Origin of the sequence: Sphaerisporangium sp. NPDC051011, from assembly GCF_040653595.1 — a bacterium.
GTDB lineage: Bacteria > Actinomycetota > Actinomycetes > Streptosporangiales > Streptosporangiaceae > Sphaerisporangium.
In genome coordinates, this window is record NZ_JBFAGG010000010.1 from 283,192 (window position 1) to 337,130 (window position 53,939).

The following is a 53,939-nucleotide window of genomic DNA, read 5'->3' on the forward strand; positions in this document are numbered from 1 at the left end:
GCTGCGCGCAGGTCCTGGCCTGGGCCCACAAGGTGCACGGCGTGCCGCTGCAGGTGGCCACCAGTCCGACCGGCCGGGGCCTGGGGCATCACGCCATGGGCGGAGCCGCGTGGGGCGGGCACAGTGCCTGCCCGGGCCCGCGGATCATCGCGCAGAAGCCCGAGATCGTGCGCCGCGTGAAGCTCATCGTGGCCGGGACGGCCGACCCGGGCATCACGCCGGCACCTACCTGGACGGAGGCACTCGTGAACCAGCTCCCGCTCGTCAAGCCCGGCGCCAAGGGGCCGTTCTCCAAGCGCGTGTTCTTCCTGATCATCGCGTGCGGCTACGGGGACGGCCTGGACCCCGAGGTGATGGACCCGACCGTGTACGCGCCGCGCGTCGTCGACGCGGTCAAGCGCCTCCAGGCCGACCGGAAGCTCGACCAGGACGGCATCGTCGGCCCGAAGACCTGGCCCGAACTACTGGGCCTGTAAGCCATCGTCACCCCCCGGAGCTAACCCCGCTCACGCTCAGGGAGTCTCATGCACCACCAGATCGTCCAGGGCGACGCCCTGGCCGTCCTGCCCACCATCCCGTCCGAGTCCGTCGATCTCGTCCTGGCCGACCCGCCCTACAACTCCGGCGGCCGCACAAGCAGCGAACGGCGTAACCCGTCGACGCGGGGCAAGTACGTGAGCACCGACGCCGGCCACCAGCTCGCCGGCTTCGCTGGCGACAACCGCGACCAGCGCAGCTTCACCACCTGGCTCACGCTGATCCTGATCGAGTGCCTGCGCGTCAGCAGGCCCGGCGCGTCCGCGCTGGTGTTCACCGACTGGCGCCAGCTCCCGGCCACCTCCGACGCCCTGCAGGCGGCCGGGTGGACCTGGCGCGGCGTCATCCCGTGGCGCAAGCCCATCGCCCGCCCCCAGCGGGATGGCTTCAAACGCGAATGCGAATACGTCCTGTGGGGCAGCAACGGCCAGCCGTTCCGCCACGCCGAGCCGGTCTACCTGCCCGGCCTGGTCGAAGGGTCACAGCCGCGCGGCGCCGAGCGCCACCACATCACTCAGAAGCCCGTCGACGTCCTTCGCCAGCTCATCCGCGTGTGCCCGCCCGAGGGCACCGTGCTGGACCCCTTCGCCGGCGCCGGATCCGCCGGCGTCGCCGCGCGCCTGGAGGCCCGGCGCTACATCGGCATCGAGATCACCGCGCACTACGCCGAAGTGGCCCGCGGCCGACTGGCCGACACCTGCCCATAGATCGTCCCGCCGTCGGCGGGCCTGTCCCCTTGAGGAGGGGCACATGAAGAAGTGGATCTCCATCCCGTTCTGGAGCGACACCCTCGAGCGGGCCGTGCGCACCGCGGCTCAGGCCGCGCTCGGCGTGGTCGGTGCCGGCGCCATCGGCGTGCTCGACGTGGCGTGGCCGCTCGTCGGTTCAGTGGCCGGTCTCGCGGCCGTCGTGTCGCTGCTGACCTCGTTCGCGGGCGGTGCCGTGGGCGACCCGGGCACGGCTGGGTTCGTCACGACCCGCACCCCGGTACGCCGATAAGCACACCGATCGAGAAACGCCCCTCGCTCGCCTCTTCGGAGGCGGGCGAGGGGCGTTCTTCGCGTTGTGCGGCCGGGGAACACGGAGTATGTCACCCACCAGGAGCGTGCGCGTCGCCCCGCGATGACGCGCCCGCCCCCGAGATCACTCGCACCGACGTCGAGACACGCACCCGCGCGCCGTCCCGCACGACCTCGACACTCAGCCCACCCGCACGGGCCTCCACGGGCAGGCCGAGCGCCTCGGCCCATTGCCGGACGGCGGCTGCCTGCCGGGCAGGGTCCTTGCTGACCGGGACCGCCAGCACGCTGCCGCTGCGCTCCAGGTACCACGTCAACCGCGGTATCCCGGGGTGGGTGGCCTCCAGTCTGGCCATGTCGACGGCCGCGCGCAGATGCGGATACTTGCGTACGTGTTTCCATATGGTGGCCGTGCTCACGTGCAGACGCAGAGCAGCCTGAGGGATCGTCAGCCCGGAGGCAACCAGCGGCGGTAGCTGGGGGTGCCAGCTGGTGTCGGGGTAGGGCGCCATCACCGGGCCTGCCCGAGCAAGATCCGTTCCCACAGGTCGGCGACCTCCGCGTGTCGCATCCGCGCGGTCTGCACGTTCGCCTCGCCGACACGCCTGCGCTCGATGTAGCCACGGCCGCCGGCCGACACGAGGTAGTACACCTCGCTTCGGCACCGGCAGGTCCAGCGCAGCACGCGCCGCCGGTCCTCCGCCGCCGTGGCCGGCTCCCACCGGACGAGCTCGGCGTCGCGGTTCGGGCGCGGGACGTGGTAGCCGTGGTCGGCGTGGCCCTCGGTCGCGGTGAGCGTCACGGCTGTTCCTCCCGGCTCGCCAGGTCGGCGACGGCGATGGCGCAGTCCTCGCACGCCATGTGGTCGGTCGGCGTCCAAATGATGGGCACGCCGCGGATCGCCGCGACGGTGGCCTGAGCGGCGCACGCGGCGGCGGCCGGCACGTGCGGGACGGCGGTCTTCCAGGGCACGGCGTGCTGGATCCCGGACGCGCCGACGAATGCGACGGCGTAGATCGGGCCGCGGGCGATCGGCTCGATCGGGCCCCGCGGCTCGGACCACAGGTCATCGACCAGGGACAGCTTGGGGAAGTATCCGCCCACCGAGATGCTCGCGTTGGGCCCGAGGCCGTACGGGTCGGTGGGCTTGCGCGGGTCGGTCATGCCGCCCTCACCGAGGGCCGAAACCAGCGCGTCATCGCCTCCGCCTCGACGTCGCGCATCACCTCGTGCAACTCGCCGACGCTGTGGGCATACACCATGACCGGCTCCTCCGACCACAGCGCGATGGCGTAGAAGCGGCGGCTCCACGGGCCGTACATCACATGCCACCCAGACTCGACGTGGTCGAGCTCGGCGGCCGCGGCTCGCTGCCCGAGGTCCCACCGGCGCGGCGTGGCCGGCTTGCTGTCGGGCGTGGCGTCGGGCACCGTGCCGTCGCGGTGCCGCCCCAGGGCCCGGCTCACGCGGCCGCTCCTCGCCGGTACGGGGTGCGCCGGTCGCTCCAGGGTGGCGTGTCCGGTGCGCGGCCCCGGCCCGACGCCGCGGCGGCCGCGACGGGCCGCTCGTGCAGAGCCGCGATGCGCTGCGCGGCGACGGCCGGGTGAACGCGCGCCGGGCGGGACGGCCACACCGGGAACGACCCGCCCAGGCCGAGTCGACGGCGCGCGTCCAGGCGGGCGCGCATCTGCGCGGTGGTGGGGTGTTCCCACTGGTGGTGCCGCCGGTGGGGCAGCGTGCTCGCGTCGTGGTCGTACGGCGGGTGACCGCACCACCGGCACCCGAGGGGCCGGGGCGGTGCGTCGGCGCGGTGACGTACGCGGATTAACCGGGGCATTGGCCGGTTGGGGACAGCCCTAGGATTGGGCATCAGGATTGCACCTCCGATGTGCGGTCTAGGGTCCGTCCGTGCGTCGCTAGCGCCGGGCGGGCCCGTTTCTTGTTGTGGTGGAAGGTGGCGACGGCGCGGGAGGTCTGGTTTCACCGCGCCGCCGCCACCGGCTCAGGGGCCCGGGTCCTGAGTGGACCGCCCGGGCGGAGTGATAGGACACGACGAGTGTGCACACCTGCTAGTTGTCGACAGCAGGCAAGTACGGACACGAGTAGGTATCTCTATGGAATAGCTGGCCCCTACGGTGATCTTGTGATCATAGAATGGCCCGCCAACCAGCCGAAATCGGATCGGATCGCAGAAGTGATCAAGGATCGGATCCGTAACGGCACGTACGGGGTGGACGAGCCGGTCGCGAGCGAGCATCAGATCGTCGCGGAGTTCGGAGTCTCGCGGCCGACAGCCGCCAAAGCGCTCCGCAAGCTGCGACAGCAGGGTGCCGTCTACTCGGTCCGAGGGCTGGGGACCTTTGCCCGGGACCCAAAGGAGTGGATCCAGCAGGGCGAACCAGACGAGGGGTAAGTGTGACACGCTGTCGATTCCGCCGTCACCGGCCGCGATTCGAGCTGGACGTGTCATCATGGCCTCACTCTTGGTGGCAGCGTGGTGCGACCATAATGACCGTGTACCGTACACGTCGGCAAGTACCGTACACGTAGAAGTTTGGCGGCCGTGCCGTCACACTAGGCGCCATGGCTACGAAGTCCCCCACGGTTCGGCAACGCCGTCTGGGCCGTGAGCTGCGCCAACTCCGCGAAGCGGCTGGCCTCAGCTCGGATGCGGCCGCTACTCAACTTGGCTGGTCCAGACCGAAGGTCAGCCGGATCGAGAACGCCAGGACGATGCCGAGCACGGTCGACGTCGCCGATGCCTGCGATCTGTACGGCGCGGACTCTGCGATCAAGGCAGGCCTGATTCAGCTCTGCCGAGATGCCAGCCGTCGCGGCTGGTGGACCGCGTACAGTGACGTGTTCACTGGCTCCTATGTAGCGCTCGAGGCGGAGGCCACATCCATCCGCACATGGCAGCCACTCCTGATTCCGGGGCTGCTTCAGAGCGAGGACTACGCCCGCGCGATCATTCAGGCCGCCCGCCCCGGCCTCGCAGAGGTCGAGCTGGAAAGACGTACGGACGCCCGCATGGCACGCAAGATCAACCTCCTGGGGTCGACACCGACCCTGCATGCGCTCATCGACGAGTCCGTCCTGTGCCGCTCAGTCGGACCACCCGAAATCATGCGCCGCCAACTGGATGACATGCTCCAGGTGGCTGCGTGGCCCAACATCACGATCCAGGTCATACCGTCGGCGGTCGGACCACATGCAGGATTGGAGGGCCCCTTCACCATCCTGGAGTTCAACGAACCTGACCCAGCGGTCGGTTACGTGGAGAGCCAGGCCGGTGACGTGTACGTCGAGGCCGCCGACCAAGTGCGTTCCCTTACTCTGACCATTGAGCGCCTAATTCAGGTGGCGCTGTCCCCTGAGGAATCCGTGGCGTTCATCACCACGTTCAAGGAGAGATCATGACCGACTTCCCCAACGGTCCGAAGTGGCGCAAGAGCAGCTATAGCGGCGGCGGGAACGACTGCGTCGAGGTGGCCTCGAACCTGCCCGGCCTGTTCGCCGTCCGCGACAGCAAGAACCCCTCCGGCCCGGTGCTCACCTTCTCGCCGGCCGCCTGGCAGGAGTTCCTGACCACCCTCCGCTAGCCGGGTGCGGCCCCCGTCACACGCCTATTGCGACGGGGGCCGCCCCCCGCCGGCTGGCAACCAGCCACCCGAGGTGTGACGACGCCAGGGTCTGGATTTCTCGCGCCGCCACACCAGCCCAAAAGCATTAATTCAGTCCTAACAGAATCGGCTTTCGGATAGCCAGATATTCGGAATGGCCGGAATACGACTTCGTTAAGTGCCGCTGACGATCTCCCGTGCGGCCGTCCGCGCGAGCCGTTCACCGCGGCGCACCCGGCGCCCCGGCCGATGCCGCGCCGACTCGCGCGCGAGCGCCAGGCGCTGTCGCTCGGCGCGTTCCTCCTCCGCCCGCGCCTCAGCGCGCTCCGCCCGCGCCCGCTGCTCGCCGGCGGCCTTGCGCTCGGCCTTCAGCTGCGCACGGGCCTCAGCCTCGGCCCTGGCGGCGGCCGCCGCCCGCTCGCGCAGCTGCTCGACCTCCTCGGCCGCCTCCCGGACCTGACGGCCCGCGTCCGCCAGCCCCCGCGCCAGCTGCTCGCGCGCCTCCCGCGTGTCCTCCTGGGCCGCGCACATCGCCTCCTCGGCCTCGCTCACCCGCTCGACGGCCTCGCGGGCGGCGGCGCGCGCTTCCGCGGCTTCGGCCTCGGCCGCCTGGCGGCGCTCGACCTCCCGCGCGAGCTCGGCGCGGGCCTCGGCTACCTGCCGCGCCGCCTCGGCCTGGGCCGCCTCGATCTGGGCCTCCATGGCCTCGATGTCGGCGGCGCGGTCGAGCTCGGCGAGGAACCCGGCGAGGCGCTCGGCTAGTTGCTCGACGTCGGCGCGGATCTCGGCCTGCAGCCTGCCCGCGCGGCCGATCGAGGACTCGACGGGCCGGGCGTCGTCGACGGGGCGGCCGCGGCCGCCGCCGGCCGCGCGGGCGAGGCGCTCGCGCTCGCGGAACGCCGACAAGGCGGTGTGCTGGCGCCGGTCGTGCTCGTCGACCAGGTCGCAATACTTTCGTGGGGCGCCGCGGCGGGCGCCGGTCGAGGGCATGGCCGCGAGCCGGGTGCAGCCGGGGTACGCACAGGTGGGAGCGGCGACGGACAGGCTGACGAGTTCCATATCTGTTCATTTCCTTTCGTTCACGCGAAACGAAATGGGGATGCAATGCAATGCGATGGAATGGAAATCGAATGAAACGGAATGATGAGCCGCGGTGCGGGCACGGGCGGGCGCCCGGGCCGCCCGCCGCTCAGATCCGGTCGCCAGGCGAAAGCCGGGCATGAACCTTGCGGGCCCGATCGCCGGCCTTCTCGGCGGCGTAGTGCTGCACCATCGACAGTGACCTCCATCCCGCGACCTGCATCAGGTCGAGTGGGTCACCGCCCTCCTCCAGCCACATGTGCGCCGTCGTCCGCCGGAACCGGTGAGGGTGAACCTGACCTTCGATGCCCGCCTGCTCCCCGCGCCGATCCAGCATTTGCTGGATCCCGCGGACCGTCAGACGGCCCTTCGGGCTCAGCCACAGCCAGTCCAGCTCGACCGCGCACCGGTGGCCGGCCCGCACGCGCAGATACCGGTCCAGAGCCGCGGCCGCACGCTTGCCGATCGGCGCGATGTGCTCGTCGCCTCCCTTCAGCCGGATCCGGAGCTGGTGGCGGCTGGGCCACACGTCGTTGCGCTCGGGATTGTCCGGGACGTAGCGCAGCCCGGCCAGGCCGCTGACGCGCATGCCGTTGTCGACCAGGATGCGGATGATCGCGGTGTCGCGCCGGTCGGCGAAGGCAGCGCCCGAGCAGACCTTCAGCAGCGCGGCGATCTCCTCCTCCGACAGGGGCGGCTTGACCTTCGTGGCCACCTGGGGCGCCTTGACGTTGATCATCGGTGACTCGCCGTGCCGCTCCCTTTCGTCCGCGATCCACTTCCAGAACACGTTGAGGGCCCGGTACACCTTGTGCGCGCTCACCGGGCTGGTGCGGTCGAGCTCGGCCTTGAGGCATGCGCGGACGTGCGCGGCCTCCACGCCTTCGGCGTGGACGGGCAGATCATGGTCGCGCAGGTAGCCCAGCAGCGCGTGCGCCGAGCCGACGTAGGCCTCGATGGTGCGCGGCGACTTGTTGGCCTCCTCCAGGGCGAGCCGCCAGGACTCGATCAGCGTCGCCAGGGGCGCACCGCCGGGGGTGACGGGCTTGGGGCGCGCCCGCGGCCGCTGCGCGGCGGGGGGCGATGCGGATCTGCGGGCACGGTCGAACGCGATGACGTTGGTGGCGGGGTCCGCTGGCACGGGATCCTCCGGGTGGAAAAGCCGGGCGTGGCCCGGGTGGTGGTGGGTAGACCGAGTGGCGCGAAAGCCTACGCTGTTGCTACGGTGTACTGGCCGATCAGCTTGGCGATCTATCGCGTTCGCGCAGGTCACATGCTGTTTTCGAGGGGCCTTAGCTCAGCTGGCAGAGCGCCTGCTTTGCAAGCAGGAAGTCAGGGGTTCGACTCCCCTAGGCTCCACCACAAGAAAACCCAGGTCAGGGCACATTTCCCGACCTGGGTTTCTCATTTCAACCGACCTGTTTCGACTTCCGTGCCCGTTGCGTGCCCGATGCTCGCGTGAGCTGGTCTTTGGCGAGGTCCAAGCCCGAGGTCCAGGGGTGGCTGAGGTGGAAGCCTGATCACCCCGGGGCGCTCCGCCTTGACCCCCTGGCCCTGGCCCGCTCCCCTGACGGGTGGGACGACGGCGACGGGATGATCAGGCAGGTGGACCCATGCGCGTCGATTCGCATGCCTACGATCTGACACATGACCTCCCGCCAGGAAGACCGAGATCATGCTGCGCTATGGCGTGAATGCAATGAGTGCGGCGAGCGGTACCGCGTTGGATCTCGTGGAGAAGGCGGGCCGTTCCACTTCCGGGCAATCCGGATGTATGCAGAGCCAGGAGGGAACGCCAGGGTCATCGGTCACTGGCGTTCGGGAGACTGGCGTCCAGGCGAGACGCTTGAACTACGGCGACGGGACGGCCATAGAGTCGTGATCATTGGGGCTCAGATGGAGCCGGCTACTAACGAAATGACTGAGCTCAGAGGACAACGGATGCTGTTGGTGCCGGAGGATCGGTCGCTCCAACCTGGCTGCATCTGGGCAAGCTCTTCGAGTGAACGGCCCGAATAGATAGATCGAGGCCTGTCACGTGGCCCGTCAGCAGGCCAGCCGAGGAGTGTTAGGCCTCGCCTGGGGATCGGCAGCTACGAGGAGGACGGAGGAGGACCAGAGGCCGGGCGGTACTGCAACGCGTACTGCAACAGCCCCACACAACCGCTTACGATCACGGCCGTCGGCAACCATCGCGAGCCAGGCCGCAGCCCCAGGATCACGGGGCGGACGGTCCTGATAAGGAAGCAATCAGTGGCAGCACCGGCCGTGAGTTGGGTGTGTCAGAGGGCAGACGAGACGGCACCGCCGGCGAAGTCTCGGAACGCGCCCAACATCTCGCCGAGGTTGAGGGGACCGCATGCTCCTTCGAAACGGGCGCCATTGCTCCAGACATGGAGCCAGTCATCGTCGGTCCGCTCGACTGCCAGGCGATCTAGTGAGGTGCCTGCGAGGGGCGTATCCACAAGGTCGATCTTCAGGTACCACCCTGGGTTGTCCAGGGTGTCGATCACCACGCCGTAGCTGTGTTCCCAGTCGTCGTTGCAGCATGAGGCGTACCAAGTCTGAAGGAAGGCGAACGGATCTGCGACCATGTGGCGAGTCTTCCAGTCGTGCCCGTTGCGTGCCCGATGCCTTCTTGAGCTGGCCTTCGGCGAGGCTGTCATGGCGACGATGCTCCACGCCGCCGCCCGCTCCGCACGCCGGGCGTTCAGCGTGGGTGCCGGTCTTGGCCGTCGGCGGGAACGCGGGCCGCCCGCCGCACTAACCCACACTCGCTGCGCGCCGTCGCCCGGCCAGGCAACCTCACTGCAGGCCGAAGCGGGTGCGCCGGCTCACCAGGACGATCAGTCCTATCTGAATGGCGAGGATCACCAGTGCGATCAGCCCCGATACGCCGGACATCTCTTCCTCCGAAATCCCGCCACCGCAGCCCGTTATGTTGCCTCCCTCATATATGACGCAGTCGCGTCCGAGGATCATCACCACGATGTACCAGTTGATGAGCAAAAGCGGGACCGCGCCCAGGAGTACGGCCAGCGTGATGTATCTCCCCCTGCCGCCTGCCGGGTTCGTCTTCGCCGAAACAAGTTCGAGAGGTCTGCGCATATCCAAATCATGACTCACTCAAACACATAAGCACAGGCAAGCGATCAAGGCGTGACTGTTCAGAGGGCGTTACGCAAGTTGATGTCCCTTCCGTCGCTGGCGCTCGGGATGGCGTGCTGGTCAAGGGCTCTGCGGGGCTACGGTCGAGGCTGAGCGAACAATCTGGGCTCGTCCTCGACGAGGAGGTCGCGGCCAGCACGTCCTCGTCGCCGCGGGCACCAACCTTCTCCGGCTTGCCGATCACGACATTCCGGGCGTCTACCCCCGACGGCCGACTTCGCTCTCTTCGGCCGTTCGAACGCCTCATCCACGACCTGCCACCATCGTGAAGATCACCAACAGCATCCAGGGAAAGCGTCAGAGCCAGAATCGCGTAGCCCCATCACGTGGCCGGGGGCCGCAGGCCGAGCCACTGCTCGGCGTCCCAGGCCTGGAACCGCTCGACCTCGGTGAACCCCAGCTTTGCCGCGAGGCGCATCGAGCCGACGTTGGCGCTCTGGGTGGTGAGCACCACCGGCTCGCCGGGAAGGGCGCCGTCAAACCAGTCGAGTGCCGCCGCGCACGCCTCGGCGGCGTACCCTTGCCCCCAGGCCTTCGGCAGGAACAGGTAACCGAGATCGGCCTTCCCCACGGCAGCCGGGCGACGGTGCCCGGCCGCTCTCCTGAGCAGGATCTGGCCGATCATCGCCCCGTCGAGCTCGACGACGAAACTCCCGGGCCATCGCTCGGGCACCTCGGGCATCTCACGCTCAAGCTCGTCACGCGGGCGGGGACCGCCGAGGTAGGTGTGCACCTCTGGCGAGGCGAGCAACTCGATGAACGTTGTACGGTCCCGCGCCTCGGGCTCACGGAGCACGAGCCGCTCGGTCCGGATCAGCTCAGGCGGCCAAGTCACATGTCCTAGATCTGCCATGCGCGCAAGCTAACAACCCTGTAGGACGACGCTCAACTTGGGCATTAACGCGTGGCTCACCGGCCGAGCTATGAGCGCGGCTGGGTGAACAATCCCGGCTCGGTCTCGACGAGGATGCCGCGGTTGGCCAGGTGTTTGAGTTTGGCGCGAAGGTTCTGGATGTCGTTGCGTGTCAGGGGCAGGTCCATGGCCAGGGTCGGCTCACGGGCGCGCAGGGAGCCGCCGGCCTCGCCGAAGACGGTGAGAATCTGCTGGTAGGCGGGGTGATCGGGGACAGTCGGCGGCGCGGCCGGTTCGGCCGGGGTGAGGTCCTCCTCGGCGAGGGAGATGAGGGTCTTGTGGCTGATCCGCAGGTGCTCGATCGCCTCGCTGAGTTTGCCCAGGCGCGCGGTGAGAGCGTCGATCTCCGCCTGGGTCTGCTCGATCTGGCAGTGCTCGCGGGCGTCGATCCGGTCCAGGAGCCAGCGTGGAGGTCAGGCACGTTTTCCCAGGTGATTAAGCCGATTTGCATGCAGGAAGTCAGGGGTTCGACTCCCCTAGGCTTCAGCCCAGGTAAAAGGCCGCCTCCCGCGATCGGGAGGTGGCCTTTCGATGTGCGCCCGGCATGGGTGATCGCTTGGGGGTGGAAGTGCCCTGGAGGAAGAGGTGATGCTGACTCCGAGCCGGAGGCAAGGGCGTTGTCGTGAGGTGGGGTCTGGAGGAAGCCCGAGGCGAGACCCTGCACCGAGGGACACGAACGGCGTACGAGGCCGGATGGGTCTGGGTGAGCCTGCAACGGAAGGTGAAGCCCGTCATCGCCGACAGGACCGTCAGGTGGACGCGGCGGGCGTAGGGGAAAGTGATCGTTCTTACCTGGGGAGATCTGTCTGGGGTCGGTTGTGCTGTGGTTGTCGCCGCGCCGACGGTCTTGGCCGTGAGGCTGGGGCTGACCAGGCAGAAGTCAGCAGAGATGCGACCGTCTGCGCAAGTGACGTCCCAACTGCGTCAGCCATGGCGGCTGCTTCTACCCACTGCACGCGAGCACCATGGCGGTAGGCACCTACAGGAACCGTCCCTGCTGCCGGCTCCAGGTGTGTCAGGTCGCGGTGGGGGTGTCGGGGGCTGCGACTGGCTGGCCGGCGGTGGTCATGAGCGCAAGGGCGGTGCTGCGGGTGTCGACTCGCGTGTATTGGAGGGAGACGGCTGCCGAGGCCCTGACGACGATCCCGTAGTCGGTGCCGACAGGGATCTCAAGACCTCCCATGTCCAACGGGTCGTCGAGCCGGAAGTGCCTGACGCGACCGGCGCCACATACAAGGCCCTCAACGGTGACGGGTGGCCGATCGGTGAAGAACACGTCGACGGCGAGCTGGGTGTCTTCGTCGGTCCGATTGAGCACGCACAATGCCTCGTGCCCGGGGGTATCCGGATCACCGATTGGTGGCCGCCAGCAGTCCGGGAACACCCAGGTGTGAGTTAGCTCGGTCATCAGACACGCGCCGTGCTGGGCCAGGTCGCGCGGGCGGAGTTCCAAGTGTCGATCATGTTTGTTCCTAGATGGTCTCGACGGTCAGAAGAGGGCGAGGGGGTTGATCAGGCAGCCAGTGGCCCCTGTGAGCCTGATCGGGGCCGCGGTGAACAGGAACTCGTACCGTCGACGCGTCGCACACGCTGCGGCCAGGTCGTCCAGACCGAGGGCGTCGAAGAAGTGCAGGCCCATCGCTGTGATGCCGAGGACGTGCACCGGAGCTTCGACGCTGGGGACTCGGGACGGCTCGACATCACCGTCGCCGTCAAACCCGAGGGCTGAGACTTCACGCTCCGCGAACCAGGGCATGGCGGCGACGTCGAGCCCTGCCTTTGCCTGTGTCGAGTCCCACGGTCCATCTTGCTCGCGGCGGGTGAACTGGCCGGTGCGGATCAGCACGATGTCGCCGGTCCGCACATTGACGCCGCTGCTGCGTTGGGCGGCCTCGAGCTCGTCCCGGCCGATCGCATGACCTGGGTCCAGCCACTGTCGGCCGTGCAGGGCGGCGATGTCGAGCAAGACGCCTCGACCGGTGATGCCGGCCTCAGCTACCTCCAGGCCGCCGGCGTCCTGGAACCGACTGGCCGGTACGCCGTTGTAGAGGTAGCCCTCATAGGCGACATGGCAGAGCGCATCGAGATGTGAGTGCACCTCGCCGTGGCATTCGACGCCGATGTGATCGGCGGCGAATCCGGTGGACGACTCTGCGGGAACCGAGGTCATCCGGTGCGCGGGCGGATTCGGGTTGTCCACGGTCGTGCGGAGTTCGAGCGGGCGCGCGCAGGAGACGGCGATCCCGTCACGCACCAGCCTGGTCGCCTCCGCGACCCGCTGCGGCGTCAGGTGATTGAGCGCCCCGCGGCGATCTTGCTCCCCCCACTTGCCCCAGGTGGAGCAACGCTCGAAGAGTCGTGCGAACTCTTCGGGGTCCATCGGCGAATGTGCGGATGTCATTGGTTTGCGGGCCAGGTCAGTTCGGGTTGATCAGGACGCCGCCGTCCACGAGGATCTCGGCGCCGTTGATGTACGAGGCTTCGACGGATGCAAGGTAGGCGACCGCGGAGGCGATCTCTTCCGGCCGTCCGAGTCGTCCGACCGGGATGCGCTCGACGTAGTGCGCCTCGTCTGCGCCCGAGCTCATGTGCTTGGCGACCATGTCCGTGGCCACGGTTCCCGGTGAGACGGAGTTGCAGGTGATTCCGTCGGGGCCGAGCACGATGGCGAGGCTCTGCATCAGGGACCGCACCCCGGACTTGGTCGGGCAGTAGGCGATCTCCAGCTCGCCGCCGACGTGGGCGCTGATCGAGCTGAGCGAGACGATCCTTCCGCCGTTGCCCGCGTCGAGCATGATGCGGGCCGCTGCCTGCGAGGCGAAGAAGGCACCCTTGAGGTTGAGGTCGTGAATGTTGTCCCAGACCTCCTCGGTGATGTCGAAGAGGGTCTCGTACGTGGACACGCCGGCGTTGTTGACGAGGACGTCGAGTCGCCCGTGTCGCTCGCGTACGTCGGCGAACATCGCGCGGATCTGGCTGACGTCACGCAGGTCAGCACGGATCGCCTCGGCGCTTCCGTTCCCGTCGGCGATGAGCCGCAGCGTCTCGTCGGCCGGGTCTCCGTCGTACGGGTAGTTGACGACGACGTGGAATCCGTCGGCGGCCAGTCGTACGGCGATGGCGCGGCCGATGCCTCGGGAGGCTCCGGTCACGAGTGCTACGCGCTGCTGCATCGGGGTTCTTCCTCTTCGTTGTTCGCCGACGGTGCGACGAGGTGTGCGTGTTGATCAGGCTCGCAGTCGAAGCTCGACAGGTCGGCTCACGAGACAGGATGACGTGACCGACCGAGGTCGAGGTGACGTCGTATCCGACGACACCCTGCCCCCGGTTCTCGGGGGAGGGCTTCGTCGACGATGCGGCGCTCGGGTCGACCGCTGCACTTACCGCCAGGTCAGCCCGCGAAGGTTACGCCGGACTCGCGAAGCACGTCGGCGAGCTTGTCGTAGAACTCCTTCGGCGCACGGTTGATGGGCAGGCGCGGGTCGCCCACGGGGACGCCGACCAGCTCGCAGCCGGCCTTGACGGCGGCCTGGTAGGAGGTCTCGCCGATCACAGTCATGATCGGCCAAATGCGACGCCACACGTCGTTGGCCAGATCCAGTGACTGCTTGGTGACCACGGCGTCCCAGAGCTCGACCGCGAGGCCGGGGAAGAAAGTGGCCGAACCCCACACGGACGCGCGGCCACCCTGGGCGAGGGCGTGCAGCGTCAACTTGTCCTCACCGTTGACTGGGATCACCTTGTCCGAGGAGTACTGGACGAGCTCGTCGAACAGCAGGACGTCACCGCTGCTGTCCTTGATGAAGCGGACGTTCTCGATCTCGGCGAGCTGCTCGAACTGCTCACGGGTCAGATGCTGACCGCTCGCGTGCGGCATGTGGTAGTACATGATCGGGATCTCGATCGCGTCCGAGACGGCCTGGTAGTGGCCCAGCAGGTCCGGCCAGATGTTCGGCTCATAGAACGGCGGGATCAGCATGACCGCCGACGCCCCGGCATCCTGGGCGTGCTTGCTGAGCTCGATGGCCTCCTTGGTGGTGAGGGCGGCGGTGTGCGGGATGACCGGGACCCGGCCGGCGGTCTCGTCGATGACGACCTCGACGACGTGCTTGCGCTCCTCGTGGGTCATGTGCATGAACTCGCCGGTGCTGCCGCACGGGATCATGCCGCCGACCTTGGACTCGATCTCGAACTGGACGAGTCGGCGCAGAGCATCGTCGTCGACCGCGGCACCGCCCTCGGTGAAGGGCGTGGCGATCGCGGGGATGATCCCCTCGAGGGTGAGGACGTCGGGCATTTCTCTTCTCCTGGCGTTGGGCAGGGTTCGGGGTGGGTGGTGTCGGCCGGTTTTGGCTGGAGTGGTCAGTCGAGGCCGGCGTGAGTCGCGATCCAGCGACCATCGACCCGACGGGCGATCCCGAGCGGGTTGCCGTCCCTGAGCTCGGCGGGCAGGAGTGCGGTCGGGAAGTCCTGGTAGGCGACCGGGCGGAGGAATCGGCGGATTGCCAGCGTGCCCACCGACGAGTGCATCGGCGAGGTGGCCGCCGGCCAGGCGCCCCCGTGCATCTGCGCCTCGGTGACACTCACGCCGGTCGGGACGCCCGCCCCGAGCAGCCGCCCGGCCTTCAGGCGGGCGGTGGCCACGATCGAGGGCGTCAGCTCCGGGTCGCCGGCGACTCCACGCAGTGTGAACGTGAGCGAGCCGGGCAGGACGGCGAGGATCGCGTCGAGCTCCTCGGCGTTTTGATAGCGGACCGCGAGCGCAAAGGGGCCGAAGAGCTCTTCGAGGTAAGGCTTCGGGTCGGCGAGCAGGTCGGCTCCCGAAACCGTGCAGAGCGCCGGTAGGGGACCGCCGTTCTCCTGCTGTCCGAGCGCGCTCCGGACCTCGGCCCGGGTCGACAGCGTCGCGACGGAGGTTTCGTAGCGCTTGGCGATGTCGTCGCTGAGCATCTGCCCCGGGCTCGTCGCCGTGAGGGCCTCGGCGAGCAGCGTGGCGAACCGGTCGCCGTCGGAGTCGGCGGGCACCAGCAGGAGGCTTGGGCGGGTGCAGAGTTGGCCGCTGCTGCCGGCGATCGAGCCGGCCAGCTCGGAGGCGAGCCCTTCGGCGTCTGTGGCCGCGGCGGCGCGGGTCACGAGCACCGGATTGACGCTGCCCAGCTCGCCATAAAAAGGAACAGGGTCCGGGCGCGCGGAGGCGAGGTCGAAGAGAGCCCGACCGCCGGCGGTCGAGCCGGTGAAGGCCCCGGCGCGGATGTGCGGGTCCTGGATGAGCGCGAGCCCGGCCCCGAATCCGTGGACCACCTGGACGACGTCGGCAGGCAGGCCGTGGGCATCGGCGATGCGACGGAGCAACGTGACGCTCAGGTTCGCAGTGCGCCGTTGCAGTGGGTGCGCCTTGACCACGACCACGCACCCGGCCGCGAGGGCAGAGGAGGTGTCGGTCCCGGCAGCGCCGAAGGCGAAGGGGAAGTTGGATGCGGCATAGACCGCAACCGGCCCGACTGCGACGTTCACCCGACGGAGGTCGGGACGTGGCGGTACGAGTGCCGGGTTCGGGGAATCGATGGTCGCCTCGAGCGGGGCGCCGTCGGCGAGGACCTCAGCCATCTGACGGAACTGGCTCGCGGTGCGCGCCACCTCGCCCTCCAGCCGCGGACGCGGCAAGTGGGACTCGTCGGCGGCGACATCGACCAGCTCGGGTTGTGCCTGCTCCACGGCGTGCGCCCATGCCCGCAGGAGCTCGATGCGTGCTGGGAGCGACAGTTCGGCGTACGCCGCCTGGGCGTTGTGAGCACGCCGTCCGACATCTGCGACGTCGGTCGTGGCGTAGATGGGCTCGGTGTGAACGGTCATGCGCGCACCGGGACGCCGGCACGCTCGCCATCGACGGGCGAGGCGACCGCTTCGGGGTACGAGCGCTTCAGGTGCTCCATGCCGGCGACGGCGCGCTGGACTCGCGCAGACGCCGAGGACACCACCAGGTCGGCGATGTGGCCGCCGGCCGGGTAGATGTTCGGAGCGTTCTTGAGCCCGAACTTGAGGAACACCGGGGAGCCGATGCGCACGATATCGCCGATGTCGTGGTAGCGCATGAACCCGCCGAGGTTGTCCATGCCCTCGATGTAGATGTCGAGAGCGGCGTCGGTGGCGGCGCGGAAGGCGCTGAGGTCGGCGATGGTCGTGTCGGTGGCGATGTTGAGAGACGTCGCTCCGGCCTGCGCGAGTTCGCGCGCTCCGACCGCGTTGGCGATGCCCATGAGGGCAGATGCCTTGACGACCAGGTCGGCGGGTAGATCGCCGGACTGCTTGGCGTCGCCGATCAGTCGGATGAGTCCCTCGTCGGAGACGAGCAGGCTGCGCAGGCCCGCGTCGACGGCACGCTGGACGTCTTCCCAGGCGGCTCGCAGGCTGCCCAGGCCGACGTGCCGAGCACCGAAGATGTTGCCGTCCGGCACGAGCGCCGAGGCGGCGGCGCCGTCCCACCGGGCCCGGGGGCCGACGAAGAGGCAGACCTCGACGTTGGCGTCGGCGCCGATGGCGACGTACTCGCGCAGGACGGCGTCGGTCAGCACGGTGATGCCGCTTCCCTGCGACACGCGGTGGAGCGGTACACCGTACTTTGCGCACTCCTCGACGATGAGCCGCATCGCATCGGGGCTTTCGACGCTCGGGATCTCGACGCGGTACTCACCGCCGTCGGTGAAGCGCTGCTGCGAGGGGCCCGGATTGCTCCACGAGTCCAGCAGTCGGTTCAGGTCACTTGAGGTAGACATCAGGTTCTTTCGGTCGTGTGGGAGTGGCGCTCGCGGGACGAACGGGTCGATCAGGGCGCGCGGGAACATCAGGCGAGGACGTGTCCGAGGAAGTCCCTGATCCGGGGGTTCGAGGAGTTGTTGAAGACCTGGTCGACGGACCCGTCCTCGACGATCCGGCCTTGCTCCATGAAGACCGCTCGGGCAGCCGCTTCGCGGGCGAACGCGATCTCGTGGGTGACCACGATCATCGTCATCCCGGACTCGGCGAGCTTCCGCATCGTGTCGAGGACCTCCTTGACCAGTTCCGGGTCGAGCGCGGAGGTCGGCTCGTCGTAGAGCATCACCTTCGGCCGCATCGCGAGGGCGCGAGCGATCGCGACGCGCTGCTGCTGGCCGCCGGAGAGCTGGTGCGGCATGGCGTCGGCCTTGTGAGCCAGGCCGACAGTTGCCAGGAGTTCCTCGGCGCGCTCGCGCGCCTCCCTCTTGTCGAGCTTGAGGACGCCGACCGGCGCCTCCATGACGTTCTGGATGACCGTCATGTGCTGGAACAGGTTGAAGGACTGGAACACCATGCCGACCTGTCGCCGCTGATAGGCGATCTTGCGCTTCGGCAGCTCCAGCAGGTGGTCGCCCTTGTGCTCGTAGCCCAGCATCTCTCCGTCGATGAAGACCGAGCCTGCGCTCGGCTTCTCGAGGTGGTTCAGGCAACGAAGCAGGCTCGTCTTGCCGGCACCGGAGGGACCCATGATGCAAACCGTCTGGCCCTGCTCGACCTCGAGCGTGACGTTGTCGATGACCAGGTCGTCACCGAACTTCTTGGACAGGTTGACGGCACGAATGACGTGGTCAGCCATTGGTGGCTTCTCTCTTCGCCCGGCGCCAGGCCATGCCGACCGAACGGCGCGAGCCGCGCAGGCGGCGTTCCACGGCGGCCTGGATCAAGGACAGGATCGAGACCAGGACGATGTACCAGATGGTCGCCACCATCAGCAGCGGGAAGATCTTGTAGTTGACCTGGTAGATGGACTGCACCGTGTACATCAGGTCGAAGACCGAGATGAAGGCGACGAGTGAGGTTTCCTTCAGCATCTTGATGGTCTCGTTGCCCAGCGGCGGGACAGCGATCCTGATGGCCTGGGGCAGGATGATGCGGGCGTAGATCCGGCGCGAGTTCATGGCCAGCGCCATGCCGGCCTCGGTCTGCCCCTTCGCCACCGCGAGGATCGAGGTGCGGAGGATCTCCGACGCGTAGCTCGACTCGTTGATCGAGAAGGCCATCACGGCGGCCCAGTAGGGCGTGATCAGGTCGTTGGTGGACGCCGAGAACAGCGTCGGGCCACCGGGGATGCCGATCGTGACCTCCGGGTAGATCAGCGCGAGGTTGAAGGTCACGATCAGCAGTACCAGGATCGGCATGGACCGGAAGAACCACACGTATCCGGAGGCGATCCGCCGCAGCGCGGCATTCTCCGACAGCCGCATGATCGCGATGATCACTGCGATGACGAGAGCGAGTGCCATGGATACGAAGGTGAGGCCGATGGTCCGGCCGACGCCCTCCAGGATGCGGTGGTCGAAGAGGTAGTCGCCGACGACGCTCCAGCCCACGACCTTGTTGCGGGCGAAGCTCTGGACGAAGTCGATGATCACGAGCGAGGCGAGTACGGCGGCGGCGATGCCGCCGTACCCACGCCGCGACCGGGTCGGAAGCTGCAGGTCCTCGGTGCGTTCCGCGGTGTGTGCCCGGCCATTGCCGGGGTCATGGAGCGCTACGCGTCCGCTCGGACCGGCCGCCCCTTCATTGGGTCGATCCACGTCAGTCTCCGTCTCGTGCATCCTGATGAACGGTTCGCGGCGTCGGTTAGGACAGCGGTGCCGGGTTGAGGTGGGCCTCGGTGGCGATGTTGGCTTCGAGGCCATGCTTCTTCATGATCTCGGCGTAGGTGCCGTCGTCGATGAGCGCCTGCACGCCCTTTTGGATCAGCTCCGGAAGCGGCGAGTCCTTCAGGAAGGAGTACCCGACCAGGACGGGGAGAACGGTCGGGCCGGTCTTCTTCCAGGACTTGCCGAGCTGCTGGTCCTTCTGGCTGAGGAAGTAGGCCATGACCGAGAGCGGCTCGATGGCGGCCTCGGCGCGACCGCTGGCGACGGTGACGTACTCGTCGGAGAGGGAGGGAAGCTGAACGAGCTTGATCTCCTTCTTGCCGGCGCTCGCGCACTTCTTGGACAGGTCCTGCAGGAACACGCTCGACTGGTCGCCCGACTGGGTGGCGAGGGTGTGACCGCACAGGTCCATCTCGTCGGTGCCTAGATCGGCGCTGTCGTCCAGGGCGACGAAGCTGTAGCCGTCGACGAAGTTGGAGACCTGGTTGTACTTCTGCTCGCGCTCGGCGGTGATGGCCGTCTGGCCGACGAAGTCGAACTTTTTACCGTCGAGTCCGAGCAGTTCGTTCTCGAAAGAGGTCGGGGTGATCTTGATCGGGACGCCGAGCTGCTTCGAGAGCGCCTTGAGCAGCTCTGGCTCCTGGCCCTGAGTCGAGCCGTCCTCGGCCTTGAACGACAGCGGCGGGGCGTTCTGCTGGATGGCGATGGTGATGCCATCGCGGAACTTCTCGGGCACGTCCTTGTACAGCGGGGCGGACGTGTCGGTGGTGCCCTTGTCGGACGCGCTCGCGTCACTGGAGCCGCCGGTTCCGCAGGCGGTCAGGGCGAAGAGTGCGACGGCGGTGGTGGCCGCCAGGGGCACGAGCTTATGGGACATCTTTCTCCTTGGGTGGATGGAACTGCTGGTAGATGCATGCACCCGCGTGCGTAGTCATCCGAGAAATCTGTGGGGGCGTCGAGCGGTTGCCTTATCCAGCCGACAGCGTGGTGAGGCCGCGGACTGCCTGCTCCGCGGCGCGGACGGCGGCGCGTGCCGCCGGCTCCATGCCGCTGATCGGCTCGAAGTACTCGCCGGCGAGAACGATTCGGTCATGTCCAAAGCCGTGCTCGAAGACGGCCTGCGCGTCCTTACGCGCCTGACCTGGAGCGCCGTAGACGTTGCCGAGCGGCCACCGCTGCACGACGGTCTTGACCACGTGGCCGCGCAGCTCCGGAATGAGCTCGTAGACCGACCGGAGGAACGTGTCGCGGATGACCTCGTCACTCTCCTCGCCGAGCTCGACCGCACGAGGGCCACCGCGGTAGCACATCAGGCTTCCGCCGGACTTCCGGCGCTCGCCGTCGCGCAGGATCTGCGCGTGGTTGAACAGGAAGTCGATCTCGTGTCCAGGCGTCGTGATCGCGTAGACGTCGTCGATCGAGAGCGGCGTGTGCTCGTCGGTGAAGATGCCCATGCTCAGGTACATCCCGTACGTGATCGAGCCGAGCGCCGCATCGAGGTCGGCTGGAATCGCCTCCACGACCTGGCGGGTGATGTGAGCCGGCGTCGCCACGACGACCGTGCGCGCGGTGACCTGCCGGGTCGCGCCCTCCGATTCGTAGGTGACGACGACATGGTCGCCTCGGTCGGTCACCCGGGTCACCGGGGCACTGGTGACGATCTGGTCGCTGAGCCGCTCGCGCAGCCCGTGCACCACCTGCTCGGTGCCGCCCATCACGACGCCGGCCGTCGCCGCGGCGGCGTCCTTGGGGCCCATCACGTGTGCGCAGACCAGTAGCGCCGCGCCGGCAGAGACCTCATCGAGGTCTGCTGCGGTTCGCCGGGAGATGCACTCGAACAGCGCGCGCACCGATCCGGTCGCGCCGCGAACGTAGTCGGCGAAGGTGCGATTCCACTCGAAGCCGGTGAGCGCGATGCGCTGCTCCTGCTCCTCCTGCTCGCTGGTCGGGACCCGGTGCTCGATCCGGTTGATGTCCCGGATGCCTTTCATGACCTTCAGTCCCGCGCGGATCATGGCGACCCGCTCGCGCAGGGTCAGCTTGAGGACGAACGGAAGGAGCTCGGGCCTGGCGACGTTCGTGATGCGGTCGCGCAGTCCGATGGCGGTGAGTGAGCCCTTGATCTCACGCACGTTCAGGCCGAGCTCGGCTCCGATCTTGCCCATGTGGGAGTCGGCGTGCGGGTAGACCTGAGCACCGAGGTTCGCCCAATACTCACCGTGCTGCACGGACTTGATGCGGCCGCCGACGCGCTCGTCGGCTTCCAGGAGGAGAGCCTGTCGGTCGCGCAGGGTCCACAGCGCGACGAGCCCGGCGATACCGCCGCCGACCACGACGACCTCGTAGTCGATCTGGCTGCCTTCGAGAGAGTTCACTTCGTGCCTAACTGGGTATTTCGTGTTCGGGGTTGGGCGCCTCAGCGCAGGCGGGCGACCACATCGATCTCGACGAGCAGGTTGCGGAGGTCGCTGCCGACCGTGGTGCGCACGGGATAGGGCGCCTCGAACATCGACTCGTAGACGCGGTTGAAGGCGTCGAAGTCGCCGTTCACGTCCTGCAGGTGGACAGTGGCCTTGACGACGTCTGCCAGTGACAACCCGCGCGCCGCGAGCACCGCCTCGATGTTCAGCAGTGTCTGGCGCGTCTGATCCTCGACCGACTCGGGGAGCCGGCCCGTCTCCGGGTCGAGCCCGAAGATACCCGAGGTGAAGAGAAAGTCGCCGACGACGATGCCTTGTGAGTAGGCACCGGCCGGTTCGGGAGCGGCGGCGGTGGAGACAACGTCCACGCGGCTTGCCGAGCTGTTCATCCGGGCTCTCATTCCTTTCCGGAAGGGGTAGGCGGCCTGTGCTCACCGAGCACGGCGGCCAGAAGCGCGGGATCGACGTTCCCGCCGCTCATCACGCAGACGACGTCACCATCGGGCAGGTCGAGACCCGGGTCGGCGAGCGCAGCCACGGTGATCGCTGAGGACGGCTCTACGAGGAACCGTTCAGCGGAGAGGACCCAGCGCATGGCGTCGACGGTCGCCGTGTCGGGGACGGCGACGACCTCCCGCACGAGCGCCTGAGTGATGGCGAAGGTAAGGTCGCCAGGCTGCCGCGAGCCGAGACCGTCCGCGACCGTCGTGTACGGCGGGATCATGATGGGTTTCCCCGCGGCCAGCGACTGTCCCATGGAGTCGGCCCCGTCCGGCTGCACGCCGATGACCTGCGCGGCCGAACCGCGCAGCCGCAGGCCGGTCGCGACGCCGGAGATCAGGCCGCCGCCACCGATGGGGACCAGCACGGCTGCCACATCGGGGACCTGCGCGGCGATCTCCGTGCCCACCGTCGCCTGCCCGGCGATGATGTACGGGTCGTCGAAGGAGTGCACGTAGCTCATGCCCTCCTCCGCGGAGGCCGAAAGGGCCACGGCGTAGGCCGTCTGCCAATCCGTGCCGACGGTGCGGATCTCACCGCCCATCTCCCGGATCGCCTGCATCTTGGCCGGGTTCGCGCCCGGTGGTGCGAACACGACCGGGATCGCTCCGTGGATGCGTGCGGCGTAGGACAAGGCGAGTCCGTGGTTGCCGGTCGAGGCGGTCGCGACGCGGAGCGGTCCGTCGTTCGTCTCGGCGAGGTGACGCATCTTGTTCAGCGCACCTCGCACTTTGAAGCTGCGCGTGGGCTGCATCAGCTCCCACTTGAGCCAGATCCGCCGGCGGAGCCGGTCCGACAGGGCAGGCGAGTACTCGCATGGCGACCGCAAGACCAAGTCGGCCAGGTAACGCTCCGCCGCATCGACCAATGCGGCGTCGATGTGCGGCCCAGGAGCGCTGTTGACGCCGGTGGTCGCTGCGATCATCACTGCACCTCAGCAAGGATTGACGCGCCCGGCCTGCAAAGCCGCTTGCGGTACTCGCTCGCCAACCTGTTCTCTTCTGACCAGGAGGCTTGCGTTCTGACAACTACGCGAACTACACTGTTCGAAATATCGAACATCGTCCGGGTTCTCGAACGATACCTGGCGTGAAGAACTGATGTCAACGGTTGTTCATTCAGACTCGGCGAAAGATTGGGAGTTCAATGGCGACTCGGCTCGTCCCGGCACTGACGCGAGGGCTGGACATCCTGGTGTTGTTGGCTCGCGAGCCTCAGCTCACCGCGCCGGCGATCGCGGCGGCTCTCGATCTGCCGCGCACAACCGTCCACGAGCTCGTCAAGACGCTCGAAGCCAAAGGGTTCATCCAGGACGCGGGCGGCTCGGCGTACCGGCTCGGCATGCGGACCTTCGAGCTCGGCAAGCGCTTCGAGCGCGACATGGACCTTGCTGAGATCGGCAAGCAGTGCGCGCAGCGTGTGGCAGACGAGTGCGGCGAGACAGTCCAGATCGCCCTACTCGACGGCACCGAGGTCATCTACGTTGTCCAGATCAACACGATCCACACCGTGCGACTGCTCTCTTCCATCGGTGGCCGACTCCCGGCTCACCTGACCGGAGTGGGAAAGGTCAGCCTCGCGTTCCAGGACGAGAACCGGCTCCACGAGCTGTACCCCTTCGGTCAACCACTCAAGGTCATGACCCCGAAGAGCATCGCCACAACAGACTCGTTACACGAAGCTCTGGACCGGATCCGCATCGAGGGAGTCGCCTGGGACGAGTGCGAGTCGAACCCTGACGTCTTCTGCGTCGCCGCGCCCGTTCACAACTCCACGGGTGCGGTGATCGGCGGAATGAGCATCTCTGTCCCGGCCACCCGCTGGAACGACGAGCACGCGGAAGAACTCCGCAAGCTCGTCGTCTCCGGAGCGCAGCAACTGAGCGCGAATCTGGGACTCGACGCGTCCCTCTCGCGGGCTTAGGGAAATACGTCCGTCGGCGGGCGGCTTCGCACCGCGAAGAACACCGGCTCTATCGCGTTACACCGAAAGTGCCGCAGTGATCGGTCCGGCTGGGCATGCGACCTCTCTGGTCAATCATTCCCTCTTACGCGTCCAGCAGTGAGACCACTCCGAATGCGTAAAGATCACGGGGGTCATCTCCTGGTCCGGCATCCCTTCGGGGACCGGCGAGGGGATGACCCCTTACAACCCGCACCCTCTCGGCTCATCTCCGAGGAGGGCCGCGGCGCGGGCCACAGTCGACGGTCGGCAAGAGGCCATGGCACGGCACGTGGTGGGGGCCGAATGCTTCGATCTTGATATGGTCTCGTACGTGCGATTCCGTGACCCAGGGGATGGATGGTTCAACTTCACGGACGAGATCATTGTTCGCTGCCCTGAGTGCGCAAGTCGGTCGCTCGTGATCACCCTGGTCAACGAGCGGAGTCGTCCCCCGCTCCGTGGCGAACGCCGCTTCCTCTGCAAAAAGTGTGGGCGTCTCCGCACCTGGAATTCAGGCGTGATCACTCGCGATGGCTCGGCTCACGATCCCTTCTTCGGGCTCCCACTCTGGCTGCAGACGGCGTGTTGTAGCAATGTCCTGTGGGCGTACAACCTTCGTCATCTCGCGCTTTTGGAGGGGTACATCGCCGCAGATCTCCGTGAACGGGTGTTGAGGAGTCCCGCACAGGGGGCGTCTCTCCGGTCCGAGGGTGTCGAATCGTTCACACTGCTTGAACGGCTACCGGCATGGCTCAAGAGCGCCGGCAATCGGGCCGAAATCCTGAAAGCGATTGATAGGCTACGCAAAATGTAAAAGCCGAGCGCCGTACATGATCGCACATGTTGGCCTGGTGGCCGCGGACGAGATTGCCGATGACCCAGACCAGGAAACACAGGATCCCCAGGACCGCGGCGTTCTTGAACACGTTCGCCGGGTATTCGGGCGGGGTGCTCCATCGAAAGCCGGCCGGCACGCTGCCGGCGAGCGCGGCACCGAGGGCGAGCAGGCGGATCGGCAGAGACTCGACGTGCGCGGCGACCGTATAGACGACGATCGCCTGCGCGATGTTCGCCGGTAACGGAATCGCCACCATCATGAGCTGAACGGCGAAGGCCGCGGCCGACGAGGCGAGAACCGCGGTCGGGAAGCGTCGCCGTACGGCGAGCGGGAGGACGCCCGCGGTGGCGATGAGGAAGGCGGGCAGCCCCGATCAACAGGCCGAAGACCAGCCACATCAAGCCGGCCAGGGTGAGATCCAGCAGTCTGGGGTGCTCTCGTGACCACTGGTCGATGCGGGCGGCGAGGAAGGTCCGCTGTTTCAAGATCTCCCGATCCTCCGTGACCGTTCGGCCGGTGCGGCAGCCCCAGGGTAGGGGCACAGGCGCTGATGCCCTTCCTCCCGCAACTCCATCGGAGGCGCCACCACCTCCGGTGTCCTGAGCCGCCTCGCGCCCGGCGTGAGATCCAGAGCGCATTGACCCAGGTTATGCGGCATATCACCCGGTTAAGTGGCATATCGACGCATTACGTCACGTATCAGTGCTTTATATGGCGTATCGCCGGGTTGTGTGGGGTTTGCCCAACGTTCGACTGTGCGCCGTACCAAGGCAAACCGCGATCTCTAGGTTCTCCTCTTGCTGAGGATCCAGCTAAGGGAGACCGACATGCACATGACCTCCGCAGTCCGGGCTCGCGGGATCAAGAAGTCCTTCGGTGATGTGGTCGCACTCGACGGCGTCGACCTCGATGTGGCCGGCGGGCAGGTTCACGGCCTGGTCGGCGCGAACGGCGCGGGCAAGACGACGCTCCTCGGTCTGCTCCTGGGCCTGGCGGTCGCGGACAGTGGCAGCCTGGAGATCCTCGGTACGCCGGTCGGGCGGACGCTCGCCGTACCCGACGGCGTCGCGGGCTTCGTGGACGGACCGGGGCTTTATCCCTCGCTCACCGCTCGGCAGAACCTCTCGGCCCTGGCGGCACTGCGCCGGTACGACGCAGGGGGCACCGCCGGCGTCGACGACGCGTTGGAGCAGGTCGGGCTCACCGACGTCGCCGACGACCGTGTCCGGGGCTTCTCGCTGGGGATGCGCCAGCGGCTCGGGCTGGCCGCCGCGCTGCTCACCAAGCCGCGCCTGCTCGTCCTCGACGAACCGGCCAACGGCCTGGACCCCGCCGGCAAGCACCACGTGCACCGCGTCATCACCGGACTCGCCGCGGACGGGACCGCGGTGGTCCTCTCCAGCCACCGGATGGACGACCTCGCCGCGCTGTGCTCCGACGTCACCATCCTCGCCACCGGACGGGTCGTCTTCTCCGGCCCGCTGAGCAAACTCGCCGCCGAGAGCGGCGAGCTCGACTACCGGCTCGTCACCTCCGACCCGGCGGCCGCCCAGCGGCTGGCGTCGGAGACGCCCGGGCTCCGCGTCGTGCCCCGGGACCCCGGTCAACGGCTGGACGCCGACGTCGTCGTCCGCGGGCCGGTGCCGGCCCTCGACGAGCTGGTCGTGCGGCTCGTGCGAGCCGGCGTGGCGCTCCGGGAGCTGGGGCCCGTGGTGGCGCCGCTCGAGGCCGCGTTCCTGGCCCTGACCGGGACCGCCACCGTGCCCGCGCAGACCGACCAGGAGGACATGCGATGACCGCGACCGTCACCGAACCCCGGGCCGCCGCCCGGCCGGCGCCCGTGCTGCACGGCTACCGGTTCGAGCTGGTCAAACTGCTCTCCCAGTGGCGGATCCGCCTGCTGCTCGCGGCATGCTGGATCGGCCCGGCGGTCTTCGTGGCCGCGGTGAGCCTGCAGAGCACGCTTCCCGCCGACACGGTCTTCGGCCGCTGGATGAACGCGACCGGCTGGGCGGGGTCGCTGGTCGTGCTGGACTTCTCGTGCAGCTGGGCGCTCCCGCTGCTGACGGCGCTGGTCGCCGGCGACGTCTTCGCCGTCGAGGACCGGCTGGGCACGTGGCGCCATCTCCTCGTGGCGGTGCGCTCCCCGCGGCGGATCTTCGTGGCGAAGACCCTTGCCAGCCTCACCGTGATCCTGCTGCTCGTGGCCGGGCTGGCCGCGTCGGGAATCGCCGGCGGCCTGGCCGCGGTCGGCGACCATCCGCTCGCCGGCCTGGACGGCCATCTGCTCGCCCCGGCGGACGCGGCCCGTACGGTCCTGCTCGCGTGGGCCTGCGCGCTGGCGCCGACGCTGGCGTTCGCCGCGGTCGGCCTCCTCGGCTCGGTCGCCCTGGGCCGCTCCCCGATGGGTCTGCTGATGCCCGCGCTCCTCGCCTTCGTGCTGCAGCTCGCGCAACTTCTCCCGCTGCCGGTGGCCGTGCAACTGTCCTTGCCGAGCCACGCCTTCCTCGCCTGGCGCGGGCTTTTCACCAGCCCGGCGCAGGCGGGCCCCCTCCTCATCGGCTTCGTGGTGAGCCTCGTGTGGGCGGTCATCGCCACGGCACTGGCCTACCGCCTGTTCCTGCGCCGCGACTTCACCGACCTGACCTACGACGGGTCGGGCCGGCAGGTCCTCGTGGCGGCGGTCCTGCCGCTGGTCGCGGTCGTCGCCCTCACGTTCGGCGTGATCGCCGGTGCCACCCCGGCCACGGGCTCGGGGATCGACAAGGTGAAGGTGCAGAACTCGCTCGCCACGGTGTTCGCCCACCTCTACCGGCTGCAGACGCGTGAGCTCAATCGCCCGGACGTCACGGAGGCCCAGATGGGGGCCACCGCGTCCTGTGACAAGGGCGGCTCCCGGGTCGCCGACGAGGGAGCGGGCAACGACTGGCGGTGTGTCGTGACCTGGCACCTCCCCGGCGCGACCGCCGTGGGATCGGCCATCTACCAGCTCGACGTCACCGCGGACGGGCGGTACGTCGCCGACGGAGACGGACCGAAGGAGGTCAACGGCTACTTCCAGGTGCGCACTCCGACCGGAGACGCGCCCAACCCCCTGTGGCAGTTCGACGGGAATGTCGACCTGCTCGCTAGCACTCCGAAGGAATGAAATTCATGCACGTCAAGCGTCAGCGTGTGCCGAAGAGCCGTCTCGGGCTCCTCGATGGACGCATCAGCCGCCGGATCCGCGTGGTGGCGGCCGGCACCGTAGCCATCGCCGTCGCCGGCGGGGGCATCGCCTACGCCTCCACCGAGGTGTTCGGCACCAACCTGGTCGGCTCCACGTACGAGTCCGGCCTGCAACTCGCCAGCGACCAGATCATCAAGCCGATCGGTGAGCGCCTGCTCGTCGACAACGGCAAGCTCCTCGCCTCGACGGTCAGCCCGGACGGTCGCTTTCTCGCGGCGCTCACCAACGACCGCTCGATCGCCCTGACCATCGTCGACCTCCAGAACTACAAGGTGCTGCAGCAGGCCGGGACCGCCTCGACGGCCGGTGTGCGCATCTCCAACAACAACGTCGGGCAGGAGGGGCCGGCCTACTCTCCGGACGGCAAGACCCTGTGGCTGCCGCAGATCGACGGCTTCAACCGCTTCCCGGTGAACGCCGACGGCACCCTCGGCACCCCGACGTTCGTCACCATCGCCGCGCAGGGCTCGAAGAAGGCGCTGCCCGCCCAGGCGGTCTTCACCCCTGACGGCAAGACCGTGTACGCCGCCGTCAACGGCCAGAACCGCGTCGTGGCGATCGACGCCGCGACCGGCGCGATCCAGCAGAGCTGGACCGTCGGCACCGCGCCGCGTGGCCTGGCCCTGGTGGGCAGCAAGCTCTACGTCAGCAACGAGGGCGGCCGCCCGGCCAAGCCCGGCGAGACGACGATGAACTCCTACGGCACCCAGGTGCCGGCCAACCCGGTCACGGGTGCGACGACCACCGGCACCGTGAGCGTGATCAACATCGCCGACACGGCGGCGGCGGTCCGCTCCATCGACGTCGGCCTGCACCCGACCGCGATGCACGCCGCCCGTGGCGTGCTCTTCGTCACCAACACGTTCGACGACACGGTCTCGGTCATCGACACGGCCAAGGACAAGGTCGTCCAGACGATCGCCACCCAGCCGTGGCCGGAGGCCGAGGTCGGTTACGCGCCGAACGGTGTGACCCTGACCGAGGACGGTCACCTGCTGGTCACCCTCGGCCGGGCGAACGCGGTCGCCGTCTACCGGTACAGCAGGCCGCAGGAGCCGGTCAGCTTCGTCGGCCTGCTCCCGACGGACTACTACCCGGAGGAGGTGACCACCGTCGGCGACGACGTGGTCGTCACCAACCTCCGCGGCATCGGCGAGCGCGGCCCGACGCGCACGATCAGCAAGGGTGCCGGCACCAACCCGGCCACCGGCCACAACACCCACGACTCGACCGGTTCGCTGACCCGGTTCCGCCTGCCGTCCGACCGGGAGATCTCCAAGTCCACGGACACGGTCTTCGAGCAGAACGGCTGGGGCAAGAACGACGTCAAGCAGGCTCGGGGCAACTCCCAGCACGCCGTGCCGGTCCCGAAGCGCCTCGGCGACCTGTCGACCATCAAGCACGTCTTCCTGCTGGTCAAGGAGAACCGCACCTACGACCAGGTGTTCGGCGACGACCCGCGCGGCAACGGCGACCCGTCGCTGGCGCAGTTCGGGGAGAAGGTCACCCCGAACCAGCACGCTCTCGCGCGTCAGTTCGGTCTCTACGACAACACCTACGACATCGGCACGAACTCCGCCGAGGGCCACAACTGGCTGATGCAGGCCGACAACCCGGAGTACACCGAGTCCAGCGCCGGCGAGTACCAGCGCAGCTACGACACGGAGGACGACGCGCTGGGCCACCAGCGCTCCGGCTTCCTGTGGACCGGTGCCCAGGCCGCCGGCAAGACCGCCCGCAACTTCGGGGAGTTCACCCAGTTCCTGACCAAGCCGTCCGGCGCGTCGTGGCAGAAGTACTACTGCGATGCCCGGAACATGGCGGCGACCGGTCAGGACACCACCCTGAAGTCGGACACCCAGTCGCCGATCCCGTCGCTCAACGACATCACGGTGCACTCGTACCCGAAGTACGACCTCCAGATCCCGGACATCTACCGGTACGAGATCTGGAAGCGTGACTTCGAGGCCAACGGCCCGGCCAACCTCAACATGTTCTGGCTCTCCAGCGACCACACGGGTGGGGCGCCGAACGCGGTCGCGCAGGTCGCCGACAACGACCTGGCCGTCGGCAAGATCGTCGACAAGATCTCGCACAGCAAGTGGTGGAAGGACTCCGCGATCTTCGTGATCGAGGACGACACCCAGGACGGCGTCGAGCACGTCGACGGCGCGCGCGGCCCGGTGCAGATCATCAGCCCGTGGGCCCAGCACGGCAACGTGGACAGCAACTACTACACGCAGATCACCATGATCCGCACCATCGAGCAGATCCTCGGGATCCAGCCGATGAACCAGAAGGACAGCGCCGCCACCCCGATGAGCGAGGCCTTCACCAACAAGCCCGACTTCACGCCGTTCGACGCGGTGCCCAACCAGGTGCCGCTCACCAACGGCCTGTCCACCCCGCCGGCCTGCGGCAACGACACCCCGGCCGCGGCGGCCGCCTCGGCGGCTCCCGCGGCGGCCAAGGCGTCGGCCGTGTCCGCCGAGACGCAGCACATCATCGACGTCTGGACCGCCTGGCAGAACGAGCAGCACCTGAGCGGGTCGAACGCGGTCGCGGACTCCGCCAACCCCGCGCTGATGAACCACTTCACCTGGTACCAGGCGCACGACTGGACCACGCCCTACCCGGGCGAGGAGAAGATCTTCACCCCGGACGAGGTCCCCGGCGGCTACCTGCCGGCGCCGGAATCCGACGGCTGATCTTCGCACGACGCGCACAACGGCAACGGCCCGCCGGGGATCCCGGCGGGCCGTCCGCCTGCGAGAACCGCGCAGCCGGCGGTCCTACGATTCACCTGGTCGCAGGATGGCCGTAGTCGAATCCGGGTGGTCGGTACCGTCAAGATCGCGCGCACATGCTGGACAGAGGGATGATTTCACCTCGCCGAAACCCAATGGTGGGACGGCGCCCGATAGAGTCCCGCCATCCTCTACAATGTTGATCCCTTCATCGGCACCACGGCGACCGACCTGCCTCGGGCGCGCGGTCTCGCCGCCACTTGGTGGTGGCCGAAACCCCAGGTCGGCAACACGCATCCGGGTGCCACGTCGCCGCTGGGCATGGTGTCGGCCTGCGCCTACTCCGGCGCGTACCCGACGGGGTACGGGCGGTACACGAAGAACACCGAGGGCGTGCCCGAGGAGATGTTCGAGCGGCTACAGGCGTCGGGGTTCACCCACTTCCAGCAGTCCGGCACCGGCGCGATCCGCAAGTACTACAACTACGTCCGGGTCACTCCGATGGTGCAGCCACTGGACGTGCTGGGCGAGGCCTGGCCGCTGCACGACGAGGTGGCGGAGGCGGGTTACTACGCCGCCACCTTGGACACCGGGATTCGCTGTGAGCTCACCGTGGGCACCAAGGTCGCGGTGCATCGGTACACGTTTCCGGAGCACGGCAGCGCCCGTGTGGTGGTCGATCTGTCCTGTGGCGGCCTGGCCATCGAACAGGGCCGTACCGTGCCGTTGCGGGCACAGGTGGAGGGCATGGGCCAGGGCCGGGCGCAGGGCACGGTGGTGATGGAGGGCGTCCCGCTGTCGGTATACGTGGACGTGGACGTCGACAGCCCGGGTTGGCGGCAGATGCTCTGGTACGACCGGCGGCTCATCGACGGCGGCACCCGCCTGGACTTCGACAGCATCCGGCACACCACGCTGCGACCTTTCGGCATGCTCTTCATGGGCCCGGCCGCGCCCGGGCAGACCGTCGAGGTACGGCTCGGGTTCTCGCTGCGCGGGTGCGACCAGGCGCGGCAGAACCTGGAGCGCGAGTGCGGGGGCACACGGCCGGCGTTCGACGCGGTGCGCTCCCGTACCCAGGCCCGCTGGAGCGAGCACCTCGATCGTGTGCAGGTCGAGGGTGGCACGCCGGCCCGCCGCACCGTGTTCGCGACGGCGCTCTACCACTCGTTGATCAAGCCGTGCGTCGCCGACGACGAAAGCCCGTTCTGGCCGAACCCCGGGCCGTACGCGTTCGACGTGTGCACCATGTGGGACATCTACAAGACCCAGATCCCGCTGCTCGCGGCCATCGTCCCGGACCGCGCCATGGACCTGCTGGAGTCGCTGATCCGGGTCTGCGAGGAGGAAGGCAACTTCCCGATCGGATACCGGATGGCCCGCGGGGCCGACCGGTTCTTCCGCCAGGCCAGCGCGCTCGCGCACATCGCGCTGACCGACGCCCACGCGCTCGGCCGGCCGGGCCTGGACTGGAACTGGGCGCTCGTGCACATGGTCGACGACCTGCGCCGTCTGTACGGCGAGGACTTCTTCGAGCACGGAGTGGTGCACCCGATCACCCACACGCTCGACCTCGCCTACGCCCACCACTGCACGGCACAGGTCGCCCGGGCGCTGAACGACCACCACCTGGCCGACGATCTCGAGGACCGCGGCCGCCAGTGGTCCAACGCCTTCGACCCGAGCACGGGACTGCTGCGCGACTCGGAGTTCTACGAGGGCGGCAAGTGGAACTACTCGTTCCGGTTGCTGCACGACATGGCCGCGAGGATCGCCCTGGCCGGCGGCGACGGGGCCTTCATCGACAAGCTGGACAGGTTCTTCGGCTTCGGCGCCGCACCGGTACAGCAGCCCGGCCGGCGCCCGCGTGCGGCGGAGATGGCGGCCGGATACGCCCTGAACCGCTTCGAGGGGTTGAACAACGAGCCCGACATGGAGGCGCCGTGGGCGTACCACTACGCGGGCCGGCCCGACCGCACGGCCCAGGTGGTGCACGCGGCGCTGACCTGGCAGTTCGGTACCGGGTCTGGCGGGTTGCCCGGTAACGACGACTCCGGCGGCCTGAGCTCGTGGTACGTCTGGGCCTCGCTGGGGCTGTTCCCGGTCGCCGGTCAGAACCTGTTCCTCATCAACGCCCCCGCGTTCGCCCGGGCCGTGCTCCGGATCGGCGGCAACGAGTTCGTCATCGAGACCAGCGGGCACCGCGAGACACCGATCGGCGTCGACGGCATCGATCATGATCCACCGGCGCAGTACGTCCAGTCGGCGACCCTCAACGGCAAGCCCGTGCACGCGACGCACCTGAACGCCGCCACCGTGCACCGCGGCGGCCTCCTGCACCTGCGGCTGGGCCCGGGGCCGTCCGCGTGGGGACGGAGGATCCGGCCGCCGTCCCTTTCCGATCCGTCCGTGACACCGGAGGAAGAGCGATGACCCACCCCCGTCGCCGTCTCGTCATCGTGGTCAGGGCTGACCCGGTCATCTGTGGTCATTCCGGCGAAGCCCGTAATCTCGCCGAAGTCGCGTTGACCCGCGGGTTCGACGATGTCGTGCTGCTGACCTGGCCGATTCCGGCGCTGCAAGCGGCCGGGTTACCGCTCAAGCCGCTGGACCGGCTGCTGCCGTACAGCGCCGGGATCACCGTGGAGCGGCCGGAGCCGGTGGGGGACTACCGGGTGCCGGACGGGCGCCACCTGGCCGGCCTCACCGGCCGCCTCGTCGAGCTGCTCGCCGAACCGGTCCCCACGACCTGCCTGTCCATGTACCTCGTCCCGCACACCACGGTGGTCACGGACGCGGTCACCGCCGCGCGGGCGGCCGGGTTCGCGCCCAACGTCCACACCATCGCGAAAGCGGTCGGATCCGACGTGACCAACGTCATCCGGTCGTGCCTGCGAGAAGGCCGGTTCGGCGCGGCGACCGTACTGTTCACCACATTCCTGGCCAACGACGAGGTCGTCGCGGTCTCCGAGTACACCCGGGAAGAGATCATCGCCTCGGCCGAGCAGGTCGACGCTCACTCCGGCACCCGGTTCGCCGAACAATGCCGGCGCCGCGTGACCGTCAGCTACCCGCCGATCGATTCCGCCGCGTTTCTCGACCCGGATCCGGCGCAGGTGGACGCCGCACTCGCGCGACGCGGCCTGGAGCGTGACGGGTACATCCTGTTCCTGTCCCGGGTGGCCCGGGCCAAGGGGATCTACGACCTGTTGATCGCCTTCGGTCAGATGCGCTGCCGGTCGCGCGTGAAACTGGTCGTCGCCGGCACCGGGCCGGCGCTGGAGCACGTGCGCGCGATGGCCAAGGAGGACGACCGGGTGATCTTCCTCACCGATGTCGACGACCAGGAGAAGCCGCTGCTCATGCGCGGCTGCGCGGCCTATACCCTGCCCACCAAGCCCGAGCCCGACTTCGTCGAGACGTTCGGCATCGCCCTGGCCGAGAAGATGCTGTCCGGCGGTGGACCGATCATCACCACGACGACGGGCGGGACCCTGGAGGCGGTCGGCGACACCGCCGTCGTCGTCGAGCCCGGGGACATCGCCGGTCTGGCCGCGACCGTGGACCGCGTTGTCCTGGACATGTCCGCCGCCGAGCGGCGGGACCTGGAGCTTCGCGCCCGCGCCCGCGCCCTGTCCTTCGACCGTGCCGAAGTATTCGACAGCCTGTTCCCGCGGGAGACGCCCGCCGACGGGGTCCGCTGACCCGGCCACGATCCGCCCACGGACTCCGGTCCGCCCGGACGTCCGACCCCGGCCGTTCTGATCGCCTGCGAACGGAGGCTCGCCGGCTTCCGTTCGCAGGCGACCGCGGGACGAGTGCTCAACCGCAGTGTTCGAAGGGGCTCGTGTACGAACTGCCGCCGACCGAGCCGCCCCACTTGACGCACTGGGTGGCCGCGTCGCGCCTGACAGGCCCCGCGTAGTAGCCGTAGCTGCCCGAGTCGGTCGTCCGGCTCTCCCCTTGTGGCTCCAGGAACGCCGACACCGCCGACGCGGAGCCGACGTTCGTCGTCTTCAGCGTCACGACGCAGTTGTAGCCGTTGCCCGAGTTGTAGAGCAGGTACGTACGGCCCCCGGTGAGGGCGGCCGAGTCGATGACCGCGTAACCGCCGCCGCAGACCTCCTCAGGGGTGTAGGGGTTGCCGCCGCAGGAGTTGGTGCTCGTGACGGTCTTCTTCTGGCCCAGAGACACGGTCACACCGTCCACGGTCGGGCTCGTGTCCACCGCGCCCGCGGAGGTCCGCTGCTCGTAGTGAAGGTGCGGGGCGGTGGAGCCGCCCGTCGAGCCGACGGTCCCGATCGGGGTGCCCTGGCCGACGCTCATCGAACCGCCGGCCGCCTTGGCCATGGTCGCGAGGTGGGCGTACCGGGTGCTGGTGCCGTCACTGTGACGGACCTCCACCCACTTGCCGTAGCTCGTGCTTCCCGCGTCGTTGAAGTACGCGGTGCCCGCGGCGGTGGCGCGCACGGTTTCACCGTTGATGTCGTCGCCGCCATAGTTCTGCCAGTCGATGGCCCCCGATGGGCTGTGGCCGGGGGACCAGTTGTTGGCGTAGAAGGTCTTCCCGCAGGTGAACGGGCTCTTGTGGGACACGGCCAGGACGCCGGTGCGCTGCGCCGAGGCGGCCTGGGGAAGCAGTGCTCCCACAACTGTGACCAGCAGGACGGTGATCGCGGATCTGAGGGTGTTCGGCCAGGTCGGGCTGCCGGTTTCGGGCATGCTCACCTCTCTGAACAGGCGCGTACGGGGGGTACGAGAAGGCGCCCAGCTCTTGATGTCGATGAGTCCCGCGGCGACGGAAACCATGTTGGCGGCATGGTGATCAAGCTCGGCGGAGGGGAGAGGTCGCCGTCAGAGGACATTCCGACATCTCGCCGCCAACAAGAAAGGACGGGTCGATCGCGAACATAACTCCGAAGGTTCTCTTCATCAATCCCCGCTGACGTGAAATTTTGCGGCCTTCCTCTCGCCGCGCATCCGCCCCTTGTCGTCAACGTGCGGTCAGGCGCGGCGGGCGTAGACGATGAGGTGGCCGGAGGGGCTCAGGTCTTGTAGAGGAGTGACAGCGGTTCCGATGGGTCGTTCGCGGTCAACTGCGCGGCGGTTCGTCCGATGTAGCGGGTCAGGGAGCGCGGTTGGTCGAAGTAGCCGAGCCGGTGGGTCACGTCCTGGGCTGGCGCGCCCTCCTGGAGGAGGATCGCCGCCTGCCTGGCACGATCGATCTGCCGGATGGCGCCGCGCGTGAGCCCGGTCGCCGCCACGAAGCGCCGCTGGACGGTCCGGTCGGACACGTCCGGCACCGCGCCGCGGAGCACCTCGGCGACGAGCGGGTCATGGACCAGAACGCCCTCACGCGCCAGGCGCCGTACGAACACCTCGGCGTTGTCGTAGTCGGGCAGGCTCCAGGTGGAACCCTTCAGCCAGAACGATCCGCGCGACACGCCGGGGATCTCGGCGAAACCGTCGACGAGCCGGCTTGCCGGAAGATGGGGCATCGACGTGCCGAGCGAGAAGAGGATGCCGAAGAAGGTGGCGTCCTAGGGAACGGGGGCCGGGCTCGCCTTCGACTCAGGCCCGTGAACGGACGCGTGGACCTGGCCGCGGTGCTTCCAGAAGACCAGATCCCAATGGACTCCGGCGATCGATGTCATCCGGCCGACGTCGTCGCTGTTGCTCCGCCAGACCCGCTCGATGTACGGCGAATCGGACGGTCTGCTCTCTGCCTCCAAGCCCATCCGAGTCGTTCCCCTTCGCCGCATCGGCGCCTTTGATGCCGCTGAGCAGGCAGTATCGCACGCGATGCGCCACTGCCGGCTCGGGTCCATTTCCTACCCGACCACCTTGGCCAGGAAGGCATCCAGCTTTGCCCGGATACGGGCGATCTTCTCCTCCAGGGTGAGGGACTCGTCGATGACTCCGCCCCCCGCGGCCTCCCTCTTCCCGCGCGTGTAGAGGGAGCAGGCGAGGTCGATGCACAGGTACTGCCCGACCGAGTTGCCCTGACGACCGGCCTCGCCGGTCCGGCGCGCGGTCATCAGCGCCACGCCGCCGCTGGTGTGCGTGGTCAGGCACAGCGAGCACATGCTGCGGGTGGTGAAGTTGCGCGGCGCGCCGGACGTCACCCGGAGGGCGATTCCGACGAGGGGGCCGTCGCGTTCCCCGTCGCTTTCGGCTACCAGGTAGGCGCGTTCGGGCGCGCCCGGATCTCGCCAGCCGAGGAAGTCGAGGTCTGCCCAGGGCAGGTCCGCGAGGTCCCTGGGGAGGTCGAGCCGCTTGGCCTCTCCCTTGGAGCAGTTGACGAACGATGCGCGGATGTCGTGTTCGGTGACCGGTCTCATGAGCGGGGAGGCTAGTCGCCCTTAAAGGTAGTATGCAACTACTTAAACCCTGTAAGAAGACGAGAAGGGGGCGCATGGCACGCGCGGGAGTGACGGCGGAACGCCTGACCCAGGCGGCGGCGGAGCTGGCCGACGAGATCGGCTTTCACAACGTGACCGTCTCGGAGCTCGCGCGCCGGTTCGGCGTCAAGCCCGCGGCCCTGTACTCCCACGTCAAGGACGTGCGGGACCTGAGGGTCAGGGTGGCGGCGCTGGCCCTGGCGGAGCTCGCCGACAAGGCCGCCGCCGCGCTGGCGGGCCGTGCGGGCAAGGACGCGCTGGTGGCCTTCGCGAACACCTACCGGGACTACGCGAAAGAGCATCCGGGCCGGTACGCCGCGATGCAGATCGATCTCGACCCGGAGACGGCGATCGCGAGCGCGGCGATCCGGCACGCGGAGATGACCCGGGCGATCCTGCGCGGATACGGACTGCCGGAACCCGACCAGACGGATGCGGTACGGATGCTGGGAAGCGTGTTCCACGGGTACGTGACCCTGGAGACGGGGGGCAGGTTCCGCACCCACCCGCGCGACGTGGACGCCTCCTGGGCCAGAACCCTGGACGCCCTGGACACCCTCCTCAGAAACTGGGAGCCGGCCTGAAGCTCCCGCGGTCGAGAGGATCATGCAGGACCCGGCGGCCGTCCATCCCCGCTCACGCGGAGGGACGTCCGCTACCAGAGGGCGCACGGACGAGATTTGTCGTACCGGCGTGCGAGCATGAGCGCGTGGTGACATCGAAGCAGCCGGTGACGGTGCCGACCGGCGCCGGGGTGGGCGATTTCCTGAGCGCGGTGCCCGACGAGCGCCGGCGGGCCGACGCGGAGCGCCTGTGCGCGATTCTGCGCGAGGTGACCGGTGAGCCGGCGGCGATGTGGGGGTCGAGCATCGTCGGCTTCGGCTCCTACCGCTACACCTACAAGAGCGGGCGAACGGGTGATTGGCCCCTGGTGAGCTTCTCGCCGCGGAAGCAGCATCTCGTCGTCTACCTGGTGGGCGGGTTCGAAGAACGGCACGCGTCGGTGCTCGCCCGCCTGGGCCCGCACAAGACCAGAAAGGGATGCCTCTACCTGAAACGGCTCGACGACGTCGACGAGAGTGTGCTGCGCGAGCTCGTCGACCGCACGGTCCGGGTGCACAAGGGCCTGAACAAAGCGGGTGAACCAGCACCACAACCGTAGATCACGGCGTGCGCCGACCACACTCGCGAGGAGCCGTCGTCGGACGCCCCCCCTCGGTGCGAAGGTCGGCGACGCGCTCAGGTACGACGCGCACCGGGGCCGTCAGGTAAGAGTGTCCTGCGGGGCTCGCCGGGGTAGCGGGAAGCGGAGGGCGGCGGCCACGTTGTGGGCCTTGAGTTGGGTGTCGGCGAGGACGTGTTCGACCGCGCCGCTCTCGTCGATCACGGCCTGGGCCAGGTCGTCGATGACGTCCGGCGTCCGGCGGGTCGCCCGGCCGCACAGCGGGCAGGTGTCGCCCGAGGTCGCCAGCCAGCCCGACTCGTCGCACACGACGCCCGGGGCCGTCGCGCCCTCCTGGACCAGCAGGGTCCGCACCGCGGCGACGGAACCGGCCCACAGGCACTCGTCCAGGCCCAGGGCGACCGGCCTGCGCATAGCCGCCGCCTCCATGACCTCGGCGACCCGCCGCCGTTCCTCGTCGCGCTCGTACTGCTCGACGATGCGCTCGGCGCTGTGCCGGATGTCGGTCGGCGTGGCCGTCCAAGCATCGATCGTGAAGGTCCCGGCGACCTTCGGCCGGAGATCGTAAGGGAGGAACTCCAGGAAGTTCGGGACCTCCTCCGGATGCCCGCCGACGATCAGCAGCTCGTGGCCCCCGGCGCGGAACAGCTCGTCGAGCACCCGCACGACGTTGCGGAAGTGCCGCTTGGTCAGGTCGTCGGCGCGGTTGCGCACGCGGTGCTCCATGAGCCCGTACCAGCCCGCGTAGTTGGGCTTGCGCAGGGCCGGGTCCCGAAACTCGCGGATCTCCCGCATCTCGTCCTGGTACAGCTCCCAGGCCTGCGCGGAACGCCGGTCCACCACCAGGACGCAGGCGGGGTGGTACTCGTTCAGCACCGCCAACATCGGGCGGACCCATGGCGTGGCGCCTACCACGACCCGGTCCCGGACGCCGCGCGGCAGGTTGACCTGCTCGAAGAAGTCGCCTTCGCTGCACGAGAAGATCGCCACCGCGCCGGGTCCCATGCGTTCGAGGCCCTCCAGGCCCTCGATGCGCTGGATGTCGCCGCGTACCGACAGGCGCGCGGGCCGTCCGAGCGACGCGTCCTCCGTGAGCGGGCGGATCTCATGGAGCAGGCTGTTGACCTGGGTGCGCAGGGCGGCGGGGCCGTCCTGCCCCGCCTTCGCGTACAACGAGACCACGGGCACTTCGCCCCCGTTGAAGCGGGTGATCCGGCTGATCGTCTCTGTGGTGATCATGCGACACCCCCTTCGCTGGTCCTGGGACCAGTATTCGCCTCCCGCCGCGCCGGAGTCGCGGACGCCCCCCCAGATCAGGTGGAGGCCGTGCTCTACCGGCGGCCGCGATCCGCCCCTGCCGCCCGCGGCAGGCCGGCTTACCTTCGGCGAGGGGCCGTGCCGGAGCACCACGGTGGCGCGTCATGCCAGGCGGGGAACGCCGGCCCCGCAACCGGGTTTCCGCGTCGGACGTGGCGCCCCTTTCCGGTCCGGGGTTCGGTCTCATCCGGTGGTGGCCTTGGATAGCGTCGGGGGATGCGGCTACATGTGGGATGCGCGATGTGGGCACACGCGTCGTGGCAGGGACGGTTCCTGCCCCAGCCCCTTCCGCCCGGCGAGCGCCTGAAGGGCTACGCGAGCTGGTGCAACGCCGTGGAGGGGAACACGACCTTCTACGCGGTGCCGGCGCGGAGCACGGTGGAGTCGTGGGCGCGGCAGACCCCGCCCGACTTCCGGTTCGTCGTCAAGCTGCCCAAGACGATCACACACGAGCGCCGCCTCACCGGCATCGAGGACGAGCTCCTGGCGTTTCTGAACACGATGGAGCCGCTCGGCCCGCGCCTGCACGCCCTCTGGGTGCAACTGCCCGGGTCGTTCGCGCCGGGCGACGTCGGCGCGCTGGCGGGCTTTCTGCGCGGGCTTCCCGGCTCGTTGCAGTACGCCGTCGAGGTGCGTCACCGCGCGTTCTTCGAGGACGCGCGGTCGGCGGGGACGCTGGAGAAGGTCCTCGCCGGCGCCCGCGCCGAGTGGGTGCCGTTCGACACCACGGCGTTCTTCGAGACCCCGCCGACCACGGACGCCGAGCGCGAGGCGTGGACGAGGAAGCCGCGGCTCCCGCGCCGGTCGGCCGCGCTCACCGACCGTCCGATCGTCCGCTACATGGGCCGGGACGACGTCGCCCGCACGGTGGAGGGCTGGCGGTACTGGGTCGGCACGGTCGGCGAGTGGCTGCGCGAAGGCCGCTCGCCGACGGTGTTCATCCACACGCCGGACAACTCCGAGGCGCCGGCGCTGGCCCGGCGCTTCCACGACGAGGTGCGGAGCCTCGTGCCCGGAGTGGAGCCGCTGCCCGAGCCGCTACTCGAGCCGATGCCGGCCGAGCCGCTCACGCTCTTCTGACCACTGGATCAGGGGGTGTAGATCTCCTGCACCTTGACGATCTCGCCGCGGTAGACGGTGATCAGCGAAGGCCGGCCGCCCTCGGCGTGCCGCTTGAGCAGGACGCTCCGTGAGCACTGCTTGGCGCCGAGCCCGGTGTTCCGGCTCACCGTGAGCTCGCCGAGCTCGGCTTTGCACCCGAAGGCCGACAGGAAGACGACCTTCTTGGAGACGCGCGACGAGTAGGCCATCGTGCTGCCCTCCGGCGGGCCGACGAACCAGCCCTCGGTCATCTTGCCCTTCTTCCACTTGATGGGCGCGTACTCGGCCGTCGTCCCGCTCACGTAGGTGATCCAGCCACGCAGGATGCCGTCGTGGCGGGGGCTGATGTGCTTGGTGAAGTCGTGCCCGGGGTCGGCCTGGAAGGTGGTGCCGAAGACCTTCGGGGCCTTGTACTTCGGGATGGAGGCGGCGTCGGCGGCCGTCCCGGACGACAGGGCGACGGCGGTGGCCGCGCCGCCGGCGATGAGGGCGCGCATGAGAGTTTTCACGTCCTGTGAGACTCACCCGTCCCCGGAAAGGTTCACCTTGACCTCATGCTCTTCGCCGGCGAGAGGGGATCACCGGTCGATGCGGTACACGTAGTGGGCGTGAACGTCGGGACCGGAGCCGGAGTTTTCAAGATTTTTCCGCAGAACCGATGAGTTCGGCGCGAAGGCGTCGTTATAGGGGGCATGGCACAACTTCTTCAAGACAAGAACGTCATCATCTACGGCGCCGGCGGCGGCATCGGCCGGGGTGTGGCGCTGACCTTCGCCCAGGAGGGGGCCAGGCTCTTCCTCGCCGGGCGCACCCGCAAGACCCTCGAGGCGGTGGCCGAGGACGTCAGGGCCGCCTGCGGCGTGGCCGAGGTCGCCGAGGTGGACGCGCTCGACGAGCGGGCGGTCGACGAGCACGCCCAGGCCGTCGTGGCCACGGCGGGCGGCATCGACGTCTCGTTCAACCTCGTCTCGCGCGGAGACGTCCAGGGCATCCCGCTGGTCGACATGTCCGGATCCGACCTCACCCGGGCGGTGACAAACGGCCTGCTGGCGAACTTCCACACCGCGCGCGCCGCCGCCCGCCACATGGCGTCCCGCGGCTCCGGCGTCATCCTGACCGTGACCAGCGGTTCCTCTCGTGGCACCGCTCCCATGATGGGCAGTACCGGCCCGGCGGACGCCGCGGTGGAGACGTTCCTGCGGTACCTGGCGGCCGAGGTGGGGCCGAGCGGCGTGCGCGTCGTCGGCATCCACACGGCCGGGGTGGTCGAGACCATGACCCGGGACAAGGTCGTGGAGGTCAACGAGGCGATGACGGACTTCGATCCGGCGGTGTTCGAGCAGATGATGGCCGGGATGACCATGCTGAAGCGAGCCCCGAGGCTCGCCATGGTCGCCGAAACCGCGGCGTTCCTGGCGTCGGACCGGGCCGCGGGCATCACCGGGACGATCGTCAACGTGACCTGTGGCCTCGTCGCGGGCTAGGGTCTACCCCGTGCGATCGGCTTCGGGCGACACCGAGGGGGACGCCGTCGTCGCCGCGCTGGCGGGCGACGAGCCGGCGTTCGCCGCCCTCGTCGAGCGGCACCGCCGCGAGCTGCACGTCCACTGCTACCGCATGCTCGGCTCCTTCGAGGAGGCCGAGGACCTGGTGCAGGAGACGTTCCTGCGGGCCTGGCGGCGGCGTGACGGTTTCCAGGGCGGGCCGCTGTTCCGCGCCTGGCTGTACAAGATCGCGACGAACGCGTGCATCGACCGGTCCCGGCAGCGGGTGCGGTCGATCACGTCGTTCGCGGACGTCCCCTGGCTGCAGCCGTACCCGGACGACCTGCTCGACCAGATCGCCGCGGACGGGGACGAGCCGGAGGCGATGATCGTCTCCAGGGAGACGATCGAGCTCGCCTTCCTCGCGGTGATCCAACTGCTCCCGCCGAAGCAGCGGGCGGTGCTGATCCTGCGGGACGTGCTCGAATGGTCGGCCGCCGACACGGCCGAGGCGCTGGACCTCACGGTGGCCTCGGCCAACAGCGCGCTGCAGCGGGCCCGCGCGACCGTGAGACAGAACCGCCCGGTGCGGCCCGTCGCCGAGCCGAGCGAGACCGAGCAGGCGCTGCTGCGACGCCTCATCGACGCGCACGAGCGCGCCGACGCCGAGTCTGCCGTGGCGATGATGCGCGAGGACATCAGGATCACCATGCCGCCGCTGCCGATGCTGTACCGGGGGCGGGCGATGGTGGCGCCGCTGCTGGAGGAGGGCCTCACCGCGCCCGGCCACTGGCGCCTGCTGCCCACCCGGGCGAACCGGATGCCGGCGGCCGCGAGCTACCTGCGGCCGCACGGCGAGACCGAGTTCAGGGCGTTCAAGCTCGATGTGGTGCGCGTCGAGGACGGGCTCGTAGCCGAGATCACCACCTTCGACCACACCTTGTTCCCGAGGTTCGGCCTTCCGCCGGTCTATCGGGAGGGCTGACGGTCTCGCGCGGAGACCGGCCGCGTCCCGGCCCGGCGGGCGCGGACCGCCGGGCCTACTCTTCGTCCAGCTTGACGGCCTGCTTGATGTAGTCGATCAGGGCGGCCTCGTTCAGCGACTCCAGGGTCTTGATCTTGACGTGGCGGGTCGTCTTCCCGATGCCGTCCAGCAGGCCGTGGGTGTCCTTGAACTCGGCGCCGCGCGTGAACGCGAACGTGATGTGCGTCTTGCTGGTGCTGATGATCGCCAGGTTGCCGTTGGCCTTCCACGCAGGGGAGCCGCGGCTGATGATCTCCTCGGAGGAGGGCGCGTTCTCCTTCATGAGGGAGCGCAGCTTTTCCACGATGCTCTGGTGCTGGGGGAGCACCTTGGTCTTCACGAACTCGTCTACTTCTTTGCTGCTCATCGCGAGCCTCCTTGCTCATTCCGTGGTTTCTCATCAGAAGAGACCGGCGTCGTCATGGCTCCGCTCTTATTTCATTGCCGCTTCGATAAGCGAAAGCGCCTACGCGATAGCTCACGATATGGCGCTCTGCCCGAGTCGAGCGTTCCGCCGCGTCAAGCATCGCGCAGGAAGATGGCCGTCTGCAGGGGCTCTGTCACCGGACGGTGTGGTGAACAGGGGTGGAGTAGGGTTGATTCACCCCGTGCGAACCCGTGCGAACCCCAGCGGCCGGCCGGTGGCGGAGGCATTCACCGGGCGGGACGTTTTCTCATTATCGGGATTCGCGCCCACCGCGCGGTGTATATCAGGGGTCAGTAACCGGTGGCGCCATCGATGCGTTCGCGCAGCAGGTCGGCGTGGCCGTTGTGGCGAGCGTACTCGGCCAGCATGTTCACCAGGATGCGGCGCAGCGAGATCGGCTTGCCGGTGGACTTCTGCACGCCGGTCGCGTCCAGGCTCGCCGCCGCGGCGACGATCTCGCGGGAGCGCCGGCATTCCGCCCGCCAGAGCTCGAACGCCTCGGCGGGGTCGCCGTCCAGGGAGTCGAAATCCTGGTTCGGGTCGTCATCGGAGTAGTAGAGAAGCGGGACGTCCTCGCCGGCGAACTGGATGCGGAACCACCAGCGCTCCACGCCCGTGAGGTGCCGGAGGAGGCCGTGCAGACTGAGCCCGGACGGCGGGATGGCTTTCTCGGACAGGCGTTCCGCCGGGAGGCCGGCGCACTTGAGCTCGAACGTGCCGCGGTGCCAGTCGAGGGAGCTGGTCAGGGTCTCGCGCTCGTCGCCGGTGAGCGGCAGCGGAGTACGAAGATCGTCACCCCAGGCCTGGGCGTAGTTCTCGGCGGGAATTTCAGCCATGCCGGGAGCTTGCCAGAGGCCACCGACAAAACCCCGCCCCGGCCGGTTCCCGGGCGAAGGCGGCGAGGCTGGCTCGTGACGAGGGCCGGTGCCCGTGTTCCCCGCGTCGCCATGTCGGCCGCCGCCCGCGCGGACGCGGCGGCCATGGCGGCGGGGAACACGGGCGGCCGTGCTCAGGACTTCGGCGTGCGGGTGCGGGAGAGGGAGTCGGAGGTGGAGGTCGCCGTCACCGGTCCCCCGGTCGCGTTCGGGAAGACGAGCCGGAGGTTGATCGTCTGGGCCTGACGGTTGCTGTTGTGGCTGCGGCTGTGGCTCCGGTTGAAGTGGCGGGCCCAGGACCGGGCCCAACTGCGGGCCAGCGAGCGGTTCCAATTGCGAGCCCAGGCCCGGTTCCGGTTCCAGTTGCGGTTGGCGTGGTTGCGGTTGCGGTTGAGCGCGTAGTCCCTCGCGTAGTCCCTGTCGTCGCCCGAGCTGGGCAGGCTCATGACGGTCGCCGCGTCGGCGCCGCTGGTCGTGGCCACGGCGCCTAGGCCGACTATGCCGGTGGTCAGTGCGGCGCCGATCGTAAGCGTGCTCACGAATTTCTTGAGCTTGGGCATTGCGTATCCCCCTGGGACGACATCGGTTGCCTTTCGATGGCATCCACGCAGATAGCCGTGAATGCTGTGATGACTGTGGAGGTCTTCACAGTTGTCTTTTTTCCGGGTGGGACGAGCGACAAACGAATAACTACTACTTTTGCTATGTGCTTAAGCTCTTGTTGTGGCCTTCGGTTCTAAATTTCCCGACTTCCGCCGACATGATCGACTTGATCATCCCGTACGTCGACGTACCTGGTAACGACGCCCATCGCACGGCGCCACCGTCGAAAAGCCCGTCGCCGCAGGCCTTTTTGGAGGACGGGCGCGGGATGGCGGGCCACCGTCTCACGAAGATCGGGGGGATATGCGCGTAACGGGTCAACGGCTGGACGCGTCGGGGTTCCACTGCATTTGAGGGAGAAAGAGAGAGAAGGGGGAAAACCGAGATCTGATGTCAAAGCCAGGCTTTATTGGAGATTAAGCCGTTTTCTGAGCTGTGTCCGTTGCGTACTGAACGGGATGCTTCGTCCGAGAGGTCGCGCCGGCCGGGGACGGCCGCACGGGGTGGGACGACGGGTGGGACGCCACGCACCCCGGTTGGGCGGCACCCCTCCGGTAGTCATATGGTCCGGAGCATGACTGCTCATTATGACGTCGTTGTCGTCGGGGCCGGTCCGGGCGGGTACGTCGCCGCGATCCGGGCCGCACAGCTCGGGCTCAGCGCGGCGATCGTCGAGGAACGCTACTGGGGCGGCGTGTGCCTCAACGTGGGATGCATCCCTTCCAAGGCGCTGCTGCGCAACGCCGAGCTCGCCCACCTGTTCACCCACGAGGCCAAGACGTTCGGCATCCGTGTGGACGGCCAGGTGACCTTTGACTACGCCGAGGCGTTCAAGCGCAGCCGCAAGGTCGCCGACGGCCGGGTCAAGGGCGTCCACTACCTCATGAAGAAGAACGGCATCACGGAGTACGACGGCCGTGGCACGTTCACCGACCCGAACACCCTCGAGGTGGCCGTGAACGGCGGCGGCACCGAGACGGTGACCTTCGACAACTGCATCATCGCGACCGGCGCCACCACCAAGCTCCTGCCGGGCACCTCTCTCAGCGACCGTGTCGTGACGTACGAGGAGCAGATCCTCACCGACGCGCTTCCCGAGAGCATCATCATCGCGGGCGCGGGGGCCATCGGCGTGGAGTTCGCCTACGTCCTGAGCGCCTACGGGGTGAAGGTGACGATCGTGGAGTTCCTCGACCGTCTCGTCCCCCTGGAGGACGAGGAGGTGTCGGTGGAACTGGCCAAGCGGTACAAGCGGCTCGGCATCGAGGTCATGACCTCGACCCGTGTGGAGGGCATCGACGAGTCCGGCGGCAAGGTCCGCGTGACGGTGTCCCGCGGCGACCAGCGGCAGACGCTGGAGGCCGACAAGGTGCTGCAGGCCATCGGCTTCCAGCCGCGCGTCGACGGCTACGGCCTGGAGAAGACCGGCGTGCGCCTGACCGACCGCGGCGCCATCGACGTGGACGGCCTGTGCCGTACCAGCGTGCCGCACATCTTCGCCATCGGCGACGTCACCGCCAAGCTCATGCTGGCGCACGCGGCCGAGGCCATGGGCATCATCGCCGCCGAGACGATCGGGGGCGCCGAGACCATGGAGCTCGAGTACGTCATGATCCCCCGGGCGACGTACTGCCAGCCGCAGATCGCGAGCTTCGGCTACACCGAGGCCCAGGCGCGGGAGAAGGGCTTCGACGTGAAGGTCGCGAAGTTCCCCTTCACGGCCAACGCCAAGGCGCACGGCCTCGGCGACGCCACCGGCTTCGTCAAGATCCTCAGCGACGCGAAGTACGGCGAGCTGCTCGGCGCCCACCTCATCGGCCCCGAGGTCACCGAGCTGCTGCCCGAGCTCACCCTGGCCCAGCAGTGGGACCTCACCGTCAACGAGGTGGCGCGCAACGTCCACGCCCACCCGACGCTGGGAGAGGCCGTCAAGGAGGCGATCCACGGCCTCGCCGGCCACATGATCAACATGTGACGCGCCCGGCGCGTCACCGGAGTCACCTTCGCCAGGTCGCCGGCGCGGAGTCGTCCGCGCCGCTTCCTGACCAACCCCCGCCGTGTCGTCCGGCTCGATTCGATCACCTCGCGTGTAAGTTCGGCTACGGAGAGTAGTCGTATGCGTGCGAGATGTGCAGAGGAGAACCAGACGCGATGCGAAGGAACCTCACCCGGGCGGCCCGCGGGCTCATCGCGGTGCTCGGATGCGCGGCCGTCGTCGCCGGGTCGACGGCCGGCGCCGCCGCCGAGGCGAAGACCGGGCCGATTCGCAACGGCGGCGGCTCACGATGCCTGGACGCCGACCTCAACACCATCGCGCGCAACGGCACGAAGGTCCATCTCTGGAACTGCAACGGCTTCACCAACCAGAAATGGACCTACGACGTCAAATCCCACACCATCCGCAGCCAGTACAACGGCCGCTGCCTGGACGCCGACCTGAACACGATCAGCGACAACGGCACCAAGGTCCAGCTCTGGGACTGCAACGGCTGGAGCAACCAGAAGTGGATCTACGACGCCGTCAGCCGCACGATCTACAGCCTCTACAACGGCCGGTGCCTCGACGCCGACCTCGGCGGCATCGGCTCCAACGGCACCAAGGTCCAGCTCTGGGACTGCAACGGCTGGGCCAACCAGAAATGGACGGTGTGACCGGGGCGTCCGGTGGCGACCCGGCAGGTGCGCGGCCATCGCGGCGTTCGCCTATGGACGCCGCCTCCGCGCCACCAGCCCCTGAAGTCACCCGCCCGTGAGAGGGGAGACGAGGCAGCATGCGACGGAACCTCACCGCCGTGACCGGGGTGGTCGCGGTGGCGCTGGGCTGGGCGGCCCTGGCCGGCGCACCCGCGGAGGCGCGGGCGGACGCCGGGGCGGACGCGGTGGGCCCTGGACCGGCGGGTGGCCGCCCGGCCGACGCCCGGCCCATCCACAACCGGGCCGACGACCGGTGCCTGGACGCCGACCTCGGGCGTATCGGCTCCAACGGCACGCGCATCCAGTTGTGGGACTGCAACGGCTGGGCGAACCAGGCGTGGACGTACGACCCGGCGGCCCACACGATCCGCAGCCTTTCCAACGGGCGGTGCCTGGACGCCGACCGCGGCCACCTGGGCGCCAACGGCACCCGCGTCCAGCTGTGGGACTGCGACGGCCGCGTCAACCAGCAGTGGAAGTACGACCGCGCCGGCCACGTGATCCGCAACCTGGCCAGCGGCCGCTGCCTCGACGCAGATCTGAAGAGCGTGGGCAGCAACGGCACCCGCGTCCACCTGTGGGACTGCAACCGCGGGACCAACCAGAGGTGGAAGCTGTGACTCCCGCCACCGGCCACGCGACGGTCCGGCCGCCGTCGCGGCAGGTGAATGGCGTTCCGTCGTGAGGGTAGCGGGGGCGGGAACGGCGGGAACGGCGGGAACAGGGAGGAGCCCTGAAAGGGATCCTTCGACTCCTGGTGACCCGCCGGCTTGCGCGTACGCCGTTCGGTCTGGCCGTCCTCGGTGCCGGGTGGTGGTTCACGCACAGGCAGCGTGCCAGGAAGGCCGCCGCGCGCCCGGACGTGCCGCGCGTGCCCGGACGCCGGCCCGCAGGCCGTTACACCGCGACGGGCCCGTCGCCCCGCGGCCGCGACCAGCATCCTTACTTCGTCCAGGACGGCCGCTATCAGGACGGGCCCTATCAGGGCGAGCCCAACCGGGTCGGTCCCTACCAGGTCGGCCGCTTCCCGGACGGCCGCGTGCGGACGCCGTGCGTCGGCCGCCGCCGTACCGCTGCTTACCCCGGCGCCCCCGCGAGATCGGCGATCCCGTGGGCGTGGCGCCCCCGCGTCTCTTACCCGATTGGCCCCGGACGGCCCTGAAGCCCGCCGTCCGGGGGTTTTCTCGTCTGGATGGCATTCCCTCCCCAATAGGCGCGGCCCCGATAGGCGCGGCGGTGAGGTGGCCAGGAGCGCCGGGTGGGGTGCCCAATTCAGCGGCGTCATGCGAGGAACCCCCGGCCTTCAGTCCCGCAAGGAATCGCATACGGCGCCGCACGCCGGTAGATCTGCGCCCCACACCGCTTGACAGGCGGAACACGCCTTGGACGGGGCTGAGGCGCGCTTCTCGGGGACGAGGACGCGCCCCCCGGATCAACGTCCGGGAGGCGCGTGCCAGGGGCCGTGTGGTCAGTACATGCGGCGCGAGGCCTCATCGGCCGTCGCACCCGTCTCGTTCATCCCTCTCGCCGGCTCCTCGGCCCGTTCGCCGGACCACCTGCTGGCGTCCGCCGACGTGTCCTTCATCGAGTCGGCCCACTGGCGGGCGTTGTTGCGGTAGATGACGATGCCCACGGCGCAGGCGGCGAACCCGGCGAGCAGCGCGATGGTGGACCAGCGCGCCCGGCCGCCACGGCGGCGGATCGACGGTGACGGGTCGATGACCTCGGCCGCCTGCGTGAGGAACGCGCTGACCTTCGGCGCGATCTGCTCTTCCACGGACTGCGCGGCGCGGTCCAGCCTCGGCGCGGCCCAGACGCGGGCGTCCTCGATGCGGTGCGAGGCGACCTCACGGGCGGTGCTCGCGATCGGGCGGACCTGGTCGGCCGTCCGCATGGCCTTGGTCTTCACACGACCTATCCGTGTCTCGGGTACGACGACGGTGACACGGCGTTTCTTCATCTTCAGGGACACGATTGCCTCCCCTGTCCTTGGGGCCCCGCAGGCTCACCTTCCCGATCGAAAGCGGCTCAATCCAAGTGGCGTGGGAGGATGCCAGGTAGGCCAATGCGCCAGAGTCCTGAAAACACGACAAATGTGTCCCATAGAACGGGCATCGAAGGGGGCAGTACTCTCGTGGCTGAAAACCTGATCGCCAGGCTGCGGACCTCTCTCGGAGAGATCAAGCTTCGCCTCTTCCCCGACCACGCGCCGAAGACCGTGCGCAATTTCGTCGAGCTCGCCGAGGGCACCCGGGAGTGGACGCACCCCGAGACCGGGCAGAAGTCCAACGACCGGCTGTACGACGGCACGATCTTCCACCGGGTGATCGAGGGCTTCATGATCCAGGGCGGCGACCCGCTCGGGCAGGGCATCGGCGGGCCGGGCTACGACTTCGACGACGAGATCCACCCGGACCTGCACTTCAACCGGCCCTACCTGCTCGCCATGGCCAACGCCGGCAAGCGGTTCGGCCGCGGTACGAACGGCTCGCAGTTCTTCATCACCGTCGTGCCCACGCCGCACCTGAACACCAAGCACACCATCTTCGGCGAGGTGATCGAGGGGCAGGACGTCGTCGACGCGATCTCCAAGACCCCGACCCGTCAGGAGCGGCCGGTCACCGAGGTCGTACTGCAGGAGGTCGTCATCGAGCGCGTCCAGTCCTGACGCGCGCGCGTCGCGCGAGGCGCGCGGGGGCCGGGCCGCGACCCGGCCCCGGCCGCTCGGGCGGTCGTCTCGCGGCGCGACCCGGCCGAGTTCCGCGGTTCTGACGGCGTGGAGCGCTCGGCGGGCTGCATAGGGTGGCAGTCTGTGGAGTAAGCGCACGGGCGAAGGGGCCGCGAACAGGCGATGACCACTCAGCCAGACCACCCGAATCCGGCGGACCGGCCTCAGGAGCCGGTCGTGCCCGGGGCTCAGCACGGGGATCACATTCCTACGTGCTACCGCCACCCTGGCCGCGAGACGTACGTACGCTGCCAGCGCTGCGACCGGTCCATCTGTCCCGACTGCATGAACGCGGCCTCGGTCGGCCACCAGTGCCCCGAGTGCGTGCGCGAGGGGAACAAGACCGTGCGCCGCGCCGAGGCGGCCTTCGGCGGAAGGCCCGTCACCACCCCGGTGGTGACGTGGACGCTCATGGCGATCAACGTGTTGGCCTACGTCGCTGAGATGTTCAGGACCGAAGAGGTCGTCAACAGGTTCGCCATGTCCGCCGACCACGTCGCCGCCGGCGAGTGGTGGCGGCTGTTCACCGGCGCGTTCCTGCACTCGCCGCCGCCGTCGTTCTGGCACATCCTGTTCAACATGTGGGCGTTGTACGCCATCGGCCCGCAGCTCGAACGGATGCTCGGCTCCCTGCGGTTCAGCGCCGTCTACCTGCTCTCGGCGCTCGGCGGCTCCGTCGCCATCTACCTGTTCGGCACCTGGGCCTTGGGCGCCTCGGGCGCGATCTACGGCCTGTTCGGGGCGATGTTCGTGATCGCCCGCCGCATGGGCTACGACGCGCGCGGCGTGCTCTGGCTCATCGGCATCAACGTGGTGCTGACCTTCGTCATCCCCAACATCAGCTGGCAGGGCCACCTGGGCGGGCTGGTCGCGGGAGTGGTGACGACGGCGCTGTTCGCGTACGCGCCCGCCCGTAGCCGCAAGGCGATCCAGCTCGCGACGGTCGTCGGGATGCTGGCCCTCTACGTGGTGCTCCTGGTGACGCTGTCACCCATGGGCACCTCGCTGGGCATCTGAGCGGGGGCGGGCTGCTTCCCCAGGTTGTGGATAAAGCCTGTGGAAAAAGTCCGCCCCGGCCGGAAAGAGGCTCGTCAGGCCCGCATCAACGCCAGCGGGTGGACAGCACCACGCCGAAGATGATGAAGACGAAGCCCGCCAGAAGGTTCCAGTTTCCCAGCGTGGCGATGCCGGGGAGCGTCGGGGCGATGTAGAACAGCGCGATCCACAGGATGCCGATGATCCATGCGGCGACCATGACCGGTGCCAGCCACCGCGGGCTCACCTTGACCTGCTGCGTCTTCTGGGGCGGGGTGTAGACCGCCTTCTTGCGAGTGTGAGACTTAGGCACGGCAGCTCTCCTGGTGGGGACCCGCGCAGGCGGCGCGGGCTCTGGCAGCCAGCCTAATCGCTGGCGTACGAAGTCCGAAGTAAGCCTAGTCGGCGCGAGCGCGATCGGCGATTCCGAAGTGAACACGCTTTCGTCCGCGTTCGCCCGAATCATCCCGCAGCCGCGGGCCGCCTCGGCAAAGTCCCGGTCAAGGCGCCGCTGGTCGGCTCCGCCGCACGCGCCCCCGTCGATACTCTGACCGCGCGGGGCGCGTGGGGACGCCCGGCGACCGCCCGAGAGGGGGCCCGGCCGCCACGCGGCCAGAGACGTCATGAGGATGCTGCTGCGCACCTGCGGCGAGCTCAGCGTCACCGGCGGGCTCGTCATGCTGCTGTTCTGCGCCTACCTGCTGTGGGGCACCAGCTCCTACACCGAGTGGTACCAGGGCATCCTCAAGCGGCAGCTCCTGGACCACTCCCGCGCCGCGAGAACGGGCGGCAAGCTCGCCAAGATCGACCTGGGCGACGCCGTGGCGCTCATCCGCATCCCGCGCCTCGGCCGCGACTACGAGTACGCGGTCCTCGAAGGCGTCACATCCGAGGACCTGCGCCGGGGGCCCGGCCACTACCCGGGGACGGCCCCCCCGGGCGAGGTCGGCAACTTCGTCCTGTCCGGGCACCGCACGACCTACGCGGCCCCCTTCAACCGGATCGGCGAGCTGCGCCGCGGCGACGCCATCATCGTCGAGGCCCCCGAGGCCCGCTACACCTACAAGGTCTCCGGCAAGCAGGTCGTGGACCCCGCGGACGTCGAGGTCATCGCCCCCGTGCCCGGCCACCCCGGCCGCACCCCGAGCAAGGCGGTGATCACGCTCACCACGTGCCACCCGGAGTACTCGGCCCGGCAGCGCCTGATCGTCTTCGGCGTCCTGTCGGGCCGGCAGGACCGCCGGTAGAGGCCCGCGCCCGCTCCTGGGCCCCGGACGACGCCGCGGACGACACTGTGGACTCTGCGCCGCAGACGACGCTGTGGACGAGAAGGAGGACCGATGTACGGATGGATCTGGCGGGCCATCCCCGGCGGTACGGGGGTCAAGCTGGTCACGGTGCTGGCGCTGACCGGTGTCGCGGGGGTCGTACTCTGGTATGTCGTGTTCCCGATGCTGGAGCCGCATGTGCCTCTCGACAGGGTGACCGTAGGACGATGACCCGCGTGCTCGTGGTGGACAACCATGACAGCTTCGTCCACACGATCGTCCAGTACCTGCGCGGGCTGGGCGCCGACTGCGACGTCCGGCCACGCGACCACGTCCGGGTGCGGGACGCCGAGGCGTTCGACGGCGTGGTCGTCAGCCCCGGCCCCGGCACGCCCGAGGCGGCCGGCGTCAGCGTCCCCTTGGTGAACTACTGTGTCCCCCGGGACCTGCCCCTGCTCGGCGTCTGCCTCGGCCACCAGGCCATCGCCGTCGCCTGCGGCGGCGCCGTGACCCGCGCGCCGGAACTGATGCACGGGCGCACCAGCGCGATCTCCCACGACGGCAAGGGCGTGTTCGCGGGGCTGCCCTCACCGCTCACCATGACGCGCTACCACTCGCTCGCCGTCGTCCCGGAGACCGTGCCCGACGTGCTGGAAGTAAGCGCCGTCAGCGAGACCGGCGTGATCATGGGGCTGCGCCACAAGCTCGCGCGGGTCGAGGGAGTGCAGTTCCACCCCGAGTCCGTGCTGTCCGAGCACGGCCATGAACTTTTCAGGAATTGGCTCACTCAGATCGTGTAACGCCGGGGGCCCTTTGAACGACTAACCGATTGAGGGTCTCCGCCGTCGCCCCCGAGCGGCGGAGATCCTCTTTTTTGTGCCCTGAACCCCTGAACCCCTGAACCCCTGAGACGCCTGCGGAGTGCCCCGCACGCGAGAAGGCCCCTTCCCCAGGCGGGAAGGGGCCTTCAGGCGCTGTGCCTATGGCCGCGCCTCGAACAGTGCCTATTGCCGCGCCTCCGGCACGGCGGGTTCGAGGCGCCCCTTAGGCGGCGTTCTTCCGTCGTCACTCGGAAGGGGCTCGTTCCTCACCCCTTCCTCCCTCCTCCTCCAGAACACCGCCGCGCCTCGAACAGGTCAGT

59 protein-coding genes and 1 tRNA gene (1 of these 60 running past the window's edge) are annotated in these 53,939 nt (G+C 68.7%); 27 read left to right on the forward strand and 33 right to left on the reverse strand.

Features of this window, described 5'->3' with window-relative positions; all coding sequences use genetic code 11:
- The 3 genes in view from AB0H21_RS24445 to AB0H21_RS24455 are tightly spaced (at most 48 nt apart) and all read left to right on the forward strand, a layout consistent with a single transcriptional unit that may run on beyond the window.
- A protein-coding gene (locus AB0H21_RS24445) for an N-acetylmuramoyl-L-alanine amidase (RefSeq protein WP_358520475.1) crosses the window boundary here: on the forward strand, positions 1-476 show its 3' portion. Its footprint begins 304 nt before the window's first position; the window shows 476 of its 780 coding nt (coding positions 305-780); its start codon lies beyond the left edge, outside the window; its stop codon occupies positions 474-476.
- Positions 477-524: 48 nt separating this feature from the next.
- On the forward strand, positions 525-1,244 hold the full coding sequence (locus tag AB0H21_RS24450) for a DNA methyltransferase (protein WP_358520478.1): 720 nt from the start codon (positions 525-527) through the stop codon (positions 1,242-1,244).
- Between the two features lie 43 nt (positions 1,245-1,287).
- Positions 1,288-1,536: a holin gene (locus AB0H21_RS24455; RefSeq protein WP_358520481.1), complete on the forward strand. Its 249-nt coding sequence runs from the start codon at positions 1,288-1,290 to the stop codon at positions 1,534-1,536.
- 91 nt (positions 1,537-1,627) lie between these two features.
- Here the strand turns inward: AB0H21_RS24455 and AB0H21_RS24460 are convergent, their stop codons facing one another.
- The 5 genes from AB0H21_RS24460 to AB0H21_RS24480 are packed head-to-tail and all read right to left on the reverse strand — an operon-like array spanning position 1,628 to position 3,393.
- A complete protein-coding gene (locus AB0H21_RS24460; RefSeq protein WP_358520484.1) occupies positions 1,628-2,068 on the reverse strand; it encodes a hypothetical protein in 441 nt (146 codons plus the stop codon).
- Positions 2,068-2,358, reverse strand: coding sequence for a hypothetical protein (locus AB0H21_RS24465; RefSeq protein WP_358520486.1), 291 nt, complete (start codon positions 2,356-2,358; stop codon positions 2,068-2,070). Before AB0H21_RS24465 ends, AB0H21_RS24460 begins: the two co-directional genes overlap by 1 nt.
- The gene (locus AB0H21_RS24470) at positions 2,355-2,720 is read right to left on the reverse strand and encodes a hypothetical protein (protein ID WP_358520487.1); all 366 of its coding nucleotides are present in this window, start codon (positions 2,718-2,720) and stop codon (positions 2,355-2,357) included. Before AB0H21_RS24470 ends, AB0H21_RS24465 begins: the two co-directional genes overlap by 4 nt.
- Positions 2,717-3,022 carry a hypothetical protein gene (locus tag AB0H21_RS24475; RefSeq protein WP_358520490.1) on the reverse strand — a complete coding sequence of 102 codons (306 nt, stop codon included), beginning with the start codon at positions 3,020-3,022 and terminating at the stop codon, positions 2,717-2,719. Before AB0H21_RS24475 ends, AB0H21_RS24470 begins: the two co-directional genes overlap by 4 nt.
- Complete coding sequence (locus tag AB0H21_RS24480; protein ID WP_358520492.1) at positions 3,019-3,393, reverse strand: hypothetical protein; 375 nt, start codon at positions 3,391-3,393, stop codon at positions 3,019-3,021. The genes AB0H21_RS24475 and AB0H21_RS24480 overlap by 4 nt, the downstream gene beginning before the upstream one ends.
- A gap of 306 nt (positions 3,394-3,699) precedes the next feature.
- Between AB0H21_RS24480 and AB0H21_RS24485 the strand changes: the two genes are divergently transcribed.
- The 3 genes from AB0H21_RS24485 to AB0H21_RS24495 all read left to right on the forward strand — a co-directional run bounded on the left by AB0H21_RS24485 (position 3,700) and on the right by AB0H21_RS24495 (position 5,158).
- The gene (locus AB0H21_RS24485; RefSeq protein ID WP_358520495.1) at positions 3,700-3,969 is read left to right on the forward strand and encodes a GntR family transcriptional regulator; all 270 of its coding nucleotides are present in this window, start codon (positions 3,700-3,702) and stop codon (positions 3,967-3,969) included.
- A gap of 170 nt (positions 3,970-4,139) precedes the next feature.
- The gene (locus AB0H21_RS24490) at positions 4,140-4,976 is read left to right on the forward strand and encodes a helix-turn-helix transcriptional regulator (RefSeq protein WP_358520498.1); all 837 of its coding nucleotides are present in this window, start codon (positions 4,140-4,142) and stop codon (positions 4,974-4,976) included.
- A complete protein-coding gene (locus AB0H21_RS24495; protein ID WP_358520501.1) occupies positions 4,973-5,158 on the forward strand; it encodes a DUF397 domain-containing protein in 186 nt (61 codons plus the stop codon). The genes AB0H21_RS24490 and AB0H21_RS24495 overlap by 4 nt, the downstream gene beginning before the upstream one ends.
- A gap of 195 nt (positions 5,159-5,353) precedes the next feature.
- Here the strand turns inward: AB0H21_RS24495 and AB0H21_RS24500 are convergent, their stop codons facing one another.
- Both AB0H21_RS24500 and AB0H21_RS24505 read right to left on the reverse strand, forming a co-directional pair.
- Positions 5,354-6,238, reverse strand: coding sequence for a hypothetical protein (locus AB0H21_RS24500; RefSeq protein ID WP_358520504.1), 885 nt, complete (start codon positions 6,236-6,238; stop codon positions 5,354-5,356).
- A gap of 130 nt (positions 6,239-6,368) precedes the next feature.
- Complete coding sequence (locus AB0H21_RS24505; RefSeq protein ID WP_358520507.1) at positions 6,369-7,400, reverse strand: tyrosine-type recombinase/integrase; 1,032 nt, start codon at positions 7,398-7,400, stop codon at positions 6,369-6,371.
- A 145-nt stretch (positions 7,401-7,545) separates the two neighbouring features.
- Between AB0H21_RS24505 and AB0H21_RS24510 the strand changes: the two genes are divergently transcribed.
- Positions 7,546-7,621: transfer RNA gene (locus AB0H21_RS24510), tRNA-Ala, on the forward strand.
- Positions 7,622-8,541: 920 nt separating this feature from the next.
- Here the strand turns inward: AB0H21_RS24510 and AB0H21_RS24515 are convergent.
- The 15 genes from AB0H21_RS24515 to AB0H21_RS24585 all read right to left on the reverse strand — a co-directional run bounded on the left by AB0H21_RS24515 (position 8,542) and on the right by AB0H21_RS24585 (position 22,825).
- Entirely contained in the window at positions 8,542-8,853 is a 312-nt protein-coding gene (locus AB0H21_RS24515; protein ID WP_358520510.1) for an immunity 53 family protein, read from the reverse strand.
- Between the two features lie 211 nt (positions 8,854-9,064).
- Positions 9,065-9,367, reverse strand: a complete 303-nt coding sequence (locus AB0H21_RS24520) for a hypothetical protein (RefSeq protein WP_358520512.1) — start codon at positions 9,365-9,367, stop codon at positions 9,065-9,067.
- Positions 9,368-9,749: 382 nt separating this feature from the next.
- Positions 9,750-10,280: a GNAT family N-acetyltransferase gene (locus tag AB0H21_RS24525; RefSeq protein WP_358520514.1), complete on the reverse strand. Its 531-nt coding sequence runs from the start codon at positions 10,278-10,280 to the stop codon at positions 9,750-9,752.
- A gap of 1,075 nt (positions 10,281-11,355) precedes the next feature.
- Entirely contained in the window at positions 11,356-11,793 is a 438-nt protein-coding gene (locus AB0H21_RS24530) for a sensory rhodopsin transducer (RefSeq protein WP_358520517.1), read from the reverse strand.
- A 36-nt stretch (positions 11,794-11,829) separates the two neighbouring features.
- Entirely contained in the window at positions 11,830-12,720 is an 891-nt protein-coding gene (locus AB0H21_RS24535) for a cyclase family protein (protein ID WP_358520518.1), read from the reverse strand.
- 37 nt (positions 12,721-12,757) lie between these two features.
- Positions 12,758-13,513 (reverse strand): SDR family oxidoreductase, encoded by a 756-nt coding sequence (locus AB0H21_RS24540; protein ID WP_358520520.1) that lies wholly within the window; start codon positions 13,511-13,513, stop codon positions 12,758-12,760.
- A gap of 218 nt (positions 13,514-13,731) precedes the next feature.
- Positions 13,732-14,637, reverse strand: a complete 906-nt coding sequence (locus AB0H21_RS24545) for a dihydrodipicolinate synthase family protein (protein ID WP_358520522.1) — start codon at positions 14,635-14,637, stop codon at positions 13,732-13,734.
- Positions 14,638-14,702: 65 nt separating this feature from the next.
- On the reverse strand, positions 14,703-16,193 hold the full coding sequence (locus tag AB0H21_RS24550; protein ID WP_358520525.1) for an aldehyde dehydrogenase family protein: 1,491 nt from the start codon (positions 16,191-16,193) through the stop codon (positions 14,703-14,705).
- A complete protein-coding gene (locus AB0H21_RS24555; protein WP_358520527.1) occupies positions 16,190-17,113 on the reverse strand; it encodes a U32 family peptidase in 924 nt (307 codons plus the stop codon). The genes AB0H21_RS24550 and AB0H21_RS24555 overlap by 4 nt, the downstream gene beginning before the upstream one ends.
- 68 nt (positions 17,114-17,181) lie before the next feature.
- The gene (locus AB0H21_RS24560; protein WP_358520530.1) at positions 17,182-17,949 is read right to left on the reverse strand and encodes an amino acid ABC transporter ATP-binding protein; all 768 of its coding nucleotides are present in this window, start codon (positions 17,947-17,949) and stop codon (positions 17,182-17,184) included.
- A complete protein-coding gene (locus AB0H21_RS24565; RefSeq protein WP_358520532.1) occupies positions 17,942-18,910 on the reverse strand; it encodes an amino acid ABC transporter permease in 969 nt (322 codons plus the stop codon). The genes AB0H21_RS24560 and AB0H21_RS24565 overlap by 8 nt, the downstream gene beginning before the upstream one ends.
- A gap of 46 nt (positions 18,911-18,956) precedes the next feature.
- Positions 18,957-19,856: a transporter substrate-binding domain-containing protein gene (locus AB0H21_RS24570; RefSeq protein ID WP_358520534.1), complete on the reverse strand. Its 900-nt coding sequence runs from the start codon at positions 19,854-19,856 to the stop codon at positions 18,957-18,959.
- A 91-nt stretch (positions 19,857-19,947) separates the two neighbouring features.
- Positions 19,948-21,354: an FAD-dependent oxidoreductase gene (locus tag AB0H21_RS24575; RefSeq protein WP_358520537.1), complete on the reverse strand. Its 1,407-nt coding sequence runs from the start codon at positions 21,352-21,354 to the stop codon at positions 19,948-19,950.
- Positions 21,355-21,395: 41 nt separating this feature from the next.
- Positions 21,396-21,788: a Rid family detoxifying hydrolase gene (locus AB0H21_RS24580; RefSeq protein WP_358520540.1), complete on the reverse strand. Its 393-nt coding sequence runs from the start codon at positions 21,786-21,788 to the stop codon at positions 21,396-21,398.
- An 8-nt stretch (positions 21,789-21,796) separates the two neighbouring features.
- A complete protein-coding gene (locus AB0H21_RS24585; RefSeq protein WP_358520543.1) occupies positions 21,797-22,825 on the reverse strand; it encodes a threonine/serine dehydratase in 1,029 nt (342 codons plus the stop codon).
- 221 nt (positions 22,826-23,046) lie between these two features.
- On the opposite strand from AB0H21_RS24585, the gene AB0H21_RS24590 reads away from it, so the two are divergent.
- Entirely contained in the window at positions 23,047-23,823 is a 777-nt protein-coding gene (locus AB0H21_RS24590) for an IclR family transcriptional regulator (protein ID WP_358520545.1), read from the forward strand.
- 773 nt (positions 23,824-24,596) lie between these two features.
- On the opposite strand, the gene AB0H21_RS24595 is transcribed toward AB0H21_RS24590, so the two are convergent.
- Positions 24,597-24,941: a hypothetical protein gene (locus AB0H21_RS24595; RefSeq protein ID WP_358520548.1), complete on the reverse strand. Its 345-nt coding sequence runs from the start codon at positions 24,939-24,941 to the stop codon at positions 24,597-24,599.
- Positions 24,942-25,515: 574 nt separating this feature from the next.
- Here AB0H21_RS24595 and AB0H21_RS24600 point away from each other — a divergent pair.
- The 5 genes from AB0H21_RS24600 (at position 25,516) to AB0H21_RS24620 (ending at position 34,362) form a co-directional block, all read left to right on the forward strand.
- Positions 25,516-26,478: an ABC transporter ATP-binding protein gene (locus tag AB0H21_RS24600; protein ID WP_358520549.1), complete on the forward strand. Its 963-nt coding sequence runs from the start codon at positions 25,516-25,518 to the stop codon at positions 26,476-26,478.
- Positions 26,475-27,830 (forward strand): ABC transporter permease, encoded by a 1,356-nt coding sequence (locus tag AB0H21_RS24605; protein ID WP_358520551.1) that lies wholly within the window; start codon positions 26,475-26,477, stop codon positions 27,828-27,830. Before AB0H21_RS24600 ends, AB0H21_RS24605 begins: the two co-directional genes overlap by 4 nt.
- A 5-nt stretch (positions 27,831-27,835) precedes the next feature.
- Positions 27,836-30,619, forward strand: a complete 2,784-nt coding sequence (locus AB0H21_RS24610) for a bifunctional YncE family protein/alkaline phosphatase family protein (protein WP_358520553.1) — start codon at positions 27,836-27,838, stop codon at positions 30,617-30,619.
- 249 nt (positions 30,620-30,868) lie between these two features.
- The gene (locus AB0H21_RS24615) at positions 30,869-33,091 is read left to right on the forward strand and encodes a glycoside hydrolase domain-containing protein (protein WP_358520647.1); all 2,223 of its coding nucleotides are present in this window, start codon (positions 30,869-30,871) and stop codon (positions 33,089-33,091) included.
- Positions 33,088-34,362, forward strand: coding sequence for a glycosyltransferase (locus tag AB0H21_RS24620; protein WP_358520555.1), 1,275 nt, complete (start codon positions 33,088-33,090; stop codon positions 34,360-34,362). Before AB0H21_RS24615 ends, AB0H21_RS24620 begins: the two co-directional genes overlap by 4 nt.
- A gap of 118 nt (positions 34,363-34,480) precedes the next feature.
- On the opposite strand, the gene AB0H21_RS24625 is transcribed toward AB0H21_RS24620, so the two are convergent.
- The 3 genes from AB0H21_RS24625 to AB0H21_RS24635 all read right to left on the reverse strand — a co-directional run bounded on the left by AB0H21_RS24625 (position 34,481) and on the right by AB0H21_RS24635 (position 36,999).
- Positions 34,481-35,467 (reverse strand): M23 family metallopeptidase, encoded by a 987-nt coding sequence (locus AB0H21_RS24625; protein ID WP_358520558.1) that lies wholly within the window; start codon positions 35,465-35,467, stop codon positions 34,481-34,483.
- Positions 35,468-35,703: 236 nt separating this feature from the next.
- Positions 35,704-36,156: a hypothetical protein gene (locus AB0H21_RS24630; RefSeq protein WP_358520560.1), complete on the reverse strand. Its 453-nt coding sequence runs from the start codon at positions 36,154-36,156 to the stop codon at positions 35,704-35,706.
- A 333-nt stretch (positions 36,157-36,489) separates the two neighbouring features.
- Complete coding sequence (locus AB0H21_RS24635; protein WP_358520563.1) at positions 36,490-36,999, reverse strand: FBP domain-containing protein; 510 nt, start codon at positions 36,997-36,999, stop codon at positions 36,490-36,492.
- Between the two features lie 74 nt (positions 37,000-37,073).
- Here AB0H21_RS24635 and AB0H21_RS24640 point away from each other — a divergent pair, with 74 nt between their 5' ends.
- Together AB0H21_RS24640 and AB0H21_RS24645 are read left to right on the forward strand one after the other, a co-directional pair.
- Positions 37,074-37,643: a TetR/AcrR family transcriptional regulator gene (locus AB0H21_RS24640; RefSeq protein WP_358520565.1), complete on the forward strand. Its 570-nt coding sequence runs from the start codon at positions 37,074-37,076 to the stop codon at positions 37,641-37,643.
- 125 nt (positions 37,644-37,768) lie between these two features.
- Entirely contained in the window at positions 37,769-38,221 is a 453-nt protein-coding gene (locus AB0H21_RS24645; RefSeq protein ID WP_358520568.1) for a DUF1801 domain-containing protein, read from the forward strand.
- Between the two features lie 102 nt (positions 38,222-38,323).
- Here the strand turns inward: AB0H21_RS24645 and AB0H21_RS24650 are convergent, their stop codons facing one another.
- Complete coding sequence (locus AB0H21_RS24650) at positions 38,324-39,481, reverse strand: hypothetical protein (protein WP_358520570.1); 1,158 nt, start codon at positions 39,479-39,481, stop codon at positions 38,324-38,326.
- A gap of 294 nt (positions 39,482-39,775) precedes the next feature.
- On the opposite strand from AB0H21_RS24650, the gene AB0H21_RS24655 reads away from it, so the two are divergent.
- Positions 39,776-40,639 (forward strand): DUF72 domain-containing protein, encoded by an 864-nt coding sequence (locus AB0H21_RS24655; protein WP_358520573.1) that lies wholly within the window; start codon positions 39,776-39,778, stop codon positions 40,637-40,639.
- Positions 40,640-40,647: 8 nt separating this feature from the next.
- On the opposite strand, the gene AB0H21_RS24660 is transcribed toward AB0H21_RS24655, so the two are convergent.
- Complete coding sequence (locus tag AB0H21_RS24660) at positions 40,648-41,169, reverse strand: hypothetical protein (RefSeq protein WP_358520576.1); 522 nt, start codon at positions 41,167-41,169, stop codon at positions 40,648-40,650.
- A 183-nt stretch (positions 41,170-41,352) separates the two neighbouring features.
- Between AB0H21_RS24660 and AB0H21_RS24665 the strand changes: the two genes are divergently transcribed.
- Positions 41,353-42,144 carry an SDR family oxidoreductase gene (locus tag AB0H21_RS24665; protein WP_358520578.1) on the forward strand — a complete coding sequence of 264 codons (792 nt, stop codon included), beginning with the start codon at positions 41,353-41,355 and terminating at the stop codon, positions 42,142-42,144.
- Between the two features lie 10 nt (positions 42,145-42,154).
- On the forward strand, positions 42,155-43,129 hold the full coding sequence (locus AB0H21_RS24670; RefSeq protein ID WP_358520581.1) for an RNA polymerase subunit sigma-70: 975 nt from the start codon (positions 42,155-42,157) through the stop codon (positions 43,127-43,129).
- A 55-nt stretch (positions 43,130-43,184) separates the two neighbouring features.
- Here AB0H21_RS24670 and AB0H21_RS24675 read toward each other — a convergent pair whose 3' ends face one another.
- The 3 genes from AB0H21_RS24675 to AB0H21_RS24685 form a co-directional block, all read right to left on the reverse strand.
- Positions 43,185-43,535, reverse strand: coding sequence for a DUF1801 domain-containing protein (locus AB0H21_RS24675; protein ID WP_358520583.1), 351 nt, complete (start codon positions 43,533-43,535; stop codon positions 43,185-43,187).
- A gap of 350 nt (positions 43,536-43,885) precedes the next feature.
- On the reverse strand, positions 43,886-44,431 hold the full coding sequence (locus tag AB0H21_RS24680; protein ID WP_358520585.1) for a DinB family protein: 546 nt from the start codon (positions 44,429-44,431) through the stop codon (positions 43,886-43,888).
- A 173-nt stretch (positions 44,432-44,604) separates the two neighbouring features.
- Positions 44,605-45,009, reverse strand: a complete 405-nt coding sequence (locus AB0H21_RS24685) for a hypothetical protein (protein ID WP_358520587.1) — start codon at positions 45,007-45,009, stop codon at positions 44,605-44,607.
- Between the two features lie 638 nt (positions 45,010-45,647).
- Here AB0H21_RS24685 and lpdA point away from each other — a divergent pair.
- The 4 genes from lpdA (at position 45,648) to AB0H21_RS24705 (ending at position 48,929) form a co-directional block, all read left to right on the forward strand.
- Positions 45,648-47,048 (forward strand): dihydrolipoyl dehydrogenase, encoded by a 1,401-nt coding sequence (gene lpdA / locus AB0H21_RS24690; RefSeq protein ID WP_358520589.1) that lies wholly within the window; start codon positions 45,648-45,650, stop codon positions 47,046-47,048.
- A gap of 176 nt (positions 47,049-47,224) precedes the next feature.
- The gene (locus AB0H21_RS24695) at positions 47,225-47,725 is read left to right on the forward strand and encodes an RICIN domain-containing protein (RefSeq protein ID WP_358520592.1); all 501 of its coding nucleotides are present in this window, start codon (positions 47,225-47,227) and stop codon (positions 47,723-47,725) included.
- A 119-nt stretch (positions 47,726-47,844) separates the two neighbouring features.
- Positions 47,845-48,387, forward strand: a complete 543-nt coding sequence (locus AB0H21_RS24700; RefSeq protein ID WP_358520595.1) for an RICIN domain-containing protein — start codon at positions 47,845-47,847, stop codon at positions 48,385-48,387.
- Between the two features lie 122 nt (positions 48,388-48,509).
- On the forward strand, positions 48,510-48,929 hold the full coding sequence (locus AB0H21_RS24705; protein WP_358520649.1) for a DUF6203 family protein: 420 nt from the start codon (positions 48,510-48,512) through the stop codon (positions 48,927-48,929).
- 306 nt (positions 48,930-49,235) lie between these two features.
- Here AB0H21_RS24705 and AB0H21_RS24710 read toward each other — a convergent pair whose 3' ends face one another.
- Positions 49,236-49,676, reverse strand: a complete 441-nt coding sequence (locus tag AB0H21_RS24710) for a hypothetical protein (protein WP_358520596.1) — start codon at positions 49,674-49,676, stop codon at positions 49,236-49,238.
- Positions 49,677-49,913: 237 nt separating this feature from the next.
- Here AB0H21_RS24710 and AB0H21_RS24715 point away from each other — a divergent pair, with 237 nt between their 5' ends.
- On the forward strand, positions 49,914-50,435 hold the full coding sequence (locus AB0H21_RS24715; RefSeq protein WP_358520652.1) for a peptidylprolyl isomerase: 522 nt from the start codon (positions 49,914-49,916) through the stop codon (positions 50,433-50,435).
- Between the two features lie 345 nt (positions 50,436-50,780).
- Complete coding sequence (locus tag AB0H21_RS24720; RefSeq protein WP_358520598.1) at positions 50,781-51,512, forward strand: rhomboid family intramembrane serine protease; 732 nt, start codon at positions 50,781-50,783, stop codon at positions 51,510-51,512.
- An 85-nt stretch (positions 51,513-51,597) separates the two neighbouring features.
- Here the strand turns inward: AB0H21_RS24720 and AB0H21_RS24725 are convergent, their stop codons facing one another.
- Positions 51,598-51,843: a cell division protein CrgA gene (locus AB0H21_RS24725; protein ID WP_358520600.1), complete on the reverse strand. Its 246-nt coding sequence runs from the start codon at positions 51,841-51,843 to the stop codon at positions 51,598-51,600.
- Positions 51,844-52,153: 310 nt separating this feature from the next.
- On the opposite strand from AB0H21_RS24725, the gene AB0H21_RS24730 reads away from it, so the two are divergent.
- The 3 genes from AB0H21_RS24730 to AB0H21_RS24740 all read left to right on the forward strand — a co-directional run bounded on the left by AB0H21_RS24730 (position 52,154) and on the right by AB0H21_RS24740 (position 53,598).
- Positions 52,154-52,777 (forward strand): class E sortase, encoded by a 624-nt coding sequence (locus AB0H21_RS24730; RefSeq protein WP_358520602.1) that lies wholly within the window; start codon positions 52,154-52,156, stop codon positions 52,775-52,777.
- Between the two features lie 93 nt (positions 52,778-52,870).
- On the forward strand, positions 52,871-53,029 hold the full coding sequence (locus AB0H21_RS24735; protein WP_358520604.1) for a hypothetical protein: 159 nt from the start codon (positions 52,871-52,873) through the stop codon (positions 53,027-53,029).
- Positions 53,026-53,598 carry a gamma-glutamyl-gamma-aminobutyrate hydrolase family protein gene (locus tag AB0H21_RS24740; protein WP_358520607.1) on the forward strand — a complete coding sequence of 191 codons (573 nt, stop codon included), beginning with the start codon at positions 53,026-53,028 and terminating at the stop codon, positions 53,596-53,598. The genes AB0H21_RS24735 and AB0H21_RS24740 overlap by 4 nt, the downstream gene beginning before the upstream one ends.
- Positions 53,599-53,939: the final 341 nt, after the last annotated feature.

Coding starts and splice junctions, on each gene's coding strand:
- AB0H21_RS24560 (WP_358520530.1), bottom strand. CDS start 17,949: ATGGCTGACCACGTCATTCGTGCCGTCAACCTGTCCAAGAAGTTCGGT.
- AB0H21_RS24580 (WP_358520540.1), bottom strand. CDS start 21,788: ATGAACAGCTCGGCAAGCCGCGTGGACGTTGTCTCCACCGCCGCCGCT.
- AB0H21_RS24740 (WP_358520607.1), top strand. CDS start 53,026: ATGACCCGCGTGCTCGTGGTGGACAACCATGACAGCTTCGTCCACACG.
- AB0H21_RS24545 (WP_358520522.1), bottom strand. CDS start 14,637: ATGCCCGACGTCCTCACCCTCGAGGGGATCATCCCCGCGATCGCCACG.
- AB0H21_RS24695 (WP_358520592.1), top strand. CDS start 47,225: ATGCGAAGGAACCTCACCCGGGCGGCCCGCGGGCTCATCGCGGTGCTC.
- AB0H21_RS24585 (WP_358520543.1), bottom strand. CDS start 22,825: ATGATCGCAGCGACCACCGGCGTCAACAGCGCTCCTGGGCCGCACATC.
- AB0H21_RS24525 (WP_358520514.1), bottom strand. CDS start 10,280: ATGGCAGATCTAGGACATGTGACTTGGCCGCCTGAGCTGATCCGGACC.
- AB0H21_RS24450 (WP_358520478.1), top strand. CDS start 525: ATGCACCACCAGATCGTCCAGGGCGACGCCCTGGCCGTCCTGCCCACC.
- AB0H21_RS24550 (WP_358520525.1), bottom strand. CDS start 16,193: ATGACCGTTCACACCGAGCCCATCTACGCCACGACCGACGTCGCAGAT.
- AB0H21_RS24555 (WP_358520527.1), bottom strand. CDS start 17,113: ATGTCTACCTCAAGTGACCTGAACCGACTGCTGGACTCGTGGAGCAAT.
- AB0H21_RS24635 (WP_358520563.1), bottom strand. CDS start 36,999: ATGAGACCGGTCACCGAACACGACATCCGCGCATCGTTCGTCAACTGC.
- AB0H21_RS24610 (WP_358520553.1), top strand. CDS start 27,836: ATGCACGTCAAGCGTCAGCGTGTGCCGAAGAGCCGTCTCGGGCTCCTC.
- AB0H21_RS24590 (WP_358520545.1), top strand. CDS start 23,047: ATGGCGACTCGGCTCGTCCCGGCACTGACGCGAGGGCTGGACATCCTG.
- AB0H21_RS24570 (WP_358520534.1), bottom strand. CDS start 19,856: ATGTCCCATAAGCTCGTGCCCCTGGCGGCCACCACCGCCGTCGCACTC.
- AB0H21_RS24540 (WP_358520520.1), bottom strand. CDS start 13,513: ATGCAGCAGCGCGTAGCACTCGTGACCGGAGCCTCCCGAGGCATCGGC.
- AB0H21_RS24720 (WP_358520598.1), top strand. CDS start 50,781: ATGAACGCGGCCTCGGTCGGCCACCAGTGCCCCGAGTGCGTGCGCGAG.
- AB0H21_RS24460 (WP_358520484.1), bottom strand. CDS start 2,068: ATGGCGCCCTACCCCGACACCAGCTGGCACCCCCAGCTACCGCCGCTG.
- AB0H21_RS24495 (WP_358520501.1), top strand. CDS start 4,973: ATGACCGACTTCCCCAACGGTCCGAAGTGGCGCAAGAGCAGCTATAGC.
- AB0H21_RS24665 (WP_358520578.1), top strand. CDS start 41,353: ATGGCACAACTTCTTCAAGACAAGAACGTCATCATCTACGGCGCCGGC.
- AB0H21_RS24535 (WP_358520518.1), bottom strand. CDS start 12,720: ATGGACCCCGAAGAGTTCGCACGACTCTTCGAGCGTTGCTCCACCTGG.
- AB0H21_RS24470 (WP_358520487.1), bottom strand. CDS start 2,720: ATGACCGACCCGCGCAAGCCCACCGACCCGTACGGCCTCGGGCCCAAC.
- AB0H21_RS24675 (WP_358520583.1), bottom strand. CDS start 43,535: ATGAGCAGCAAAGAAGTAGACGAGTTCGTGAAGACCAAGGTGCTCCCC.
- AB0H21_RS24680 (WP_358520585.1), bottom strand. CDS start 44,431: ATGGCTGAAATTCCCGCCGAGAACTACGCCCAGGCCTGGGGTGACGAT.
- AB0H21_RS24515 (WP_358520510.1), bottom strand. CDS start 8,853: ATGGTCGCAGATCCGTTCGCCTTCCTTCAGACTTGGTACGCCTCATGC.
- AB0H21_RS24595 (WP_358520548.1), bottom strand. CDS start 24,941: ATGATGGTGGCGATTCCGTTACCGGCGAACATCGCGCAGGCGATCGTC.
- lpdA (WP_358520589.1), top strand. CDS start 45,648: ATGACTGCTCATTATGACGTCGTTGTCGTCGGGGCCGGTCCGGGCGGG.
- AB0H21_RS24490 (WP_358520498.1), top strand. CDS start 4,140: ATGGCTACGAAGTCCCCCACGGTTCGGCAACGCCGTCTGGGCCGTGAG.
- AB0H21_RS24650 (WP_358520570.1), bottom strand. CDS start 39,481: ATGATCACCACAGAGACGATCAGCCGGATCACCCGCTTCAACGGGGGC.
- AB0H21_RS24700 (WP_358520595.1), top strand. CDS start 47,845: ATGCGACGGAACCTCACCGCCGTGACCGGGGTGGTCGCGGTGGCGCTG.
- AB0H21_RS24655 (WP_358520573.1), top strand. CDS start 39,776: ATGCGGCTACATGTGGGATGCGCGATGTGGGCACACGCGTCGTGGCAG.
- AB0H21_RS24520 (WP_358520512.1), bottom strand. CDS start 9,367: ATGCGCAGACCTCTCGAACTTGTTTCGGCGAAGACGAACCCGGCAGGC.
- AB0H21_RS24730 (WP_358520602.1), top strand. CDS start 52,154: ATGAGGATGCTGCTGCGCACCTGCGGCGAGCTCAGCGTCACCGGCGGG.
- AB0H21_RS24455 (WP_358520481.1), top strand. CDS start 1,288: ATGAAGAAGTGGATCTCCATCCCGTTCTGGAGCGACACCCTCGAGCGG.
- AB0H21_RS24625 (WP_358520558.1), bottom strand. CDS start 35,467: ATGGTTTCCGTCGCCGCGGGACTCATCGACATCAAGAGCTGGGCGCCT.
- AB0H21_RS24600 (WP_358520549.1), top strand. CDS start 25,516: ATGACCTCCGCAGTCCGGGCTCGCGGGATCAAGAAGTCCTTCGGTGAT.
- AB0H21_RS24630 (WP_358520560.1), bottom strand. CDS start 36,156: ATGCCCCATCTTCCGGCAAGCCGGCTCGTCGACGGTTTCGCCGAGATC.
- AB0H21_RS24500 (WP_358520504.1), bottom strand. CDS start 6,238: ATGGAACTCGTCAGCCTGTCCGTCGCCGCTCCCACCTGTGCGTACCCC.
- AB0H21_RS24640 (WP_358520565.1), top strand. CDS start 37,074: ATGGCACGCGCGGGAGTGACGGCGGAACGCCTGACCCAGGCGGCGGCG.
- AB0H21_RS24605 (WP_358520551.1), top strand. CDS start 26,475: ATGACCGCGACCGTCACCGAACCCCGGGCCGCCGCCCGGCCGGCGCCC.
- AB0H21_RS24735 (WP_358520604.1), top strand. CDS start 52,871: ATGTACGGATGGATCTGGCGGGCCATCCCCGGCGGTACGGGGGTCAAG.
- AB0H21_RS24480 (WP_358520492.1), bottom strand. CDS start 3,393: ATGCCCCGGTTAATCCGCGTACGTCACCGCGCCGACGCACCGCCCCGG.
- AB0H21_RS24620 (WP_358520555.1), top strand. CDS start 33,088: ATGACCCACCCCCGTCGCCGTCTCGTCATCGTGGTCAGGGCTGACCCG.